This window comes from Paenibacillus sp. 1011MAR3C5, assembly GCF_003591485.1.
Lineage (GTDB): Bacteria > Bacillota > Bacilli > Paenibacillales > Paenibacillaceae > Pristimantibacillus.
Window position 1 is genome coordinate 115344 of sequence record NZ_QZCF01000007.1, and the last position, 57671, is coordinate 173014.

Below are 57671 nucleotides of genomic sequence, written 5' to 3' on the forward strand. Positions count from 1 at the left end.
CAGCCAGCCGGGAAGGCTGACACCGCTTGATTTCAACCAGGGCTGGGGCTCTAAGCTGACCATGATTCAGCCGAATCTGTCCCAAGGGCCGATGAAAGAAACGAGCGTGCCGACGGATCTGGCGATTGAAGGAAATGCGCTTTTTGAAGTGCAAGTAGACGGTGCCGGCAATCGTGCCTATACGCGCAGCGGCGCCTTCCAGTTGACGATGGCGGCAAACGGTGATACGATTTTGGCAACGGAAAAAGGCTACCCGGTTATCGCGAATATCCCTGACGGCAACGGAAATATCGTCGAGGGGAATATTGTGTTGCCAGCAGGCTATAATCTCCGTGTCGATGCTGACGGCACCGTGCTTGGCGTATCTTCTGCAGGTACGATTAATCTGGGCAGCATCAAATTGCTTCAAGCAACCCGTCCGGCCGCGCTGACGGCAGTAGCGGATAATTTGTTCGCAATCGCGACGGGCATCAATATAGACGATGTTGTTCAGGAGATTACGCCAACTCTGGATAATCGGATCGCTTTGCGTCAAGGCTATCTGGAACAGTCCAACGTCGAATATGTCGATGAAGCGACGGAGCTTATCAATGTTCAGCGTGCTTATCAATTAGCAGCAAGAGCTTTATCGTCCAGCGATACGATGATGGGCCTTGCGAACTCGATACGCGCGTAAGAACGAATGAAGGTGATGGTATGGCCGATGATCGAATCCCCGCGACCCGCAGAGAATTCGAGAACGAGTCCATGAAGAAAGAAGGCGACGAGGGAAGAACCTTGCGTTACGGCTCTATGAGCACGACGCTTTCCCGTACGCAGCGGCATGGCGGCACTCAGCCCGGGTATTCGGGCGAGGCAGCAGATCCGATAAAGGATAAAAGCCGCAAGCCTGTGCATGAGGTGTCAGGCGAGGAAGACGAAGAGGTGTACAGATTTCCGAAGTGGGCAAGAATGATCTTCTGGGTGCTGCGCAAAAGCATTGTACCTATTGTGATGATTGTTATGCTGATCGTCGGACTTTACGTAGGCTTCGTATTTTTAGGTGACGGTTCCAAAGGCGATGTGTTCGAATGGGCAACCTGGCGCCATCTGTATGATCTGGTCTTCGCTGAATCCTGATCCATACATGTCGATATAATCAAGAGAGCTGGTTTATGCAGTGTATACACTGTATGAATGGCTCTTTTTTTATTTGAAAACATCATGCAGCATACAGAGTGAAAAAATAAAGCCCCGTTAAACGGGGCTCCATGAGAAGAGATCGTTGTGTTGTTCCGTCGAGCGCTCCGCCTGTGGCTATTTCAGGCAAGTCCGCTCAGACAAAGCCTTGCCTAAATGATGCGGCGCCTGGCAATCCGTGATCTTAAACCTTTGGTGCGACGGAACGTTTGATGAATAACGACATGATCAGTGCAATAATGGCGAACACCAATCCAAGCTTGAACGAGCTGTTCACGCCAACGCTGAGTGAGTTCGCAAGCTCAACCTTGGACATCGGATCAGCAACGTCCGCAAGATAATTCTTCTGGCTAGTCGTCATTACGCTGATGAAGAAGGCAATGCCAATTGCGCCGGATACTTGCTGCAGCGTATTCATAATAGCGGAACCATGCGGATAGAACTTAGGCGTCAATTGGTTCAATCCGTTCGTTTGAGCCGGCATCATAATCATGGACATCGCTATGCTCATTGTGACATGCAGCAGAATGATGATGCCTTTGCTGGTGTCGAGCGATATTTGGGTGAAGAAGAACATGACGACGACAAGGATAGCTGCCCCTGGAATTACGAGCGCACGCGGTCCGAATTTATCGAACAGCTTGCCGGTAATCGGAGACAGGAAACCATTGGCAATACCGCCGGGCAGAAGAACAAGGCCTGCTGCGAATGCGGTCATCATCATCCCCTGCTGCATTAGAATCGGCAGAAGCAGCAAGGTGGAGAACAGGGACATCATGACAATGATAATAAGTACGGTTGCGAAAGAAAACATGGGTGCTTTGAATGCCCGGAGATCGAGCATCGGCTCTTTGGAGACAAGCTGTCTCCAGACGAATAAGATCAGCGCGATGCCGCCAGCGATAACAGACAGGTAGACACGCTCGCTGGACCAGCCGCCATGGCCTTCGCCCAGACTGCTGAAGCCGAATACGAGACCGCCGAAAGCGACCGTTGATAACAGCATGGATAGAATATCTACCCGTGGTTTTGTGATCGTGGATACGTTCTTCAGGAAGACGGCCGCGAACAGGATGGAGAAGATCGCGAACGGCAGTACCAGATAGAACAACCAACGCCAATCCAGCGATTCCAGAATCAGACCTGACAGTGTAGGGCCGATAGCCGGGGCAAACATAATAACCAGACCCATACTGCCCATCGCAGCGCCGCGTTTCTCAGGCGGATAGAGTACAAGAATGGTATTCATCATAACCGGCAGCATGAGGCCGGTACCCAGTGCTTGAATCACACGACCGATCAGCAAGACATAAAACTCAGGTGCGAGGGCACATACAAGCGTACCGATGGAGAAGAGTGTCATCGCTCCCAAAAACATTTGCCTGGTCGTAAACCATTGTACTAATAATGCGGACACCGGAATCAGGATACCGACAACGAGCAGATAGCTTGTCGACAGCCACTGAACCGTTGTATAGTCAACGTTGAAATCGATACTGAGATCGACAAAAGCGATGTTCAGCAGCGTTTCATTCAATATCGAGAAGAACGCGCCGATAATTAGGGAAATCAAAATAGGCAATCGCTTAATATTGCCCAGATCTTGCGGAGCCGCGCTAGTTGCGGCTGCTGATGTATTCATAATTGCTTTAACCCTCCAAATCCATATCCATAGGTTCTGTACTTAGTTTTTCCTTAAGTCACTTGCTCTAATCCCATAAAGCAAAGCGTCCAGCGCTACACGGTAAAGCCGAATCGCTTCCTCTAGACTCAAATCTTGCGAGGAATCGCCAAGCCCGCGGAACATGCCTTCCAGAATGCGGCCAAGGTCGGAGGTGTTCACCGGCTTGAATTCTCCGGAATCAACGCCCCGTTGAATCAGTCTTTGGTAAAAAACACGATTCTCCTCCGTCTTAATGGCGATTTGGCGGCAGCCCTCTTCGCTCTTGCCCCAGGCTTCCTCAAAAAATTCTCTGGCTGCCCGGTTCAAGGGATGATGGAATCCGCGTTCAAGACCAGCTTGAATCATGCCATTGAGCATATCCGTTGTGGATTCATAGAGCTGTTCCTGCTCTGCCCATAGCGACTTCCATTCCGCTTCGTATTGGTCCAGCAGCGTGAGGAATAATCCTTCCTTGCTTTTGAAGTGATAATAAATATTGGCCTTGCTCACTCCGGTAGCGGAAGCAATATCTTCTATAGATGCAGCGTGATAGCCTCGTTGCGAAAACAGGATATTCGCAGCTTCTATAATACGCGATTTCGTCTCTTCGCTTTGCGTTTTCTTTTTGTTCAAGACGCCTCTCCTTCCCTGTCAACTGACCGCTTACAAAACGTAAACTGAACGGTCAGTCAGTATTGTAGCATGCACAATCCTTTTGCGCAATTCCTTTCTTCATTGCCTGCAAACGGAGTTTGTTTTCATTTTGGAATAGGTAGTTTATAATAGTTGGGAACCATGGTGGGACATTCCGGGGACTAGGAGGAGTGTGAGCGTTGCGTTTGAATCTGCCTAATCTGCTGACTTCATTGCGATTTCTGTTGATTCCTGTCTATATTGGTATATTTGTTAGCGGTCACATGATTCCGGCCTTTCTCGTCGTGGTGGCCGCCGGAGTCACAGATGTGATGGACGGCTATATTGCCCGCAAGTACGGACAAGTTACGACGGTTGGCGAGATGCTGGACCCTCTGGCGGATAAGCTTATGCTGATTACCGTCATTTTATCGTTGCTGCTGACGAGCCATATTTCATGGTGGGCCGCAGGAGCTATGTTTTTGCGCGATCTCGGCATGATTGCGGGAGGGCTAATGACGCATTTTCGGGGAAAACGGACGGTGCCTGCCAATTGGATGGGTAAGCTGACGACCGTGATGTTTTATTTTGCGATCATGTTTATATTCTTTCAAGCGCCATTCGCACATACATACTTGTGGATCGTCATTGCGTTTTCGTTCGTAACATCTTTCGTATATTTGGCGTCTTATAAAGAACTGAATCGCGAGAATAACACAACTACAGAGCAAGTATAAAACAGAAAGAGGCTTGATCCCGGAACTTCAAGGTCCGAAGGTCAAGCCCCCTTATCTTAACCTCCATAATCTGCAGTTTATGAAGGATAGGACTAGTTTCGCTTAGTTAGGCCCGTTTTATACTCTAAATTGTTGAAAGGAGTCATTTTTATGCTGGATATTAATCAAATTCAAGAAATCATTCCGCACAGACCGCCATTTTTGCTTATTGACCGTATTTTGGAGGTCGAACCGGGCGTACGCGCAGTAGGACTTAAGAATGTCACGATGAACGAGCCGTTTTTCACCGGTCATTTCCCAGGTTATCCGGTTATGCCGGGCGTATTGATCGTGGAGGCGCTTGCTCAGGTTGGTTCTGTAGCTATGCTGATGGTCGAGGCGAATAAGGGGAAGCTGGGGTTCTTTGCAGGAATTGACGGATTTCGTTTCCGCGATCAGGTGAAGCCGGGCGATACGCTTATTCTCGAAGTGGAGATTACCCGTTTGAAGGGGCCGATCGGCAAAGGAAAAGCTACAGCTAAAGTAGGAGATAAGGTCGTCGCAGAGGGTGAGCTGATGTTTGCGCTGTCTGATCGTTCTTAATGCCTGAGATTTAAATGATCGATAAAGAATCCTATGGACAAGGGAGAGGTAGTCGAGGGTGAGCCAACTGACGAATGATAGCACCCAGGCTCGATATGAGACCTGGCTGAGTGATCCTGTAATCGATTTGGCGACGAAGGATGAGTTGCGGGCTATTGCAGGAGACGAGAAAGAACTGAGGGACCGTTTTTACCGCGAGCTTGAATTTGGCACGGGCGGATTGCGCGGCGTAATGGGAGCCGGCACCAATCGATTGAATGCTTATACGGTAGGCAAAGCGACGCAAGGGCTTGCAAATTGGCTGCTCGATAATCGCGTTGAAGGGAAAGGGCTGTCTGTTGTGATTGCCTATGATTCCCGCAATAACTCTGCTGAATTTGCCCTGGATACGGCCCTTGTGCTTGCCGGGAACGGGATTAAAGCTTATTTGTTCAAGGAGCTTCGCCCTACGCCGCAGTTGTCTTTCGCTGTTCGCGATTTAGACGCTTCCGGCGGCATTGTCATTACAGCCAGCCATAATCCCCCGGAATATAACGGCTACAAGGCATACGGTGCAGATGGCTGCCAGCTGATACCAGAAGATGCAGAGCAGGTTATAGCCTCCATTGCGGCTATTGACAGCTTTGGGGCTATTAAACGCGCAAACAGACAGTCTGCGGAATCGGAAGGCTTGCTCGTGTGGCTTGGTGAAAATGAGGATCGCCGGTATATGGAGACGGTCGTAGGAGAGAGCTTGAACCAAAAGCTGCTTCAAGGTGAGCTGGGCGATCGCTTCGGCATCGTCTTTACCCCGCTGCACGGTACGGGCAACAAGCCTGTCCGAGATGCGCTGTCAGGTGCAGGCTTCAGAAATGTACTCGTTGTCCGCGAGCAGGAGATGCCCGACGGTTATTTCAGCACGGTCAAATCTCCGAATCCGGAAGAACGCGAAGCGTTCGAGCTGGCCATAGAGCTGGCGAAGAAGGAAGCGGCGGATATCATCATCGGAACGGATCCGGACGCAGACCGGATGGGGGCAGTGGTCAAGGACGGCAACGGGGAATATGTCGTGCTGACAGGCAACCAATCCGGCGCTTTAATGGTGCATTACAAGCTTAGCACCTTGAAGGAGAGAGGGCTGCTTCCCGATAACGGCGTCGTTATCAAGACGATCGTGACAAGCGAGATGGGCGCTGATATTGCCCGTTCTTACGGAATGAGCGTCGAAAATACGCTGACCGGCTTCAAGTACATCGGCGAAAAAATGACGGCTTACGAGAAAAATAAAGATCGGGCATTCTTGTTCGGCTATGAGGAGAGCTACGGCTATCTCTCCGGCACTTATGCGCGGGATAAGGATGCCGTAGTTGCTTCCTTGCTGATCAGTGAAGCAGCTGCCTATTACAGCAGTCAAGGCAAGACTCTGTACGATGTGCTTGAGGAGCTGTATAAGCAGCACGGCTATTATCTCGAGGCACTTGAATCTCGAACGCTCAAAGGCTTTGACGGGGTGCAGAAGATCGGCGCTATTATGGAAGATTGGCGCTCCAACCCACCTGTCGATATCAATGGCGTACGTATTGTATCGGTCCAGGATTACGGAAGCGGTCTAGATGGACTTCGTCCGGAGAATGTGCTGAAATACGGTCTTGAAGACGGTTCATGGTTCTGTCTAAGGCCTTCCGGCACGGAACCGAAAATCAAAATATATTTTGGCGTAAAGAAAGAGTCGGCGGATACTTCCGCTGCGGCGCTTCAGCAATTGCGGCAGACGGTTATGTCCCGTGTGGACGGACTTGCTTAACAAGGAATAGAACGGAGGATTAACGTGCTCATGCGTTGGCAGCGTTGGAATCGGAAAGCGAAGCTATGGCTGTGGGTCATTACGCTTATTGGCGTTGTGGCAGCCATGCCGCTTGGCATATCGCGTATGGCGATGGAGAAGTCATCGAATACGATAGAGTATGTATTTGATCATCGGGATATTGTGGAGGTGGCGGATCTTCGTCCCAATCCCAATCAATTTTTGAATGAGAAGGTGGATCTGCTCAAGGAGTCGGGCGTTACGACGATGGCGGTGTATGAGAGCTCGCTCAAGGAGCTCATGCAAGCGGGCAGACTTACTTATTACAATGAAAAAGACGCCGCTTTGCTGCAAGGTAAAGTGCCGGACGAGCGGGTTAACTATACGTATATTCTTTTTAACGGCCGTGAGGAAGAGGAGAAGATCGGTCCGATCGTGCGCGAGGCGTACGGACGGATGGAGGTTCCGGTTCGCAATTGGTCGTTTGATGGACGGCCTGGCCTTATTATCGAAGAATCACTGTCCGCAGCTGTCCTGAAGACGCTCGATTTTGATCCCATGACGATCCAGGAGCTTTCTGACAAGGGCTTCTATATTTTGCCTCGCTTCTCGGATCGCGTCGTGCCTTATGATTCGGAGCGTACGGCTGCGCAGCTGGAGAGGCTGAAGTCGTACGGTGTGTCACGTATACTGTTTGATGGAGAGAAGGCTAAGGGGACATCGGACCAATCGGCTCTGCATAGCCTCGACAGCTTCGGAGAATTGCTAAAGCAACATGATATCGGTCTTATTGCGATTGAGAATTTGAAAAAACCGCAACAGGGCATAAATAAACTGGCTTATTTGACAAATTATAATGTGACAAGGCTATATTCCTTGTCGCCGGAAGACAGTATTGAGATGACGCAGGAAGGCATTGCCGACCGCTTCTTGCTGGCTGCCAAGGATCGCAATATTCGGATGTTCTTCTTGAACACGATGAATCAGGGCAGCACGGATACAGGGCTGCTGATTCATTCGGTGGACAAGCTAGCTACTGCGATGAGCGGGCCGAGTGGCGTAATCGCCCAATTGGATGAGGCGGGATTCCCTTCGGGACTTGCGCAGGCGTTCACCTACGATAAGCCATCATGGGAGAAGCCGGTGCGCGGTATTGTAGCGCTTGGAGCGATTGCAATGATTACGCTGCTGGTCAGCGCGTTTATTCCGCATATATCCATTCTGGTCTTTATCCTTGGCTTGATCGGTTCCGCAGGCTTGTTCGTCTTGAACAGCTCACTCATGGAACAAGCGCTTGCACTTGGTGCAGCGGTGAGCGGTCCGACACTGGCGCTCATTTGGGTCATGAACCGGATCTATTCCCGTACGGTTGGCGAGCGCCGCATGGTTGGCGGCGAGGAATGGACGGTTGCAAATGCCGGACAGGAAGCAGAGACACGGACACAGTGGGTATTCCCAAGCGTGTCGATTGGCCGCAGGGTGGGCATTGCGCTTAATTGGTTCATTGTCGCAACCTGTATCTCGCTGACGGCGGTTCCGCTCGTATTCGGCTTGCTGAACAATATTACGTACAGTCTGGTGCTAGAGCAATTCAGAGGCGTCAGCGTGCTGCATCTCGGGCCGATCGGACTGATCGCTCTTTACATCTTGCTATATGAAGGAAATGAAGGACGGGGAGTTATCGGACGTATTGCGAAGCTGCTTCGTCAGCCGATTCTGGTTAGCTGGATTATTATTGCGGCTGTTGTTGGCGCAATCGGCTTCTATTATCTGTCCCGTACAGGCAATTCGGGATCGGTTACCTGGATTGAACTCATTATCCGTAATTGGCTGGAGTCGACGTTTGGCGTTCGTCCGCGCTTTAAAGAGTTTATGCTGGGTCATCCGCCACTTCTGCTGGGACTGTTCCTCGCGATTCGTTATCGCGCGGCATGGGTATTAATTATTGTGGGCGTGATCGGACAGTTGACTATGGTCAGTACGTTCACACACATTCATACGCCGCTGTACATTTCGATTGTACGTACGCTGCTTGGCCTGGGCGCAGGTATTATCATCGGCACGATCTTCATCGCCGCTTGGATCGTATTGGAAGGAGCATGGCGCAAATGGCTGGCACCAATGATTCGCAAATATTCCGCATAGCCATATCTGGATATTACGGCTTCCGCAACAGCGGGGACGAGGCGGTGCTTCGTTCGATTCTGCTGGCGTTGAAGGAAGAAGGAGACAAGCAGGGCGTTATCGTTCAGCCCATCGTGCTTAGCGCCGATCCGGCATGGACGACAGCGATGTATGGCGTGGAGTCCTTCCACCGGATGAAGCCGGGCGATGTGCTTCGTGCGCTCCGCAGCTGTGACGGTCTGATTAGCGGCGGAGGCAGCTTGCTTCAAGACGTAACAAGCGGGAAAACGATTCCGTATTACATCGGCATCATGAAGCTTGCCCAGTGGCTGGGCAAGCCGACCTTTGCCTATGCGCAGGGGATCGGGCCGATCAATCGCCGCTCCATGGATTCGCTTATTCGGAGCGCGATGCGCCGGAGCAAGTATGTGTCGGTGCGGGATGCGGAATCCGCTGCTCTGCTAGGGCGGATCGGCATGCCGCTGGACCGGATCGATGTCGTGCCCGATCCGGTGATGGGGCTGCCGCTGCCGGGGGGTTCACCGGCAGCGCAGCCGCGCGCGGGCGCGGACGAGACGCCGCCAGTCATTGGCGTCTCGCTGCGCCGTTGGCGCGAGGACGGCGCCGATATGGCGCGCGCCGCCGAGGCGCTGGTCGCGCTGTCGAAGCGCAGGCCGGTTCGGCTGCGCTTCTTGCCGTTCCACACCCCTTCCGACCGGGTAACGTCGGAAGAGGTGATGGAACGGCTGAGCGGCCGTCTCGGCGAAGGAAGCTCCGCCGAGCTGGCCGCTCCCGGCGACGACCCCCAGGCGATGCTTCTGGAGGTCAGCCGCTGTGACGCTTTGTTCGGCATGCGCCTGCATGCGCTTATATACGCCGCCAATCAGCACATTCCGATGCTTGGGCTGTCGTACGACCCTAAAATTGATCAATTTATGAATCGCTTGAATCTGCGTCCGATCGGCACAACAGAATCGCTGGATGCTGAGATATTCGCAGACGAAGCCTGTAATCTGCTCGATACGCCAGAGGAGTGGCGCATCAAGCACGGTCCCGCTATCGAGACGTTGAAGCAACAAGCAAAAATTCCCGCGCAACAAATCTTACAAATATTGCGTCAATATAGATCGAGGTGATTTCCTCATGTCGAAACAAGTGCCAATCGTGCCGATATTCGGCGTACCGTTCTCGAAAATGAGCATGGACGAGACGGTTCATTATCTAACAGAGGCTATTGAGGATGGACGCTTGACGCATGTCATAACAGCGAATCCGATTATGGTCATGGAAGCTTTGGACAAACCAGAATTTGCTGCCGTATTACGCAAGGCTGACCTGATCGTGCCGGATGGGGCGGGGGTTGTATGGGCTGCCAAGACGGGAGGCGATCCCGTCGCTGAGCGGGTAGCGGGCTTTGACCTGATGCACCGGCTCATGGAGCAAGGAGAGAAGCGGCGCTGGACTGCCTATTTGTTGGGGACCACTCAAGAAATAATCGAGGCTGCTGCCGAGAAGCTGCAATTGCAATATCCGCAGGTCCGTATCGTGGGCTGCCGCAACGGATTTTTTGGCCCGAATGAAGATGAAGAGATTGTGGATGAGATTCGCAAGCTTAAGCCCCATCTGCTTTTTGTAGCACGCGGTATGGAGAAGGAAGATTGGAACGCGCAGTACAAAGAACGTCTCGGCGTACCGTTTATTATGGGCGTCGGGGGAAGCTTTGACATTGTGTCGGGCAAGCTGAAGCGCGCGCCGATGTTCTATCAGAAGCTCCGGATTGAATGGCTGTATCGCTTATTTCAGGAGCCATCTCGTTATAAGAGAATGCTTGCGCTGCCGAAATTCGTCGTGAAAGTGCTTCGCAACAAAGAAAACGTGACTAAACCTCGTCCTGAGGCACAATAATGTCGGTATTTCCATGAAAATTGGTTGAAAACGGTGTTGGTAATTCTTTTTCGATCGGAGTATAATTCACTTCGGAGCAGATGGTTGCCTAGGTGATTACTATCGCCGAATAAGGGGCCGTTTCCCGGTGAAATATAAGCAGAGCACTCGTTCATGGGCAAGACTGCTTATGTTTTCAGAAAAGGAGAGTTGTACACATGCCAGTTGGCTTCTTGTATACGATGGGATTTATTATCGCTCTTTTATTAGCACTTGCCATGACGCCGCTCGTAAAGAAGTTTGCGTTCAAGATTGGTGCCATTGATAAACCGAATCACCGGAAAGTACATACGCGCATTATGCCGCGTCTCGGAGGACTTGCCATCTATATCGCATTTGTGGGCGCGTTTCTGGCGGTGTCGCCATTTATCCCGGACGGACTGCTTCGCCCCCGCGATGTAAATATGATTAATGCGCTGCTCGTTGGCGGAACCATTATTATCATTCTTGGCGCATTGGATGACCGCTTCGAGCTGTCGGCGAAGGTTAAGCTGCTCGGCCAAATCGCAGCAGCCTGTGTGGTTGTATTCGGCTTTGATGTTCGGATCGATCTCGTTAACATTCCATTTGGCGAAACGATGCAGCCGATTGCAGAATGGATCGGTATTCCGCTTACGATTCTGTGGATTGTCGGCGTGACGAACGCCATTAATTTGATTGATGGCTTGGATGGCCTTGCTGCTGGCGTATCGGGCATCTCCATCGCGACAATTGTCGTCATGGCATCTCTGATGGGCTTCCAGCCCGTCATTCTACTCAGCACGCTGCTGCTGGGCGGCATTATCGGGTTTTTGGTATTCAACTTCCACCCCGCTAAGATTTTTATGGGGGATTCCGGCTCGCTGTTCCTGGGCTTCAGCCTGGCTACCTTATCCATGCTTGGCTTCAAGCAGGTGACGATTGTATCCTTCGTTACGCCGCTGCTCATTATTGGTGTACCGCTTTCGGACACATTCTTTGCGATTGTGCGCCGTTGGGTGAACAAGAAGCCAATCTTTGCACCGGATAAGGGGCATTTGCACCACAGGCTTCAAGACCTTGGATTTAGCCATCGCCGCACGGTCTTGATCATTTGGGGAGTTGCCGCGATCTTTGGCGTCCTGGCTATTGTTCAGTCCGCTGTCGTACAATCAAGCGCGGCCAACTGGATTACCTTCGGCGTTATATGCCTGCTGATGTTCTTGTTGCAGATTGGTGCCGAAGTGACGGGCATCGTCGACAAGACGAGGCGTCCGCTTATCAATTTCCTGGCTCGTATCGGCGTTCGCATAGCGAAGGTGGATACACAGCAATCGCGCGGCAAGTAATTTTCGCACTTATACACATAGGGCCCTGTATCCATCGGGATACAGGGCTTTTTATATGCACGGATACCTGTACTCTAGGAGTATTAGCCTAATTGCGCCAGTAATTTACCAGCTTGTCTAAACATCTGAGTTTTAATCGCCGATAAAATACATACAGAACTTTTCTTGGATCAGTGCGTCTATAACAGGAAGAGAGAATATCTGACTATGGAGGAAAAGGGAGGAACGATTTATAAGTCAGTCATCATCCTATGGACAAGCTATCCAATGACTATAGCCCTATCTCAAGATGATCCAAGTGGTCCAGCTGACTTACGCGCAGCATAAGAACAGAGATGCATAAAGGAGGAACACCGTTTTGAAAAGAACACTAGCCCTACTTTTGACGTTTGCGCTTATCGTGACGTTGCTGCCAACCTACATGGCGCCGCAAACGGCAAACGCTGCGGGAGCGTATTTCTTGTTCCCGAATGAGAATGATACAAGAGCCAATGCAAGAATCGTATCAACGAAGACGATTCAGATTGACGGTACAATCAACGGCGTTGTCGGCAGCTCCATCAGCTACAATGTCAAGCAAGTGACGTCCACTGGACTAGAGGAAGTACTGAATACAACTGAAGAAATTACGACGGGAATCTCCACGACAGGCGATAACCGGATTAGCATTAATAGCCTTATTCTGTTCCCAGGCATGAACAAGATCACATTGAAAGGCATTGCAGGCACATCGATCGTCTCGGAATCGATCTACATCGAATACCGTGATAATCCGATGCTGTACGACCTTAAAGTAACCTTCGAGAATCAGGATTATGATATGAAGGAAACAGAGCCTACCATGCTCTATTCCACAGCTCCGAATATTACGCAGCAAGGCCAGATCGTCATTACCGGCCGCGCGCCTAATGCGACAAAAGTAACCATCGATATCAATGGACGCAGCTACGACTTTAACGTGTCGACCGGCAATAACAATAACCGGTTCAGCACATCGCAATTAACCATTGACAAGGGCATCAACAACATCAAGTTTAAAGTGCATAACGGCGGACAAATTGTAGAAACTACACGTCAAGTGGCTTTCTATAATGGCGAGGTTACATACTATAATCTTAAGATTAGCGACAGCGCGAACCCTTCAAAAGAATCGAATTTGCAAAACAATACCGATTTCTCGACTAATGCAGGAACGGGCATTAAAGTATCCGGTACCGCTATTATTCCATTGCCCCTGCATGACTTGAACAACAATGTGAACAACAAGATTCCGACAACAGATCCAGCGGCATTTAAAAACGCTCTAACAGCACTGCTTGCTATGAGTATTCAAGGCGTAGCGACGGACCGAAATCCGACATCTATATCCATTTCACCGACTACTATTGATAATACGACCAAGTTCATCACGGTTGATTTCTCATACGATATGCCAACACTGGCATTTGATGCGAAGAACAGCATTCGTTTTAAAGCACCAAACCTGACCCAGTTCGATTGGTCGACTTGGATGGACTTTACGCTCAGAGACAATACAAAAGCTTATATCTACGATGTTAACTATTTGACGGGCTTCGACGGCTCCATGACAGAAGCCATTACTGGCAATACCAATATGGTGCGTGCTAAAGACATTAGCCGAGTACTGAGCCTGCAAAGCACAGATATTCCAAGCGGCGGCGTAGATGTATATTCGGTGCCGATGGGCGTAGAGCTCTTGATCGGCAACTACAGCTCCGTTGTTGGGCAAGATCTGTCTCAGCTTAATACGTTAGTAGGCAACATTCTGGTAGGTACCGTACCGGCATCAACAGCACTTAGCTACAAGCTTGTTGGCGAGTCTGGCACAAGGCCTCTGGGACAAGTTGTAACCCAGACTGTGAATAATGAGCAAGTTTCGTTCCTTCGCGTTTTTGTAGAGGTTCAAAAACTGCCTACATCGGGTTCAAATACGATTACGTTCAAGCTGGATCACAATAAGGCATCCAGCGAGACGAAAAACATCATTGCGCGTTTGCTGTACGGACCATATATGAAATTCGATTCTATCGTGGATGGAATGGATGTCAAATTCGATACAGTGAATGGAACACCGGCAAGCCTGCTCAATCAGTTGGGCTTCTTGAAGGGCCAATTGTTCAATGTAGTCAATGATGGCGAAATTAAGTATTCCGGAGCAGATCAGTCTGTATTCCTGTATATTAACAACGTTGCCGTTGAGTTGGAGCAACAACCAGGTTCGGTAACCAAATTCCAGCCGAAAAATTTTAATGTTGATGCGACGCAGCAATTGATTGCAGGCATCTTGAACAAAGCCGGCGACAACAACATTAAATTCGTTTTTGCATCCAAGAGCAATAACTATGAATACACGCTAAGATTCAGCATCGTGCCAACGAACCTGCCAACGATTCCATCTCCAAATACAGACGGTGTCTATCCGTTTACGCAGGGACAATGGCCGCCGGTATCCGCTGATTCCAATTTCAATAAGCAAGGTTCCGTTTACACGACGAGAGAAGCATATTTCGATGTGTACGGCACATTTGACTTCGTAGATCTGGGTACGGTTTCTGGTAATGTTCAGTCCAATGTAAGTTCGTCCAGATTGTCGAACCCGCAAGATTACATTGTGACCATCGATTCGCCAAACTGGAAAAGCCCGATTAATTGGAATTTGACGAAGCAATTCAAGATGGCGGATAAAGATCGCAATATCATTACGGTTGACGGAACCCCGGGGAGTGCCCATCATGTGATTAACGGTGCTGGTGAGAATCCATCCACTCCTGATGCAGCCGTGCAATTCTATTATGATGTGAATGCGCAGGACTTCTTCTTTACGATTAATAACCAGGTGATGCCAGAGGATGGCAGTTCCTTGGTATACGTGATTACGGTGTTTAATGCCGGGGTGAATGGCCCGCGTGCCACATACCGTCTGGAAATCAATCCAATTTCCATCCCGTACAGCATCAAATCGCCAGTGAAAGAAGAACTGGTGACGAACAGAAATTTTGTTGAAGTTATTATCAGCTCCCCAGGCGCCGATTCGATTACGGTAGGGAAGCAAAAAGCAGAGCCGGTTACTTTCGTTGATTATGGCGCTAATGGAGGCGGAACGACTTATATTGAAGCCTACCGAGCAGTAGTCAAGGATTTAAGAGCGGGCAGGGATACCAAAATTCCGTTCACGATTACGCGCGGCGAGGATACAATCAAGCAAGAGCTGACCGTCAAATATGTGCCGACGAACATTCCTGGCGCACAAATGATGGAGACCATGGCTTCATCGCACAAATTGTTTAATAATTCGTTGACGTTGACCTTCAGCAAAAACACGCAATTGATCAGACCGGAATATAACGCGTCGACTGGTCATGCAACGCAAGTATACAATGGAAATGATTTATTGTTTGCTATTGCGAATCCGAATGATGGAATTGTAGACAGGCATCTGTACGAGGGCCAGCCGCCGAACTACTCGGCGACCAGCCAAGCTGCAGGCAACTTGCATATCGGCTATCGCTTCCAGGATGAAGCGAGACAATTCATCAAAGCAAGCCCTCTCTACTGGATTGATGGTGGTTTAGCTGATAATCCGGATCCGACAAGCCCGGCTTACGATCCGATTACGACGGGACAAGATCCGTTCCCATTCCCGAACTTGCTGAACAAGTATACCGATAATTTTGCTGCTCGCTGGGGACAATTCGATCGTGAATTGGTACCAAGCGCACCAGGCTCCCTAACGCTAACCTATGACACCAATGTCGTACAAAGCGCAGGCACGACAATTACGGTATTCCGCTTTGACCCATATAACAGCAAGTGGGAGAACATCGGCGGTGTTGTAGACGAGAAGAAACGCACCATTACTGTTCCGTTTACGAAATTCGGCTATTATGTAGCCGTTAAGCTGACGCGCGGATTTAACGACATTACCGACCATCCTTACGCTCGTGAAGCGATGGAAGCGATCTTTGCAAAGGGCATTATGAATGCAATTGATCCGGTAGGCATGTTTGGCGGAGACCGCTACGTTACACGCGGCGAGTTCACTCGCATGATCGTGAGAGCAATGGATCTGCCGTTGAATTACAAGGGAGATCTGCACTTCTCCTATTACCCGGAGACGATCACAAATGCAAATCAGTCCAGCTCGATCTATGACTACCGTTATATTGAGACGGCTGCAAGGGCAGGTATCGTCAACGGCAAGCGTCCTGGCTTCTTCGATGAGGATGTAGAGCTGACGCGCCAGGAAGCGGCGGTCATACTTGCCAGAGCGCTTCAACTGAAGATGGAGCCAGATGCGACGAAAGCGAAGAAGTCGCTAGATAAAATTTTTAAGGATTCCGGTACTTTCGATTTCTACTCCATCCCGGCGGTGCTTGCAATTCAAAAGAAGAATTTCATTCAAGGCAAACTCATTAACCCGGAGAACCCGAAAGAAGGATCTGTGTTCGATCCGAAAGCAAGACTCCTTCGCAGCGATGCAGCCATTATTATGGCACGTGTGATGAACGATATGAAGAAGTTGCCTAAGATATACAATTAATGACTGGGTTGGAAGAGGGGTTGGCGTTGAGCCGATCCCTCTTTTGTATAAAGTTACGAAAATTTTCAGCAATGATGCGCGATAGAGCTTGTACGAGAATTATAGAGAGCATTTTTATCCATGGAAAATCTTTTGCATCGACTCCATGAATAGAACAAGCTATACTAACAACGTGCTAAGGACGCGGCTTGTCTAAGAAAAAACTCGGAAAAGTTTTTCTGAACGAATCGCAACTTTTCACTCCGACAAACGTTTAAATACATGACGTTGTCGAGAGGCCGCTACGATTTTAAATGGAATGAATTCACAAGTTCCTCTTTACGGTACGAGTAGCCCATTGTATAATGTTATAGTGATGCAGCTAGTCTAGCATCTATTCTTTCATGGTTTACAAGTTTCTACGACATGAGATTACATAGGGTTGATCATGCGTAGACATCATTTATACAAATTACTGCTCTACTCTGGGAAGGGGGTGAATCGGCTATGAGGGAAACGAGCAATTCATTATCCAATCAAAACTCTCAACAACCGAAGCAATTTAGAGGAGGAGAAAAAAAGGTTATGAAGAAAAGTTTATCCCTGTTAGTTGCGATCGCAATGGTATTCTCCATGTTCGCAGCTGTAGCATCCGCAGCAGAGAAACAATCTGCTGGTGAGTATCTGCAAGAAATCGGTGTTATCAAAGGTAACCTTGAAGGAAACCTTAACGAAGACAAAGAATGGAAACGTGAAGATCTGACAGTTCTGCTGTCCCGTCTTCTGGGCGTAGAGAAAGCTGCTTCCGAGCATGCTAACACTCACGGTTTCACAGATGTAACTAACTCGTTCTACGATGGTTTCATCTCGTGGGCTAAAGAAGAAGGCCTGATGATCGGTAAAAGCGAAACTACTTTTGGTTACAACGCTCCACTGACTAACCAACATTTCGCAGCTGTCGTTCTTCGCGCTCTGAAAATCGAAGCTGAATACGACGACGTTCCTAAACTAGCAGTTGAAAAGAAACTGGTTGCTGAAGGCACTGACTTCGCTGCTAACGCTCTTCGTGGCGCTACTTACGAAGTTATCGTAACAGCTCTGAACACTGAAGTTACTGGCACTGGCAAGAAACTGGGCACGATCCTGGGTCTGAAAGGCTTTGAAGTTAAAGAGCTGGTTCTTGACTCTGCAATCGCTCCTAGCCGTGCTACTGTAGTTCTTGATTTCAACACTGAAGTTGGCGCTGCTAAAGCTACAAACTTCACTGTACATGAAAAAGGCAACCAATACGCAATCAAAGTTATCGATAAAGTAGCAGTTGAAGGCGACAAAGTTACTTTGACTTTGATCGACACTCTTGCAAACGATAAAGAGTACGTTGTAGAAGTGAACAGCCTGAAAACTAAATCTGGCGACTACACGCTTGACCTGACTTCCAAAGAGTTCAAGTATGTTGCTCAAGCAGCAGCAAGCATTGGTTTTGCTCGCACAACAGTTGCTAAAGGATCTGACGTTCCAGTTGTAATTAAAGATGCTAACGGCAACGACATTACAGCTAACTACAGCATCCCTGGCGACCTGACTATTGAAACTTCCGACACTAATAAAGTTGCAAGTGATCTGGAAGCAGTTGAGGTTGGCTACGCAGTTGTTAACGTTAAACTGAACAACACTGATTTCGAAACTGGCAACACAATCATCAACGTTAAAGAAACTCTTTCCCAAGTAACTTCTTTTGGTAAAGTAGGCATCGGCAACATTGATGACCAAAAGCTTGATATCTTCGCTGGTGACACTGGCGTACTGAGCTTCCAAGTTCTTGACCAAAGCAACAACGTGGTTGACGCAGGTCAATACACAGCTTCTTTCAGATCGCTTAACCCAACAGTTGTAGTTGTTGACCAAGCTGGCCTGGTAACTCCAGTAAGCGCTGGTACTGCAACAGTAGTTCTGACTGCTGATGGCGGCGACGACAAGAAAATCTCCAAATCCGTAACAATCACTGTTAAAGCAGCAGCTAAAGCAACTTCTATCAAAGTTGATGCAGCTAACTCGAAACTGGTTATCAAATCGGGTATTGCTCAAACTATTAAATTCGAAGTTCTTGACCAATACGGCAACACATTCAAACCAACAGCTCCAGAAGTAACAGAAATCACTTATACCATCAACAGAGACAAACTGGCTGACAACGTTGCTAAAGACATTGTACAAACAGTTGGTATCGTTGACGGTAAAGCTGACATTGTTCTGAATCCTTATTCCGCAGACGACGCTGAAGCACTTTCCGGTTCCCTGAAAGTGAAATACGGCTCCATGGAAAGAACTATCTCTGTTTCCCTTGTGAAAGCTGGAAACTTCGCTGGTTACGCTGCTGTTGCTGGTGACACTGCTCTTGACCTGAACATTGACACAGCTGACAAAAAGCGTAAAGGTCCTACAAACACTACAATCACTGTTTACGAAAAAGACGTTAATGGCAACTACATTTCCGTTGTAAACACTGGTGTAGCTCTTGAAGATGCAGACGCTACTGGCGGTGCAGTAACTGTTGCTGGTCAAACAGTAACAAGCGCTAAAGTTGGATCCGAGAATGTTGTTGTTAAAGTAAACAGCGCTCGTGTTGCAACTATCGGCTTCACAGTAGTTAACACTACTCCAGCACTATCCACTGTTGCCCAAAACAACAATGCTGTAACAGTTAAAGCAGGCGACAGCTTGACTACTAAATTGTTCGGTACTGATGCTGACGGCGGCGTGTTCGTTGGTTACAACCAATACGGTGACAAAGTTCAAATCATCCCTACACTGGATGCTACTAAAGTTCAAGTTATCTCTTCTGACCTGACTGTAGTAGACAACGATCTGAGCATCGGCGTTAAAGGTGAAGCTACTCTGACACTGAAAATCGCTGACAAACACTACATCATCGTAGTTAAAGTTGTTGACTAAGACTTAACAACTACACGAAAGAACCCCTTGGCATATGCCAAGGGGTTCTTTCTATTATTTTCAATAAATTACTCTTAAAGAACGCAACAAAATAATTGGCTAATGCGTCTAATCTAATACCAAGATTAGGAGGGGTCTCATTGAGTCATTATTTTCAGAAGCGCAGTCGAGTTATACAGCTATGTTTAGTGCTTAGTCTGCTGATTGGATATACGATTGCACCGAATAATCGCATTGAAGCAGCAGCTACTGCGGCATCGAAGAAACCAACAGCAACTATCGCCTCTAACGTCCAAGCTATACTCTATGACGCACAGCTCGTTACGCAAGAACAAGGGAAACTAGCAGCTTTTACGGTTGCCATTCAAAATGATTCATCTAGCAGTTTGCAGTTGCTTGATTATTGGGCAAAAATTAAATCCAAGTCTGGAAAAACATATCCGACCAAATTAAAGGAAGCGGATAAAACTAAGGTAACTGCACCATCGAAGGGAACTACTTATCTTACATATTATGCCTCGGTGGATAACCAAACCAAGCTTGCTGATTTAAGCATTGATTTAATCAAATGGGATTTCTCCAGCTCCAATTATGAGAGCAAATTAGGCACTCTTAACGCTTCGGGAACGGGAGCTACCGCTTCATATGGCGTGAGGGAAATGTTATTTGGCAATAACAAGCTTAAGGGACAAGTGAAGCAATATACGCTTTACAAGGACAGCCAATACGGCTATTTGACAGTAGATTATTCGATTGAGAATTTATCATTAAGTTCCGTGGACCTGACTCCTGTGAACTACTTTGCGCAAATCGATGGTGGAAGCGTATTTGCATTCGACAAAAACACGTCTAATATTACGCTTAAAGCTCGTGAAACCAAGATGATTACACTCTCTGTAGCTATTCCTTTGAAAAATCTTTCAAGCAAATTCTCCTTAGTATTGTCTACAACGGAGGAGCAGAGCAAAACAAACTTGCCAATTGGAGTTTTCGATCTTCCAGCACTAAAGCCAACGGTCGCTGTTAAACCAAACGTAACAAAGGCTTTGTATCTGGGCGGTAACACCCTTAATATTACAGCAGGAGATAGCTTTGTTAGCTTGGCAGCTAATCACGAACAGCTGTCGACTCAATTCGTACTGGAAAATACAGGCTCCACGAAACTGCCTTTGCCTGCATTAGAGTTTTATCTGAAAACAAAAGAAGGTTATCTGTACCCGTTAACTAGAGATTCTGATGCTGAAGTTGTTCTTCTTCCGAAGATTAAACAATCCATTCAGCTTTCTGGACAAATTCCGAGCAGCAGCATTCTGAAAACCAGTGAGATTGTTGTGTTCTATAAGAATGGCGGAGAGGATAGCAAGAGCAGCTTCCTAAGCAATTTTGCGGTAGCTGTGAAAACAGCAACAGGCGAGCAAAGCAGCGCAGTTGCACAATACAATGGCTATGAAGTAAGACAAGAATCGATTCAACGTACGCCAAACGATCTGACAGATCTGGTCGTAGCAGAATTTACGTTGAAGAATACAACAGCGCAAGCGAAATCGAAGCTTCTGCTTGGCGGACATTTTATTGTAGACGGTGTTAAGATTGATCCGAGCAAATCTACAATTGTTGTATTGGATGATGTAACTACTGTAGGTCCTAATCAAAGCTATAAAGTAGTAGCCTACACAGAAGTTCCTTATACGCAAGTTATAAGCAAAATAGAATTTGTAATGCTTGAGACGGACGCGGAAAAGAAAAATGAAAAACAAATCCATATCTTCTCAGTTGAGTCTCCTACTCAAGCTAAGGAGCTAGGCAGCAATGAAGCATATAACATTACAAGTCTAGGCAAACGTGCTGAAGTACGATTTGTGAAATCGGCCTTGTACAGTGGAACTAGCAGTGATTTCTTCTATGCAGAAGTGGAATATACGAATAAGGAACGCAGAGCCATTAATCCGGCACAATTAGCTGGTTACATTCAGAACCAGAATGATTCTATTATTGATCTAACTTTCAGTGAATATAAAGAAAAAGTCATGCCAAATGGGAAGGTAGTTATTTCTGCATGGACGAAAGTGCCAAGAAATTTTGAGAAAGAGACAATCTCATTTTACTTTGGTGAATCCTTCAAGCTGGCAAATGATGCGGGTTCTGCTGTAGTGAAGCCTGTATTTACGGATTATGCGATTAAAGAAATTGCGGTACAAAAAAATCTGAAGAAAATCGGATTTATGAATAATGCTTTAGATATTCGTTATGTTGTAGCTACGATGCATGCATCTGATGGCTATGCGATAGATAGCGTAAAAGTTTCTTTTGAGTATGATCTCGTTGAATCAGAAGATGCAGACCGAGCATTTGCCGAGGAGCATAAGTTGATATTTGAATTTGTGGATAACGATTATAATGATATTGCATTTACGAAAGAATTGACACTTGGCAAAGATAATAATAAAGACGAACTAGTAGTGGGTAAGAAGCTGCAAAAAGAGTTCGTATTCCAGAACCAACTGGTTACTCACAAGAATGAGTACGCAAAAGGTTTCACCATCAACATCTATGACTCGTTCCAAGGCTTCAAAACATTGATTGCATCGCAAAACATGCAATGGGGTACAGTAAACGATTAACTACCCAATCCCCCTGAAATCTAGTATCCTATTATCTAGAGGATACTAGACGGAGAGGAGACTTCTAGAGTGAAACAGAAGATGTTGAAAGTAATGGGCGCTGCTGTGTTAGTGACAGCGGGTGTCTGGGCCGGAATGGTATTGGCCAAACCTCTCGAAGCGAACTCAGCCGTTACGCCGGGCACGATTGAAGATCCTGTGGTAACCAAGAGTTACGTAGACGAACAGATCGCCAAGCTGAACGGTGGCGGAAACACAGGCAACAATGGCGGTAACTCTGGGGAAACCGGCGGAAGCGTCAAACTGGAGGTCGTAGAAGTGCCTGTAGGCAAAACATTGATGGCTTCGGCCGGTGCTGAAGTGGTCGTCCGCGTAGGTAAAGCTGTAGCTTATAGCTCCGATACGAATGGGATCTCAGATCTGACAGGTGGCGTAGATATTAAGAGCGGCAAAGACGTGCCGACGAACCACTTGATATGGTTCCCGCGCGAGGGCCGCGGTATTAAAGGCCATCCCAATGAGACAAATGTTTTGACCGTTCTGGTAAAGGGCAATTATACAATCAAATAATGAGGTTAAGTTCCGCAAGCTATCCCAAACGAAACGTTTGGGATAGCTTTTTTTATAACAACTACCCCTATATTTCTCCCTTACATGCTATAAATTTCACCAAGTTCCATTAAGTTATACGCTTGAGGCGGTGAACAAGAATGCACAATAGAGGTGTAATCAATTCCTCACGGAGGTGCATGATAATGAGTCGTTCCAATAAAGTGGTTGTTCCAAACTGTAAAGCCGCACTTAACCAAATGAAATACGAAATTGCTGCTGAATTCGGTCTGATGACAGGCGGATACTCGTCGAATGGTGCGGATACTGAGTTTGCAGGCGAACTAGGCGCCGTATCCGGCCAAAGCGGCAGCGTACACTGGTCAAGACTTTCGACTCGTCAAGCCGGTTCAGTAGGCGGAGAGATCACCCGCCGTCTTGTCGCACAGGCTGAACAAGTGATGGGCGGCGGCTTCCAGTTATAATTGGCAAATGAGGCGTCCATTGACACCAAGCGACATTTTCGGTATCATAAATTTTTAGAAGAAGAGTTGTCTAACAACCTTTTCCTTCGTGGAAAAGGTTCATTTTTTGTGTAGAACAATGGCACTTATTCAATACTAAGGTTGTAGGAGGTTGATATGGATGTCGGTTAAAGGACGCCACTTATTCACATCGGAATCAGTTACGGAAGGGCACCCGGATAAGATTTGTGACCAAATCTCGGACGCCGTTCTTGATGCATTCCTGGAAGCAGACCCTAATGCGCGCGTTGCGTGCGAAGTTTCGGTAGCGACTGGCCTCGTGCTCGTTATTGGCGAAATTAGCAGCCGTGCGGATTATATTGATATTTCGGCGATCGCTCGCCGTACGATTAAGGAAATTGGCTATACACGCGCGAAGTATGGCTTCGACTCCAGCACTTGTGCCGTTCTGACTTCGTTGAACGAGCAGTCGGCTGACATTGCTCAAGGCGTTAACGCTGCGCTTGAGACTCGCGATGGCAAGGACATGAAGCAAGAGAATGAAGATATCGGTGCAGGCGACCAAGGCCTGATGTTCGGTTTCGCTACAAACGAGACGCCTGAGCTGATGCCATTGCCAATCGCTTTGTCGCACCGTATTGCACGCCGCTTGTCCGAAGTACGTAAGAACGAGACGCTTGCTTACCTCCGTCCAGACGGTAAGACGCAAGTGACCATCGAATACGTTGATGGCAAGCCAGTTCGTGTAGATACCATCGTTGTGTCGACTCAACATGCGGAAGAAGTGACGCTTGAGCAAATCCAAAGCGATATTATGGAGCATGTCATTAAGCCCGTTGTTCCGGTTGAGTGGCTCGATGAGCAAACTAAATACTTCATCAACCCTACTGGCCGTTTCGTTATCGGCGGTCCTCAAGGCGATGCCGGTCTTACAGGCCGTAAAATCATCGTTGATACTTACGGTGGCTACGCTCGTCATGGCGGCGGCGCATTCTCCGGCAAGGATCCTACAAAAGTCGACCGTTCCGCTGCCTACGCAGCTCGCTACGTGGCGAAAAACATCGTTGCAGCAGGTCTGGCTGACAAATGCGAAATCCAGCTTGCTTACGCTATTGGCGTAGCACAGCCGGTTTCCATTAATGTAGATACGTATGGTACAGGCAAAGTGTCTGAAGAGAAGCTGGTTGAGCTGATCACCAGCAACTTTGACCTTCGTCCTGCCGGCATCATCAAGATGCTGGACCTTCGTCGTCCAATCTACGCTCAAACAGCAGCTTACGGCCACTTTGGACGTACAGACGTGGATCTTCCTTGGGAGCGCGTAGATAAGGCTGAGTTGCTGAAAGCTGGAGCTGGCCAATAAACGTTTGGAAAATAATAGCGCTTATGCGCGCAACCTAAAAGCCGTTTTACCCGTCATCTTGTACTGATGGGTGAAACGGCTTTTGTTTTTGTTATGACTATAGGGCTATCGACACAAAAAAGTGTGCGAACCTAACATTTTCATGCGTTCGTACCGAAAAATAAGGTACGAGTGTATATTTGAGGAGTGAACATTATGTATCGTATGCGCAAGTTGTCCTTATTGCTATCTATTGCTATGCTGCTTCAATTCGCTTTGCCAGGCTGGTCATCATCGGAGACCGTTACGGCAGCGCCGGGAGGTCCAATTGTCACAAGCTTCTTCCCCGCTAAAAATTTGGACAATGTGCCGCTGCGCACGAGCTTGCGCCTGACCTTCGACGAAAATGTCAAGCTAGGCGCTTCTTCAACAAGCATTTACATATACAAAACAGAAAACAACACTCTGGTCGAGACGATCGGCGCCACAAGCGGCAGAGTATCGATATCCGGCAATCAAGCGACGATTACCCCATCTCTCAGTTCAATCGGAGGCAGGTTCGAGCTGAATACCGAATATTATGTATTGATCGACCAAGGCGCTTTTGTCAACGACTCCAATGGAGCGTCTTATTTAGGGGTTCAGGATGCAACTACGTGGCGCTTCCGTACGGTGATTGTGGAAGACAACACGAAACCGCAGTATACATACCGGAGTCCGGAGGGCGATAATGCCTCCATAACGAGTCCAATTACAATATCCTTCAGCAAGCCTGTCTATGCGGCAAGCGGAGACATTGTGCTGGAATCAACGGAGGATAATCGCTATATTCCTGTGACATCTTCCAGTGTGACAGGCAGCGGGACATCTTATATCACAATCACGCCAGATGGGGCTCTTATGCCTAAAACGACTTATCGCGTGCGTATTTCCGGCAGTAACTTCCAGGATTCGTCGGGCAACACCTTTGCCGGCATGACTTGGACATTCACAACGGGGACAGCGCCTGTCAATCTGGCAAGCAGCAATCCTTTTGTTCCTGCAAAAAACGCTACTCTCGTACCAACTACTGGGGCAGAGCTGATCATTCGCTTCGACCAGCAAATTCAGGCTAATACGAATAAATACATTGAAATTCGCAGAGTAAGCGACAACGTGGCGGCACAACGCATATTGGCGACATCCAGTTCGGTTAAAGTGGATTTCAACTCCGTTACGATTAAACCGAATACCTTGGCACCGAATACGCCTTATTACGTTTGGATCGAGCCCGGTGCATTCTCCAGGCCTAGCCCTAACGCCAGTCAATGGTTCTATGGCATAAGCTCCGCAACCGTATGGAATTTCACGACCGGATATGGCAATGATACTACACCTCCGAATGTGACAACTTATTCGCCAACCAGAGGCGGCACATTGACGAGCTTGAACGGCAAGCTAACGTTAACCTTTAATAAAGAAGTATACTTAAACAGTGGCGATATTGAGATTCGACATGCCAATAGCGGCACGATCTTCCGTTCCATTCCAATCACTTCTACACGCGTGAAAGGCGCAGGGACAAAGGAGTTGACGATTGACGCGACGAGCCATGTATCCTCCAGCGATGCGGCCAAGTCCTTTGTCAATAACACGAGATACTACGTCACAATCGGCAGCCGTGCGATTAGAGACGGGGCGGGCAATTTCTTCCCGGGCATCTCCGGTTCCAGCGGCTGGTCCTTTATGGCGACACAAGATGATAAGAAGCCGAACATAGTCAGCCTGACGCCTGCGAACAATTCAAGCGTAGTGGAGATCAACGATACATTCAGAGCGACTTTCGATAAGCCAATTATGGTGTCATCGAATTCGTCCAAACAAATTAAATTTATTACTAAGGTTCAGGAAGGCTACCGCACGATTGTTGCGACCTACTCTATTGATCCGGAAGACAATAAAAGCATAATCATTAATCCCGGCAGATTCGCGTTGTCACTGGATACACGTTACTTCGTAAACATCGACGAGGGTGCCGTCACAGACTTGGCGGGCAATGAATTCGCGGGTATTCTGAATGAATACCAGTGGACCTTCTTGACGAGAGGCGCGGATACAACGCCGCCTTCAATCTCTAGAACCGAAGTAAGCGGATCGACGATTCGTCTGATCTACAATGAGCCGTTGAAAGAAAGCTTAAAGCCGTCTGCGGCCAGCTTCTACGTTACAGTAGCGGGATTGCCGCGGAACGTAACGGCTGTGAAGATTGAAGGGAATATCGTATTTGTATCCTTGGCGAGCAACGTGTCTGCTAATCAAAAGGTGACGTTGTCTTACACGAAGCCAGGCAATCCGCAAATCCGCGATTTGTCGGACAATGCGGCGGATACTTTAAACAATGTTGATATCTCAAATGGTGCTTCAAATACGAGCCCTGTCATCTCTAGTGCTACGGCATCGGGAACGACGGTTACGCTGAGATTCAGCGAGGAACTGATGAAGCCGCATGCCTACGCATACAGCCAGTTCACGATTACCGTGGGCGGGGTCAACTATAGCGCCAATACATTAACGCAAAACGGCAATACCATTACATTGAACCTGTTCAGCTCGATTCCAAGTGGACAACAGGTGCATATTTCTTATAGCCCGATCAGCTATCCGCTTATCGGCATATCCGGCAACCATGTCACATCCTTCAGCAACTACCTGGCGAATTCGGGAAGCAGTGGCGGAGGCGGCACAGGAGGCACGACAGGCGCTCCGCAGATACAGAGCGTGTCGGCTTCAGGCAACATGGTATCGATCCGTTACAATCGGTCGCTGAATACAACATCAACGCCGGGTGCGTTCCAATTCAGCGTGCAAGCTGACAGCCAGACGAAATCCATAACTAACATCACGTTGTCCGGAGATTCGGTCATCTTGACATTGAGCTCCACCATCTCGAATCCTTCGACGATGCGAGTTTCCTATTACGGCAGCAGCAGCACTACGAAGGATATATACGGCAACGCTGCAGCGTCCTTCAATAGCTTGTCGATTACTAGTGGAACAGGCGGAGGCAGTACGGGAAGCATCTCGATGATTGGCGCTATCCTGAAAGGCAATCAGCTCACGATTTCCTTTAGCGAGACACTAGATCCGTCATACGTGCCGTCGAATAGTTTCTTTGTGGTAAGAGTTAAAGATTTGGTTCGGCTGGTGACAGGTGTCAAAGTGGAGGGAAGTACGGTCATCTTGACACTCGATACCGCAGCCAAAGTGGGCGAAAAAACGGAAGTGACGTATTTAAGCAACTCCAACGGACTCCGTTCCATCTCGGGCAATACAGTCAATGTTTTCAATAACGCCAATGTTGCGAATCAGACGACGATCCTGGATAGCTTGACTGGCGATTACGAGGCTGCCGATGGCGGCGGTGTCGGAATCTTGCCATCCGCTTCCTCGATCACCAACGATACTTCTCCAGCAGGCGTATCAGCCAATCGTTATACATTGGTCAGCGAGAAGTTTATCGCGGCTGTTACGACTTCCAGAGATGCAGGCTTAACAAGTCCTCGAATTGTCTTCAAAGTACCGGATTATGAGAACGCAGCGCTAGTTGCCGTACCAATCGTGGCACTCGAGATGGCAAACAGGCAAGGCGGAGACGTTACATTTGTTGTCCAGCATGGAGATGCGACGTTCGAGCTTCCGCTGAAGACACTGAACTTCACGGAGCTGTCCAGAGCGCTGAACGGCAGCGGATCAACTAACCATCTGTTGATGGCGATCGACAAAGGGAACTCTTCCAAGACACAAGCGCTGACCACAGCTTTGAACAGCTCCAGCGCATCGATTATCGCCGGTCCGCTTAACTTTGAAATATGGGTCGTGAACGGCTCCAATAAGCAGGAAGTAACTAACTATAGCGGGTATGTCTCCAGGACACTTAAGACATCTGCAAGCGTGAATGAAAGCCAGTCGGCGGTTGTGTGGCTGGATTCGATTACAGGTACGCTATCCTATGTGCCTACTACCTTCAAGCAAGAAGGCGGTTCGACAAAAGCAACATTCAAGCGAAAAGGCAACAGCGCCTATGCGCTCGTGCGGAACACCAAGAGCTTCAGTGATATGGGCAAACATTGGTCGTCCGATACGGTTCAAATGATGGCGCGCAAGTTCATCGTTGAAGGACGTACTGCTACCGCCTATGAGCCGGACAAGCCGATTACACGCGGTGAATTCGCTACGTATATTGCGAAAGGGCTGGGCTTAGCTGGCAACCGTGCGGCAGTAGCCAAGTTCAAGGATGTGAATGCGGACACGGTCATGGGCGCTTACATTGGCGCAGCGGCTTCGGCAGGTATCGTCAATGGTACGAGCAGTACGGCCTTTAAGCCAAACAATTTCATTACGCGTCAGGAAATGGCGGCAATGATGATGCGAGCGGCGAAGGTAGCCGGCATGAGCGTAAGCTTGCCGAGCTCGGCAGACTCCTATCTCCAGAAGTATACAGACCGCAGCAAGGTAAGCGCCTATGCGAAGACCAATATGGCGGAGGCTGTGTACCTGGGCATTATCAACGGCAAAACAAACACAACGCTTAGCCCGGCGACGAACGCTTCGAGGGCAGAAGGCGCAGTTATGATTATGCGTTTGCTGGAGAAAGCGGAATTTTTGAGCCAATAAAACAGATAAAATAGGACCTTTGCTCGGCGGGAAATAACCTCCGGGTATAAGGTCCTATTTTTGTCACAAGAGCTAATTCTTTTGGCTGACTACCCTTCAAGATGCAGGTATATAGCTAATATCTATCGCTTGGGAAATAGTGATAGCAGTCTTTTATGGACGGAACTTTTATCCCATTCTTGTAGTCTATACTAAGTAGTTACATAGAGATGGGAGAGTTGCTAGAATTATGAGCAAGCGATCAGACAGCTTTGGTCGGCAGAAGAGCAGAGTGAGTAGAAGAGTCGTCATTATTGCAGTTAGCGGAGTATTATTAGCGCAACCTATAGCCGGCTTGCTTCCGGGTAATGGAGCATCCTTTATCTTATCGCAGGCGGAAGCTGCAACCGCAGCGCCTGTTTTGAAGCTTAAGCAGTCACAGATCATTACAGCGGGTGCTAAGCGAATGGATTATGTCTGGCATACAACCAGAAGCAATAAGGCTGTCAAAACCGATGTGCATGTCATTGAAGTGGATCTGACGAATCCGCATGTAACATTAAATGCCATGAGCGGCAGGAATAATAATGTCGGACAGCGAAACAATATTTTGAACATGACAAAAGAAAGCGGAGCAGTCGCAGGGATTAACGGCGATGTGTTCGTAATGGCGAATGAAGGAGCGCCGCTCGGAGCGCAAATCACAAGCGGGACGTTGATGGTCAGCCCATCGAAACTGAATGGCATGTACGCGTTTGCCATGACGACAGACCGCAAGCCGATGATTGATGCGTTTACCTTCAGCGGAACGGTAACTGCGGAGAACGGCCAGACGTTCGCGATTGAAGGCCTCAACCAATCGACTTATACACCGGAGATTGCGGGCGTGACTTATAGTCATGTAGACAACCTGTTCATCTACACAAGCGCTTGGGGCGGAGCGGAGAGACCGAGAAATTCTGCAACTAAACCGACCGAGGTTCTGGTTCGTAATGGCATCGTCGAGCAAATAAGCGATAATGAACCGATTCCGGGAGCTGTTCCGGCGGACGGGTATATTTTGCGCGGGCATGGCAAAGCTGCTGCTTTCATCAAAGCGAATGTACAGGTGGGGCAGGCCGTGGCATCGGATTATACTCTTGTCTCGCAGACGACTAAGCAGCCTGTCGATACTTCGACTCTGCAAATGCTGGTGGGCGGACATACGCTTCTTGTCGACAATGGGGCCGCGTCTGCATTTTCCAGAGATATTCAAGGTGTAAGCGGTTCATCCTTTACATCCCGTACAGGGATCGGCTATTCGAAGGATGGAACGAAGGTGTACATGATTACAAGCGAAAGATCCGGCAGCAATACCGGACTAAGCTTGAGAGAGCTCCAGCAGATTATGGTGCAGCTAGGCGTGCACAAAGGCGTTAATATGGATGGAGGCGGCTCGACTACGATGACCGAGCGTCCCCTGGGTACAACGAATCTGCAGCTGGCTCATCCGACGCAGGAGAGCTCACAGCGCTCCGTATCGAACGGGATTGGCGTCTTCACAACTGCTCCGCAAGGGACGGTCAGAGGCATGTCCGTCTACGGCTCCAACATTATGTTGCTCGGCCAAACAGCCAAATATGCGGTAAGTGCCTATGATACATACTACAATCCAATTACAGTAGATCCGACGACGCTGACTTGGACTTCATCGGCTGCGGTAGGCAAGTTTGAACAAAACGCATTTACGGCAAGCAAAATAGGCAAAACCACATTTACAGCCAAATCGGGTAATTTGGAAGCGAAGTACGAAGTCGAGGTCATTGGCCAGGATCAGATCGCCTCAATGAAAATCAACACTTCGGCCGGCATGCTGACGCCTGGCAGTTCGGTGAGCGTTCCGATTACAGTGAAGCTGAAAAACGGCAAAACGTACAACCTGACAGGCGATTCCTTGAAGTGGGAATTTGTTGGCTTCGAGGGTACTTATCAGAACGGTTCCATTACTGTTAACAGCGTAGATGAAAAAACGACGACGGGTTATGCAGTCGGAAGCTACGATGGGTACGGGGCGATGATTCCGTTCGTTAAAGGAGAAGAAGCGGTTGTCGTCGAGGATTTCGAGGTTTCCCGCTATGCCATCACATCTCAGGTGACGCCTGCGGATGCGACAAAGGGCGGCGTGAAGCTCATTAGCGACCTGCCGGATCAAACAAGCCGCGGTCTGCAGATTTCTTATGACTTCTCGGCAGGAACGGGTACAAGAGCCTCCTATGCGGTATTCGGCACCAATGGTGTAACGCTTGCCGGCTCGCCAACCTCGATGACGATGGACGTTTACAGCGATAACAGCAAGAACTGGGTAAGGGCCGAAGTGGTTGACGCAAGCGGCAAGACCCATCTGCTGGACGTGGCGAAGGAACTGAATTGGGATGGCTGGAAAAACGTCAAAATCGACGTGGGAAGCGCGGGTATTGCATTCCCGGCCAAGCTGAAGCGCATTTACGTGGTGACGATTGATCAGAACAGCGACAAGAAGGCGCCTTCCGGAGCTATTGCGATTGATAATATTATTCTTCGTACAGCTGCAGATGTGAAGGAGCCGGCAAGAGCGTCAATCGTTATGAATATTGGCAACACGCAAGCATCTGTCAACGGCAAGGGGATTAAGCTGGAGGCGGCGCCGCTGATTCAGCAAGGCTCAACTTACGTGCCGCTGCGGTTTGTCTCGGAAGCGATGGGTGCCGAGGTGCTCTACGACGAGAAGACCCGGAAGGTAACGGTACTGCGGGGAAGTCAAATGATTGAGATGACAATCGGTCAGAAGGATTATATGCTGAACGGCGTACGGAACACGTCAGATGTAGCGCCATTTACGCGTAATGGCAGAACGCTAATTCCGGTTCGGTTGTTCTCGGAAAAGCTGGGCTTCAAAGTGGGCTACGATGAGAAAGCCAAAAAAGTTACCATAGAATAGCTAGACGGAGTATGGCTAAAGTGTGGTATGATAAAGAGGAATATCCTTTTTCGATGGGGAGTGCCTAGCCGCAGTGGATCACCTTACGGTCGATATTAACAGAGTAATCTCGAATGCCATTCAAGTCATGGAGGATAGCAAATATCAAATCTATGAAATATGTGAATCGGCACGAACGGAGCTGGAAGCACTAGAGTCTGAGCTCGAACAAGTGCTTCAGGAGACAGTCCGGACGATCGATAAGGTAGACCAATTGGAGCAGGAGTACCGGCGTGCGCGTATGCGTCTGACGGAAGTCAGCCGAGACTTCGTACGGTATAAGGAAGAGGATATTAAGTCCGCTTACGAGAAGGCCACTCAGATCCAATTGGATCTCATGGTGTATCGCGAGAAAGAAAATTACTTGAAGTCTCGCAGGGATGACCTTCAGAAGCGGGTGCGCAATGTTGAGAAATCGATTGAGCGCGCGGAGATGATCGGTTCCCAGATCAATGTGGTGCTGGAATATTTGTCGGGGGATCTGAATCAGGTTACACGCATTATTGAATCAGCCAAGACCAGGCAGCTACTGGGATTGAAAATTATATTGGCGCAGGAGGAGGAGCGAAAGCGCATTGCGAGGGAGATTCATGACGGCCCAGCGCAGTCGCTTGCGAACATTGTCCTGCGTACCGAGATTGCGGAGCGCATGCTTATCAAGCAACAGTTCGAGCTGGTGCAAGATGAGCTGGTGGATCTCAAGAGCCAGGTGCGTTCCGGACTTGAGGAAATCAGAAAAATCATATTTAACCTTCGTCCAATGGCGCTAGACGATCTTGGTCTGGTGCCTACGCTGCGTAAATTCGCCCAGGACTTCGAGGAGAAGTCCAGGGTTCATACCGTATTCGAGCTGACGGGGAAGGAAATTCGGCTGCCTTCTGCAATGGAGGCAGCCATCTACCGGATGGTACAGGAAGCGTTCTCCAATATTTTGAAACATGCGAACGCTTCCCATGTGACTCTGGATATCTATTACAGCCCGCAGCTTATTACATTGACGATTCAGGATAACGGGAATGGCTTTCTGGTAGGCTTGGACGATCAGCCTACCAGCCGCAATTCCCATTTTGGCCTGGTTGGCATGAGGGAGCGCGTGGAATTGATCGAGGGAAGGATGGTTATAGACTCAAAACCTGGGCAGGGAACGAAGATTGTAATAGACATTCCAACAACTTCCGAACATAGAAAGGAGAATGAGAGTAATGAACCAGATATCGGCTAGCAGTTCCACTAAGATTAAAATTCTATTGGCTGATGACCATCAGCTTTTTCGTGAAGGATTAAAGCGCATTCTTAATATGGAAAACGATATAGAAGTAATCGGCGAGTGCGGTGATGGCATACAGGTATTGGAATTCTGCAATCACACCATTCCAGAAATCGTACTCATGGACATCAACATGCCGATCGAGACGGGGGTTGTCACCACAGAGCGTCTGAAGGGGATGTTCCCGGACGTTAAGGTTATTATTCTATCGATTCACGATGATGAAAGCTATGTTTTTGAGACGCTTCGCAAAGGTGCGACAGGGTACCTGCTGAAGGATATGGAGGCTGAGTCGCTCATTAATGCGATCCGCTCCGTACACCACGGACATTCCTATATTCACCCCAAGGTGACGGGCAAGCTGATTAATCAGCTACGCCGCATGACATACCTGGATGAGATGGGGGTTGCTTCTGGTGCGGCAGCCGCAAAGGAGCCAGGCGTAAAATATATTGCAACAGAAGAGAGCCCGCTAACGCGCCGTGAGGCGGAAGTGCTCCGACTGATGGCGGAGGGCAAGAGCAACAAGATGATTGGCGAATTTCTGTTTATTAGCGAGAAGACGGTTAAAAACCATGTCAGCAGCATTCTGCAGAAGATGGAAGTCGACGATCGCACGCAAGCTGTTATTAATTCCATTAAGTTTGGCTGGGTTACGCTTTAACGATAAATAGCTATTATTCCATTTATTCAATGGCAACAAAGCCCTTGAGGCAAGCATCGCTTGCTCCAAGGGCTTTGTTCGTTGTTGCTTATAGAGATGAGCTTACTGGATTGCTCTCAAACATTGTCAGGATTCGTCATGACGTCGTCTCTTCCGCAGAGTGGCTATGCCGGTTACGAGAATAAATGAACCTAACAAATAATACGGAACAGGACTGTTTTCACCTGTTTTGGGCAGCTTGTCGATTGGCACGGATTCCTCTGGATTGTTCTCATCGGTTGCTTGATCGATGATTTCCTCTCCCTCATCCGTACCTCCGCCAATCGGCACCTCCTCTTCCTCAACCGTTATGACAGTTGGCGTTGGTGTAGGGGCGGTTGATTCAACAGGCGTAGGCGTAGGCGCAGGTGTTTCGCTTGGTGTGGCAGACGGCGTCTCCGATGGCGGTGTTGCAGTAGGCGTGCTCGTAGGCGTCCAAGTCGGCGTGCTCGTAGGCGTCCAAGTCGGCGTGCTCGTAGGCGTCCAAGTCGGCGTGCTCGTAGGCGTCCAAGTCGGCGTGCTCGTAGGTGTCGGAGTCGGTGTTGGTGTTGGTGTCGGCGTTGGTGTCGGCGTTGGTGTCGGCGTTGGTGTCGGTGTCGGTGTTGGTGTTGGTGTTGGTGTTGGCGTTGGTGTCGGTGTTGGTGTCGGCGTTGGTGTCGGCGTTGGTGTCGGTGTCGGCGTTGGTGTTGGTGTTGGTGTCGGTGTTGGTGTTGGTGTTGGTGTTGGTGTCGGTGTTGGCGTTGGTGTCGGTGTTGGTGTTGGCGTTGGTGTCGGTGTTGGTGTCGGTGTTGGTGTCGGTGTTGGCGTTGGTGTTGGCGTTGGTGTCGGAGTCGGTGTCTCTGTAGGTGTTGGTGTTGGTGTCTCCGTAGGTGTTGGTGTCGGTGTCTCCGTAGGTGTCGGAGTCGGTGTCTCTGTAGGTGTTGGTGTTGGTGTCTCTGTCGGCGTTGGAGTCGGTGTGCTCGTAGGTGTCGGGGTCGGTGTCTCCGTAGGCGTCGGAGTTGGCTCTGGACAGCTTCCTGCTTTGTTTAATAAATGATACCTCAACGTCAAGTGGTCATGACCGTACTCAGGGTTCAAGGTGAACTGAGTGGGTCCGGCATAGAGATCAAGCTGGCTTAAACCGCATTGAGGCAATGAAATGATAAGCGAATAATTACCGGCTTTATTCAACTGGATACTGTTGCTGAAATAATGTTTTTGATTTTCATAAGGCGTAGGCGATCCTTCATACGTATACACGGAGAAGGTAACCTCTACACAGTCTTGATTCGTCTTAAACGTTGCCGTTGCGGTGCCGTCTCCATTTATTGCAATGAATGGAACGCCCGAATCCTGCTGATCAATCGACCCAAAATGCTTGGAGTAGCTGGTACATACAGCAGTGGCCTCGTCTTCTAATGCATCTACCTGCGATACTTCCGCATTTAAGCTTTCTACAGAGGCTTCTTGCTTATTCGCCTGTCCTTCTGCAAATACAATGGAGCCGAGTGTTAAGGAGGAAATCATCAGCAAGGTTAAAGCGATAGATAGATGCCTCTTCATTTTCTTCATCAGTTCACTCTCCTTTTACCTGAATTATTATGGGGCCCTTCTCGGGCGCTATAAGGGTTTTTCCACTCCCCCTTCATTTTGTAGCCATCATATCAACAATATGAATGTACGTGTACAAAAATGATAGCATATTATGGTAATTCGGCAAGGGTGTATTTTTGGTGAGAAGCCTTATATTTTTGTCGAAATTTGTGCGCTCTTGCACATTGTGCATCACTTGTCCCTCGATGCCGTAACCGATGGGCGGCTAGCGGCATATAGTGTGGCAAGGGTATGCTGACGAGATGGTTTTGCATGGCAAGACGATTAGGGGGTGCCGACAGTGGAGCTTATCCTTCTCATCATTGGTTGTTATGCTGTTGCGGCGTTGTTCGTGCATCTGGCTTTTTGGATTGGACAGAGGCGGTCCCGGTCAGAAAAGCATTATGTTCTGATTGCGGGCCAGGCCGGGAAAAATATGGAATGGTATTTGCGAATGCTGCATGCGTTCTCCCGCTGGCTAGGAAGGGATATCCGTCTCACGGTTGTGGATGCCGGTGCATCAGAAGAGACCATGGCCATTGTAGAACGCTGGAAGAGAAATGGTAAACAGGTGCATATTCATTCGGTTGCAGAAGAGGCGCATGAACAAGAAAATCACGAAAGTGGTAAGCGTTCGCAGTCTGCCGGAGGCACTGCGGTGCATCTCTTGTGGATGCTGCAAGCAGAAGGGATTGTGTCAGAGTCGGATCACGCGGTGCTTGTTGATTTGCAAAACCCGAGCGACTTGTCGAAGATGCCGTTTTGACTTATAATTCCATTATAGAAATGTATGAAGAGTGAAGCACACTTGAGACGCCTTACGGGCGTGATCGGGTGTGCTTTTTTTGTTGATTTCAATCAGCGATTGGAGGATGAAGGGCATGAAGGCGTGGGTATATATCGTACATACCGGCACCGGATGGGAGGCGAAAATAACGCTGGAGCCGAATGTGGATTACTGGTACTGGTTCGATGGGGGTGGCTGTAAGGATCGGGCAGTCGCCGGGTGGTTTTGGAGGGAGCCGTTGCCATTAGGCTGGGCATGCCAGATCGCTGAGGACTGGATTTATCGGGTGGGTGAGCAGGGAGGGCGGAATAAACCCTCGGACAATGAATTAACGGGTAGTCGTACCGCTTCGAAGGAGGCTCTGGCTCATTTGGCCCGTAGGATTGACCGCATGTATGAGGCCTATCATTCGGCGGAGCGAAGGATGGAGGGTATTCTGTTGCGGAGCAGCGGCGAGCAGGCTACGGACTCGCCGGATCAGATGGGGTTGCAGGAGCGGGCGGAGTATTGGCCGCGAGTAGGCAAGAGCAAGCCGAATGACAGCATGGCGGAGAGAGGCATGGAGAAGGTAGCAGCATCAGCGAGAATAGCTGCTGGGCTGCTGCAGGGACGCGCGCTGCTCGCCAGCGAAGCGCGCGCCTTGCTTGAGGGCGCCAGCGTGACCGTGGCAGGGGTCAGCTGGAGCGAAGCGGTGCAGCTGGCAGCTTTGCTCGGGCGCGTGCGCCTTAGCGGAGCGGTCGCCGCCGCTGGTGGGCGGGCGGACGCCCGGGGGCGGAGCCGCTGCCTGCGCTGCGGCAGCGGTGAGGAGCAGTTGCGCCGCACAAGCTGTGCGGCGTGCGGCAGGGTTTGTGCATATTGCGAGGCATGTCTGACGATGGGAAGGAGTCGGGAATGCGAGCTGCTGGTGCTGGGAAGATATGAAGCGTCTGAGAGAACGGGCCGGACAATGGAGGCCTCTATGGTTCGGGAGCTGCCAGTGAAGGAGCGGCTGGAGAAATGGGGGCTGAGTCCTGCCCAGCATGCGGCGGCAGCGGAAGCTTTGCGTTTTGTCGAATCGCAGCCCCTGTACAATCGGGGAAGCAGTCTCAGACTTCAAGCTCGATCAAATGTACAGCATCGATCGATTTTCGATCAGTCATCGGGAGAAGAATCTTGGCGTCAAAAAGCCGCAGAGTGGCGGAGACGCTTCAAGCATCCCTTGTTGCGCGAATGGCCGGTGCGTCTCTTATCCTGGGGCATGCCTCCTGCAGAGGAGCGAACGGATATACGCAACTTTTTGTTATGGGCGGTTACGGGGGCCGGGAAAACGGAAATGATCTTCCCGTTAGTAGACTCTGTAATAAGCCGGGGAGGCAGGGCGCTGATCGCTTCTCCAAGACGGGATGTTGTCTTGGAGTTAGATCCGCGCATCAGGCGCGCGTTCCCCGATGCGCAAGTGGTGACGTTGTATGGCGGAAGCGAGCAGAGATGGGAGAGGGGGGAGATTACGTTATCGACTACCCATCAGTTGTTTCGCTTTCAGGAAGCTTTCGACCTTGTCATTCTCGATGAGCTTGATGCTTTTCCGTATCACGGTGATCCCATGCTTAAGTATGCGGCGGACAAAAGCTGCTTACCGGGTGCGCCACGTTTGCTTTTATCCGCTACTCCGCCTCGTGATCTTCAGCGGGCAGCCCGGAATGGCAAGCTGGCGCATGCACGCGTTCCAGTGCGCTATCATCGCCATCCTCTGCCTGTACCTAGCCTCATGAGTGCACCGGCAGTAAAAGGCATGCTGGAGGAAGGCAGGCTTCCTAATGCATTAGCGAAGGCCCTTCACAGCTCACTTGGCAGAGGCGCGCAAATCTTTGTGTTTGTTCAGCGAATTGCGCAAGCGGAGCCTCTGGCAGCTCTGCTGCGCCGCAAGCTGCAATGCCTTCTTGTCGATGCCACCTCCTCGCAAGATCCTAATCGGGCTGCCAAAGTGATGAGCTTCCGCAAGGGGGAGATCCGCCTTCTTGTTACCACGACGATTCTGGAGCGAGGGGTAACGATTCCGAAGAGCGACGTTTATATTTTGGATGCGGACGGAAAGCTCTTCGACGAAGCTTCACTTGTACAGATGGCGGGAAGGGCCGGGAGGTCTGCAGATGATCCTGGCGGCAAGGTCTACTTCTTCGGGCCGGAGCGTAATCAATCCCAGCTACAAGCCGTTCGTCATATCCGCTCCATGAACAAAATGGCGAAGGAAAGAGGGTACCTGCTGCCTATATACACCGGAAGGAGGGCGCGCGTATGAGCAGGTTGGGGCGACGAATGGGTCATCTCAAATCGATTCTCCGATCTGCGGGAGACCAATCAATGGAGTGGCTGTCTCCAGACACAACTGGCTGTATCGTATGCGGGAAAGCCGTGTTGCCGCAGCAAGGCAGCCCCTATCCCGAGCGGGGCATGGCCTCATACCGCCTCCTTAGGCAGTCGTTGTGCATAAGTTGCTTTGCTTCGATACCTTGGCTGGACCGAATTGAATGTTTGATATGCGGCAGAGGAGTGAGCTGCGAGGATTGCCTTCGGCGGACGGAACGCCATTTTATATGTAATCGCAGTGCGGTTGGCTATAGTCCGGTCATGCGCGAATGGCTCGCCATGTATAAGTATCGCGGTCATGAGCGTCTTGCTCCCTTACTTGCAGAGATGCTGGTGCCGGGCTTCATTCGGCTTACGGAAGAGACAGCGGCTCGAGACCAACCTAAGAGGCAGGCTGGACATCACAGAGAAACGGACAAGGGGGTTGAGCGTCTAAAGCGATGGGCACAGAGGATGTGGAACCCTGATGCAGCGGTTTCCCGATGCTGGGATGCGATTACGTATGTGCCGATCAGCGGGGAGCGGGCGGAGGAGCGGGGTTTTAATCAGGCGCAGCAGATGGCGCGCTACTTATCGGACAAGTTCGAAATTCCGATCTATGATTTGCTGATACGCGACCGTCACACGGAGAAGATGAGCTTCAAGACGAAAGTGGAGAGACAGCGTGATTCTCAGACTCTTTTTATAGGCAATGAAGCTCAGTTGAGGAAGCTTTCCAGGAGTCCGTCTACTTCGAATCCAAAGAGCCAAAGAATCCTACTCATAGACGATATCTATACAACGGGCAGTACAGCCGAGGCCTGTGCCTCGGCGCTATTTCGTCATGCTTCTCGACCGGTTCATCTGTATACGCTAACGTGGGCGAGATCGTAATCGGCGATCTTTTATGACAAAATAATGAATCTCTCTTTTATGTAACTATAAAATTAATGAAAAGCGTACCGAAATCCGTTAATATAGATAGAAATGCAGAAGAGAAGATGAGGAGGGCCTGAGCGATGAATTTGGATAATTGTCCTCGTTGTGGAAAGCTGTTTGCCAAAAATTTCAGAGATGTGTGTCCGGTGTGCATACGCGATATTGACAAGGAATACCAGCTTTGCGCCGACTACTTAAGAGAACATAAAGGTGCAATCATTAGCGAGCTGTCCGATCAGACGGGTGTGTCGATCAAGCAAATAACCAAATTTATTCGCGAGGGCCGGATCTCGATGGTCAATGCACCGAACATGTCTTATCCTTGTGAGTCCTGCGGCACATTGATCCGCGAGAATCATCTATGTGATAGCTGCCGGTCGAGGCTGGTGAAGGATGCGCGCCGTATGACGCAGAACGAAGGTAAGAATACGGAGTCAGACAAGCTGAAGCCAACGGATGTGGCTTACCGCGGTCTTAATCAGTATAAGGATAGATAAATCAACGATACTATTAAATAATGCTTGACTAGAGCCGATAACACTTGTATAAGGTCATCGGCTTTTTTAGTTCCTGTACATTAATGAGGTGGAGAATTTGAAAATAAACGAAACGAACCGAATCGGCGGCACGAACCCATATCAGAAGCAATCGGAGTTCCGGATGGATGCGGCCAAGAAGGCACGCCAGAAGGATGAAGTCCAAATCTCGGCTGCGGCCAAAGAGATGCTCTCGACGAGCAAGCTCAGCCATGCAGAACGCGCTGAACGCATTAACGAGCTTAAGCAATCTGTCGCTTCCGGCACTTATCATGTGGAGGCGGGCAAGATTGCGGAGAAGCTTCTGCCTTATCTCAATTCCAATCGGCCAGAATAAGGGCGGGGGACAAACCGAATGTCGATCTCGAAAATAACGGAAATTTTGGAGCAGCAATTAAACTTGTACGGACGGCTGTTGGAATGTGAAGAGAGCAAGACGGATCTGATTATGAAGAATGAAATTGTTCAATTGAACGTGGTTACCCAAAAGGAAAAGCTGCTAACTGCCCAAGCGGATGAACTCGAGACGACCCGGTTATTGACAACCGCGAGATACTTTAAGGACATCGGCTTCCGGATGCGCTCCGGCGTACTGTCCGATCTGATCAAGTCGGTCAATAATCCCGAGGAGAAGCAGCAGCTTACAAGGCAATACGAGGAATTGACGGACATTCTTAGGCGGCTGAAGCAGGTGAATGAATCGAATCAGCAGCTCATTCAGCAGTCACTTGACTTCATTAATTTTTCAATCGGATTAATGGTTGAGGACCCTAATGAAGATGTCGTGTACCAGCATCCCATGAATCAGATGGGGGCTAATAAACGGAATACATGGTTCGACTCAAAGGCATAGGGAGATGAGAGCATGAGGTCTACGTTCCACTCGCTGGAGACGGCGAAGCGCAGCATTTTCACACAACAAGCGGCGATCAATACGGTCGGTCACAATATATCGAATGCCAATACGGAGGGCTACTCGAGACAAGTGGTAAACATGGTTAACGCCCGTCCAATCGAAGCCTTTGGCATGAACCGCTCCAACGCTCCAGGGCAATTAGGAACAGGCGTTGAATTTACATCCATTACCCGTATTCGGAATGCGTTCCTGGATACGCAGTACCGGGATCAGAACTATGGAGTAGGCAGCCTGTCTATCCAGACGGATACGCTTAATAAACTGGAAGGTTATGTGAACGAGCCTTCCGATACGGGCATTCGTGCCGTTCTTGAGAAGTTCTGGAATTCCTGGTCGGATCTTAGCAAGGACCCGGAGAACGTGACGGGCCGCGAGATCTTGCAAGAGAACGCCATGGCTTTAGTCGAAACGTTTAATGAACTCAGCCGTCAATTGTCGGGTTTGAATGCTGATCTGAGCTCCAATATTGATGTCAAAGTAACGGAAGCGAATTCGTTGCTGCAGACGATCTCTTCTTTGAACACAGAGATTCGAAGAATCGAATTGATTGGCGATGACGCCAACGATCTCCGCGACCAGCGCGATTTAATGACGGATAAGCTCTCCCGAATTGCCAACATCAGCGTAACGGAGACCGATCAAGGCTACAATATCGCTCTCGGTAACGTGAATCTGCTAGATGGTGCAGCTATTACCCCGCTGACAGCTGCAGATGTAGAAACCGCTTATGCGACCGGCTCGCTTATCGGCGGAGAAATTCACGGCATGATTGTATCGCGCGATACTTTCGTAGCCGGATTCCAACAGCAGCTGGATACACTGGCTGACACGATGGCGAATGGCGAGTTTGAGGTAACCATTCCAGCAGGCTGGGTGAAGCCGGGAACAACTACGCCTACGACAGCGCCGGAAGTGGTAACGGTTAAAGGTATCAATGGACTGCATAAGCTAGGCTATACGCTGGCAGATCCTGCAACGGCGGGTGAGGATTTCTTCACATTCAAGGCAGGTGCGACAGGTATTACAGCCTCAAGCATTCAACTGAACCCTTCCATAGCGTCTGATGCGAACAAAATCGCAACCTCACTCCGCACGACGACAGACGGCGGAGGCGTAACATCCGTTGTGAGAGGCAACAACGGTCTGGCGCTTCTGATGTCTGAGCTCAAGAATGTGAAGTTTGGATTTGATGAAACGGCTCAGGGTGGCGGCATTACGCAGGCTACGGTCGCTGATTTCTATGGTGCGGTTGTTGGTGCACTTGGTGTACAGAGCCAAGAAGCCAGCCGCTTATATAAGAATACACAAACGCAATTGGATCAAATTCAAGGAAACCGTCTATCGGTAAGCGGTGTATCCCTCGATGAAGAAATGGCTGATTTGATCAAGTATCAATACGCCTACAGCGCATCGGCTCGATTCATGACAACGTTCGATCAAATGCTGGAGAAGCTTATTAATGGAACGGGCATGGTAGGTCGGTAAAACATAGAATAGGGAGGTAGATTGATATGTCATTGCGCGTAACGCAAAGTATGATGCATTTGCAATTGACCCGGAACTTGAACCGCAATCTAACGCAAATGGAGCAGCTCCAGATGCAAGCAACGACGGGACGCAAGATTAATAAAGCGTCTGACGATCCTGTAGGCATCACCTATTCGCTTAGATACCGTACCGAATTGTCGGCAAATGATCAGTATCAGAAAAATGTCGATTCCGCTTTGTCATGGTTGGACTTCAACGATACGGTTGTTGGACAAGCTGGCGATGTGCTGCTTAGAATTAAGGATCTTGTAACACAAGGTTCGAACGGGACCAACCCGGATCTGGCGCTTGGCAACATCAAGAGTGAGGTTGAGCAGCTGAAGAAGCAGCTTGTAGATATTGCGAACAGTAAAATTAACGGTAAATATGTCTTTAATGGTGAGCAATTCGATAAACCTCCATACGATACCTCGGATCCGGCAATGGTTGCCAATGCCGTAGCGGGTGATACTGGAAAAATCCAATATGCCGTTGGCGTAAATATGCAACTCGACATTAATTTCTCGACAAGTCAAGTATTTGGCGATGCGGATCCTGCTGGTACAGGTAATAATGTTTTTTCTGTACTGGAACGTATTATAACGTCATTGGATGCGGGAGAGCATGGAGATGTATCGGCCGAAATTGCTAATCTTGACACTAGCATTGACCGGATGTTGAACGTAAGGTCAGAGATTGGTGCACGGGTCAACCGTGTCGAGCTTATTCAGAATCGCTTGTCCGATTTGGGGATTAACTTGACGGATATGAAATCCCGTGTTGAAGATGCCGACTACGAGAAGCTGTTAATCGATACGAAGATTAACGAAAATATCTACCAAGCTTCGCTATCTGTTGGAGCCAAAGTGATCAGCAAATCTCTGGTCGATTTCTTAAGGTAGTCCGATGAGATTCCCGCAGATTCAAATTGAGCAAATACCGGCGCGGCTTGATATCACTTCCACACAAGGGAAGTTCGATATTCGGCAGAAGAGTGCGACGATGAATGTACAGTCGACTCCTGGGGTTCTTGAAGTAGAATCGGAGCCGCCAGTCGTCATCGTGGACATGACGAAGACATGGGATGCCCTAACGGGGGGCAAGCCGATAAGCTTCATGAACCGGATATACGATCAATTCGGCCAATTTGTCCAACATGCAATTGAAAATACGGTCAGCACTTATAATCAAATAGGGGACCTGACGCTGGAAGAAAATCCGATTGGGGAAATTGCGATTCAGAATATGTTGCGGCAGCCTCCAAAGGTTCAAATCTATGGAGAGGCTTCAGTAGCGAATATTTCGTTTGAAGCGCATGTCTCGCCGCCACGGATCAATTATACGCCTGGCAAGGTCGATATTGAGACGATACCGAACAAGCCTCAAGTTGATTTCCAACGCGGCGGTGTCCAGTACCAAATGACACAGTATCCGGCGGTCCGTATCACGCCGCCTCAAATTGATATTTTCCGATAGGAACAAGAAGCTATAGAATCGATTGCGATGCTATAGCTTTTTGTTTTATTGCAAGCATGCTAGGGTTACAATAATAGATAATATGAGTACATAGGAGAGTGACTGAATATGGAACTGCAGACAACTAGATTCGGAGTAATCAACTATTCAGAGGATGACCTCTATTATTTTGAGAATGGGATACCGGGCTTCAAAGATGAGAAGTCCTATTTGCTCATTACGGTTGAAGAAAGTCCCTTTATGTATTTGCAGTCCACTACAACGGAAGCGATGTCATTTATTGTTGCGTCTCCCTTTGACTTTTTTAGGCAGTACGAGTTTACGCTGTCTGCCAACATTCAGGAAGAACTGAAGCTTGCAGACGAGACCGATGTCAAGATCGTCAACATTGTTAATGTCAGAGATGAGCTAAGCTCAGCAACCATTAATTTAGGTGCTCCAATCGTGCTTAACACAAGAGAAAGACTAGCCATGCAATATATCTTGGCAGATGGCCAATACGCCATACATCAGCCTCTATTTGGTGAGCTTGTCATGAAAAAAGGGGGGCAATAGGATGCTGGTATTGAGTAGAAAAGTTGGCGAATCACTAATCATAGATGGAGATATAGAGGTTACGATTCTAGATGTTACAAACGATATAGTAAAGGTAGGGATCAAGGCTCCCAAGGATATCGGCATTTTACGCAAAGAATTGTATGCATCAGTAGAGGATACGAATCGAGATGCAAAAGCCACGTCAATAAGTAAAGAAGACCTATTGAAACAATTTAATGAAATCAAAAAACAGCTATAAAAGATTGGAAATGTTTATCCGATATATAAGATAGAGCTGATAAGGGCGGCCGACCTGGTTCAGCTCACCACATGGATGTGGGACTATATACTCAAGGAGGAAATATCAATGCGTATCAATCACAACATTACAGCTTTGAACAACCACCGCAACATGGGACTAAATACCGTTGCTGCGGGCAAAAACATGGAGAAGCTTTCTTCCGGTTTGAAAATTAACCGTGCAGCTGACGATGCAGCAGGCCTTGCTGTATCCGAGAAAATGCGCGGTCAAATTCGCGGTCTGGAGCAAGCACAGCGCAACGTACAGGACGGTGTCTCGTTCGTACAAACAGCTGAGGGTGCAATGAACGAAGTAAGTGCGATGCTGACTCGTATGAAAGAGCTGAACGTTCAAGCGTTGAACGGTACATACTCTTCGACAGACGTTGACAACATCGAGTTGGAAGTTAACGAACTGCGTTCCCAAATTTCCAGCATCATGGCAGATACTAAATTCAACGGTATCAATATTCAATCGAGTGGTACTGCTACACAAGTTGCGATTCAAGCAGACGATGCTGCCCAAGTCATCAATATTGACTTGATTACTACAACATCCTTTGTTATGAATGCAGCAATTACTTCCTTGAACGCAACATCACTTGCTTCGATCGAAACGGCAATTGAATCCGTCGCGACTGAGCGCGCTAAGCTTGGTGCTACACAAAACCGTCTGGAATACACTTCGAACAACCTAGGCACAACGGTTGAAAACCTGACTGCTGCTGAATCCCGCATCCGTGATACCGATATGGCCAAGGAAATGGTTGAGCTTACGAAAAACAACATTTTGCTTCAAGCTTCCCAAGCGATGCTTGCTCAAGCGAACTCCGCGCCGCAAGGCGTATTGTCGCTGCTTCGTTAATCGCAGGACAGCCTAATTCAATAGCCGTCACATGGAAGTGAGCGGCCAAACCAACATTCAGGGAGGAAATAACAATGCGTATTAATCACAATATCACAGCACTAAACAATCACCGTAACATGGGTCTGAACACGGTTGCTGCAGGCAAGAGCATGGAGAAGCTGTCTTCCGGTCTGAAAATCAACCGTGCAGCTGACGATGCAGCAGGTCTTGCTGTATCCGAGAAAATGCGTGGCCAAATCCGTGGTCTGGAGCAAGCTCAACGTAACGTACAAGATGGTATCTCCTATGTACAAACGGCTGAGGGCGCGATGAACGAAGTAAGTGCCATGCTGACTCGTATGAAAGAGCTGAATGTTCAAGCAGAAAACGGAACTTATTCTTCAACTGACATTGCTAATATCGATCTTGAGCTGAACCAACTTGGTTCCCAAATTGATAAAATCATGACCGATACGAAATTCAATGGCATCGCTATTGCTGGGGCAAGTACTGTAGCTATCCAAGCGAACGATGCTTCGCAAGTAATTTCAATTTCTATGGTCGACACGACTGGGTTCTCTGCTCTTAGCGCAACGTCGACACTGGGTCAAATTGAAAATGCAATTGAGAAGGTAGCGACTCAACGTGCTACGTTGGGTGCAACTCAAAACCGCTTGGAATACACTTCGAACAACTTAGGCACAACGGTTGAAAACTTGACTGCTGCTGAATCCCGTATCCGTGATACCGATATGGCCAAGGAAATGGTTGAGCTTACGAAAAACAATATCTTGCTGCAAGCTTCCCAAGCGATGCTTGCTCAAGCGAATTCCGCGCCACAAGGCGTATTGTCACTGCTTCGTTAATCGTAAGACAGCTTAATTCAATCAGCCCTCACATGGAAGTGAGCGGCCAATCCAACATTCAGGGAGGAAATAACAATGCGTATTAATCACAATATCACAGCACTAAACAATCATCGTAACATGGGTCTGAACACAGTTGCTGCAGGCAAGAGCATGGAGAAGCTGTCTTCCGGTCTGAAAATCAACCGTGCAGCTGACGATGCGGCAGGTCTTGCTGTATCCGAGAAAATGCGTGGCCAAATCCGTGGTCTGGAGCAAGCTCAACGTAACGTACAAGACGGTATCTCTTTTGTACAAACAGCTGAGGGCGCAATGAACGAAGTAAGTGCCATGCTGACTCGTATGAAAGAACTGAACGTACAAAAGGCAAATGGAACCTATTCCGACACAGACACAGCTAATATCGATCTTGAGTTGAACCAACTTGGCTCCCAAATCGATAAAATTATGACGGATACAAAATTTAATGGAATTTCCATTTCCGGAACAGGTTCAGTTAGCATTCAGGCAAATGATGCTAGCCAAGTAATCTCTATTTCATTGGTTAGTACAAATGGCTTCTCCGGTTTGACCAGTTCTTCTGATATCGACGCCATTGAAACAGCTATTGAAAATGTTGCTACTCAACGCGCGACGCTGGGTGCTACACAAAATCGTCTGGAGTACACTTCGAATAACCTAGGTACAACAGTGGAGAACTTGACTGCTGCTGAATCCCGTATCCGTGATACGGATATGGCGAAGGAAATGGTCGAACTTACGAAAAACAACATCTTGCTTCAAGCTTCCCAAGCGATGCTTGCTCAAGCGAACTCCGCGCCACAAGGCGTATTGTCCCTGCTTCGCTAGTAACATCCGCAAAGAAATTAAGCAAAGGCTTTGGATCTTATCCAAAGCCTTTGCTTATAGGAACGGAAGTCTTGAAAGCCTAGTGTATCGGTTATTTCCTCTATAAAATGAGATAGGAGCAACCGATATAATAGATATAATATCGTTGAGGTGATCGTAATGACCCTTCCAATTTCCTCGGCAGGCTCCAACAGGCCTATCGTACAAGAGATTGGTCCAATGGAATCGGTCAGTAGACAACACACCCAGATTAACCACATTAATAGTACTGATGCTTTGAAGAAAGCTGAGATGACCGGTTTGAAAATTTCGGTCGGCGATGAGCAAATGGTGCGCAGGATCGACCGGGCGCTAAAAGCTCTGCAAGGACCAAATACGACTTGCGAAATGTCTGTTCACGAACAAACTAATGTCGTGATGATTAAAGTTATTAACAAAGATACGGGCGATCTTATCCGAGAGATCCCTCCGGAGAAAACGCTCGATATCGTTGCCAAGCTGCTTGAGGTAAATGGATTGTTAATAGATGAAAGAGTTTAAGGGAGAGGAGTGAGAGCACATGAGAATATCAGGATTTGCATCCGGATTCGATATAGACGCAATGGTCAAGCAGCTTATGACGGCACACAGAGCGCCGTTAGAGAAGCTGCAACAAAAAACCACTAGAATCGAGTGGCAGCAAGAGGCTTATCGTAGCATCAGCACTACTTTTGTAGATTTTCGTAATAACAAGTTAAGCACATTCGGACAGTCCAGTTCCATTGATGCTAAAAAGGCAGATATTACGGGGAATGCATCAGCTGTCAGTGCAACCGTAACAGGTGCTTCAACAAATAGCTCGTTAAGTGTTGAGGTTACTAAACTAGCAAAAGCAGCCAGCGTCCAATTCAATACAGGCATTGCTGGTGATAATGCTTCAAAAACACTTGGCGAATTAGATGGCTGGTCAACGTCAAGCGGAACAGTGACTGTTAATGGAGTGCCTATTCAATTTAATAAAAGTACAGATACCATTCAGTCGCTGGTTAAAAAAATTAATGATAATAAAGAAGCCAAGGTTACAGCTCTATACGATAGTACGTCCGGAAAGGTATCTATCACTGCCAATGCGACGGGTGAAGGTGATGTAGTCTTAGGCGGAGATTTTTCAGCAGCAGCAAATTTAATTACAGGTGTAGATCCTAAGGCTGGTGAGAATGCAACAGCCATTGTCAATGGTCTTCAAATGAGCAGCCAGACGAATCAAATTACAGTAAACGGTACGACCATTCAGCTGAAGCAATTATCTGGGACTGGTGGAGCATCGACTATTACAGTTGGTACGAATACCGATAAAATTTTGGACACCATTAAGAACTTTGTTAGTGAATACAATAAGGTTCTTGAACAAGTTAATACGAAGCTTGGGGAAGAAAGATACCGCAAGTTCGATCCATTGACCGAAGAGCAGAAAGAAGCAATGTCGGACAAACAAGTCGAGCTCTGGGAAGAAAAGGCACGAAGCGGGTTGCTGCGCAATGATAGTATCTTATCGCAAACTGTTTCAAATCTTCGTATGGCTGCAACCTCTGGTTTTGGTGACCCTGCAGATAAGTTTAATATTCAGACTATCGGCATCACGACGGGGAAGTGGTTCGAAGGCGGTAAGCTGGTTATTGAAAACGAACAAGCATTGAGAGATGCAATCGAAGCTGATCCCGAAAAAATCATGAGCTTATTTACAGCTAAATCTGCCGAAGAACCTGCAGCAGGATATTCCAAAGTAAATAATCCGAATACAGGTGTCTTTACGAGAATGTCCGATATTTTAATGGATTCGTTAAAACAGCTATCTGATCGGGCAGGCACATCTCAGACTAGTACTTCTTCAACCGGTAGCTTTTTGGAAAATTCGTTGTTGGGCACGCAGAAGAGGGATCTCAACTCCAGAATGGCGGATTTGAACAGAAGACTTACGATGTTGGAGACCCAGTATTACAAGCAGTTTACGGCCATGGAGACGGCTATTAATCGATACAATTCTCAAGCAGGTAGCTTGGGAAGCTTTATGAATGGATAAGGAGTTGGGAATTGATGATTAACCCCTACCAGAAATACCAGGAGTCGTCCGTGCAAACGGCGACTCCCGTCCAACTCGTCGTCATGCTTTACGACGGTGCGATTCGATTTGCAAAACAATCCGTCGATGAAGTGGATCAAAAAAAATATGAGGCTGCTAATCGCAGTCTTTGCAAAGCGCAGTCAATCATTCATGAACTGATTGCGAGCTTAAATCAGGAGATAGAAATGTCTCAAAATCTGTTGAAGCTATATGATTATTTATTGCACTTGCTTATTGAAGGAAACATGAAAAAAGATACGAAGCCTGTCCTAGAAGTTATTAACCATTTGACAGAGTTGAGAGAGAGTTGGAGACAGATTGCCAAGCAGGGTTCGGCTTCTAATCCAACCGTTGCCAATCGATAATGAGTACAGTACAAAAATTACATGACCAAACGTTATGTCTTGTCAATCAAATTCAACTAGCTACAATAGAGCAGCTTACTGAATTATTAGAGCTTCGTGATGAAGTAATTGCTGTGTTGAGTCAGTCTGCCAACGTTACCCAAGAGGATAAACATTATATTAAGCAGATTGCTTCTTACGATGAAGTTATTATAAATCGTATGAATCAGTTGAAGGACGAGGCGGCACAAGGGATGAAGCGAATGGATGACAATCGAAAACAAAGATCCAGCTATGATGCTCAGTACGGAGGCAGTAGCTATTTCATAGATATTCGAAATTAACGAGTAAAAGAGCTGTGCTGATGAGTTACGATCAGCACGGCTCTTTTGTCGTTCACTGCAATTCTTGAAGAAAGGGTAATTTACCATAGTGAGAAAATTGCTCAAAGAACTGCTTACGATATCGATGTTTTTTTATGTCATCAGGACAGTTTAACAAAAGTAGCAAGTAAGACTGCTTGGTACCAGGCTCTATACGGATAGCTTCTTCCAGGAAAGAAATTCCATCATCATATAAATGATCATTTATATGCATATATGCCAAGTTGAGTAAGCTCCCCGCATGTAGTTCCTGTTCTTCTAGCAGGGTTTGATAGTAACCAACGGAAAGATCAATAAGTTGTTTTGAATAAAAGAAATTCGCCAGTAAATTTAAAAGTAAAGGAGACTTGAGTGTGGATACATATTGGTCAAATTGTTCATATTGCTGTAATAAAAACAGATCAGTAAGAAGGTGGAAAAAATCGAAAGCGTGATTCTTTGTTTCATCTACAGTTAAATTTTGCTGTACTACATGTTGTAGAACGCTAGCTAAGCGGGGGTCGTCCGATTCTAATTGATCCTGATAATTCATTATTTCAGAAGAATTCCAAGCAATGGCTCCAACTGCAATCAGACGCAAAGTAGAAGCTGAAACAGGCTGCTCAACTAAATTAAGAAGTTTCATAAATACTTCGGGTTGATGAGTTAAAATAGAGAATTTTAGCCTTGATTCTAACCGTAGCGCCTCTGGATCAGTCAATTGATTATAATAATGAACAGCCAGCTCTTTAACACCCAGCGATGTGCAGATATTGACTAGTAAAATCAAGTCGCGTTGTGTTGGCTCTGGATACAATTTGCTAAGAAAGCTTATTATTTGTTCTGTGGTTTCATGTTGTGATAATCGTTCAATTAATTTGATCAAGGTCGCTTGTTCAAGCGGATTCCCTTTTAATATCATAGTGTAGTAATAAATCATATCCTGATTATTATGTTCAAGTGAAGCTAGGTGAGCTAGTCTGGATAAAGGAATCGTAGATCCGAAAGATGGGTTAACCAGAAAGAAACGTTCTTGCTTCGCTGAAAGTTCCTCTGCTAATTGAAAGGCTGTAAGGAAGCTTTGCTTAGCCTTATTGATAAAACTAAATTGCTCGAACATAACCCCCTGAAAGCAGTAGTACTCGGGATGATTTTTATATTTGCCAAAGAAACGCTCATTCAGATCCCAAGCATCCTGTATGCGATCCAATTTAAGGTATATGTTCCACATTTCATAGGCACAGGTGAACCGCCATGGGTTGCTCTCGGTGGCTTTTTGAAAAGCTCTTTCATAGTAATATAACGCTCGTTTCTGGTCATTCTTGGCGGCACACTCGTTACCAATCGTAAAGTGATCATAGGCTGTAAAACCATTCTTTTTTTTGAGTTCGGTAAAAATTAATTCATTTCTCTTGAGTTTATCTTTCTTTTCAATAACATCTCTTGTATATCCGGTATGGAATACTGTGATTGGTGATGGGATGGAAGTTAACAACTCACCATTCCCGCCAATAGGTTGTTCGTGGATAGGACGATGATATTGGATTCCCATATGGTTAGGGAATAATCTTGGGATTGGAGCTTCTGTTATATTAGCCTGTCGTATCGACTCGCCAACATAACTAATTACAGATATTGTGTAGATTATAGAAGCCCTTGCATCTTCTTCTTCTAAAAACAATCTGAATTGTCTAATATCCTCTGTACTAATATACTCATCCGCATCTAATACCAGTATCCATTTCCCACTAGCATATTTTATACTCTCGTTCCGAGCGGTAGAGAAATTATTGACCCATTTAAAATCATAAATATGTTCAGTGTACTTTTTAGCTATGTCTTTGGTAGCATCAGTCGAACCGGTATCAACAATAATGATTTCATCGGCAAAATCTTTAATACTTTTAAGACAACGGTCTAACGTGTCTTCTTCATCTTTCACAATCATGCAAACAGAAAGTAGATTATTCATAAAGGAGTTCTCCTGTCATAACTAAGATATACTACAACACTATATATCGACAATTTTAATGAATTGCATTAATGAATAAGAACGGCCTTTAACCATGTAATATCTCCGACCTTTACTTCAATTTTATCATGAAAACGCCGATAATAAATTATTAGATCATATATGAAACATGGTTATAACAAACATAACGTCGATTACGTTTTTTTTGAAATTATCAAAACCAATGGAAAGATTAAAGTGAAATAAAATTTGTGAAAGCAAGGTTTCAATCTGTGGAAAAATCTAATAATAAATCCTCTATCGAGGTAGATATTGAATGGAGTAAAGATCATGGACCTACAGAATATTTTTTTAGAAATGAAAAGCTATGTAGAAGATGGGGATTTTGTAAGCGCATATGAACTCATAGATGTCTTGGATGAAGGTAATTTTACAAGTTTTGAATATATAAATGTAAAGGCAATATTGTTCCGAGCAATGGGAAATATTCAAGATGCAGAAAACATTTTGATTGGAGGTCTATATGCATACCCAGATTGTGCAGATATTTATTATAACTTAGGATATATTTTTTATGAGAGAGAGTTGCACGTCGAAAGTGCCATTTGTTTTGCAACATACTGTCGATTAGAGGATAATTCCTTGAATGAAGTACTAGAGACTGTTACTGATATTGAAAAAATGATGAAAGAGTCATCAAAACTTTATGTAGCATTTAATAGTTTCAGGAATGCCTCGAATCAAGACTTTATTTTTATTACGGGGAGTGCATTTGGTGAAGATACATTCTTTTTGATAGCAAATCAAATGATGAGTCGTTATGGGAATCGGATTTATTATTTGGCAGAGTCTATTGAAGTGAAGGTCGATGCCTTACCAGAACTGGATGAGGTAATTACTGTTATTTTTGAAAATATGGAGAATAGTAACGGAATACAAATTATACGTCCAGTAATTCTTCAAACAAACTCAGATATAATTGACACGACGCCATATATTCTGAAAGAAATTAAGGATAAACATAGCACTCATCAACATTGTAATGTTATTTGTCGCTCAGAAGTACTTGATAAGATTGTTAACGTGGATACGATTGGTGGTCTCGGAAACCAGTTTGAGATTGTTTTTGCGCCTGCTGACCATCATGCAGAAGGGATTGTTTCATTCTGTTTATATGGAGATTTTCATCTAACTTTGAATAGGCTTTATAATATAGATACCTCCTTCCCCTGGGAGGAACACTCATTATTAATTAGTATCGTTATACCTACACGGAATTGCTCAAAAACCTTGGAACATACACTCAGAACTTGTCTATATGATTCAGGCAAAGATTTTGAGATCGTTATTAGTGATAATAGTTCGGAAGGAAATAATGATACTCTACATCTTGTTCAGCAGTTTAATGACCTGCGAATAAAGTATTACCGTCCCGAACGTGAGCTTACACTCAAAGAAAATTTTGAATTTGCATTTTGCCTAGCTAAAGGGGAATTTATTTTTTCAATTGGATCTGATGATGCTGTGTTGCATCGTGGTTTGGAGACATTGCGTGAGGTTTTGAAACAATACCCGGACCAGGATGTAATAGTTTGGGACAGGTTAATGTACATGTGGCCAGGTGTAGGCAAAGGCCAGGATGATTTACTTGCTATTCCATCCTCATATCGATCCGGAAATGTGCAAGCACATGTTATAAACTGTAATGATTACTTAGCAGCTATACTGAATTTGCAGCTATCCGTGTACTTTCTCCCAATGTTCTATATAAATTCAGGTTTTCGTCGTAGATATATTGGTACAATTATAGAAAAAACAGGGAAATTTATCGATGGTGGGTCACAGGATATATATACAGGATTAATTAACTATGCATTAAACGAACAGCTGCTACACATCAAGTATCCAATAACAGTAGCAGGCATGTCCAATCAAAGTATTGGAATGCAAGCTACTAAAATGCTTGAATCTAGTACTGCTGAAGAGGAATATAAGAAAAAGAACCGTCAAATTTCCAATCAAAGAGCGTATGCTACAAAAGTATTCCCTGTACAAGGGAACTCAGATAAATGGCTTCTATTTAGTGAGTATGCAAAGATATGTCAAAAAAATATTAGTCCCAATTTCAAGTTGCACAAAATTGATTGGAAATTAGCTTACTCTTCATGTGTCGAACTACTTTCAGAAACAGATCCCAGTTTTAAAGATCGGGTTCGTGAATTCGAGGAATCAGCAGCCGCTTTAGGAAATGAAGATTTTTTGGAGTGGTTTAAAGAATCATACTCGCAAAACTCGGATTTTAAAGGAACAACTTATATTGATATTAAAGAAAAAATATATCTATGGGGAGTTCACAATGATGGCTCATTAATATTAGACGCATCTTTCTTCAATATCAGCAATGTGTATGATGCCTGTAGTTTTATGTATAAATTATATCGCATATGAGGGGGACCCTATGAGTAAAGTAATATGTTCTTTCTCATAAGTAAACTTAGAACGGTTGAATTAGGAATTGACTAAAATGGCCGCTATCAGGGATGGAAATAGGATCAAAGGCCAAAATATTAATGGTGAAAAATAAAGAGCGTCTAAATTAAAGGAGACTCGTATGTATAAAGTAGGCCAGATTATCCACTTTGAGAACCAAGCTGCTGCCATTATTGAAGTACAACAATACAGTCTGCTTATCGCAAATGTTAGCGAACAAGAGTTGGATCTTACAACAATAAGGGAAATCGAGAGGAAATCAATCCAAAATCAAGGTGCGGTAACAACCTATACTATTTCTTTGTATGAACTAGAAAAAGCGAAACGGCAACGTATCTTTTCACAGGTTAAAGAGTTCTATACCTTATTTCATCAACAGAAACCATTTGAAGCAGGACAAACAAAAATCCCGTATTCCGGTAAGATATATGATGAAAAAGAAATGGTTGCTCTAACTGATGCATCCCTTGACTTTTGGTTGACTACAGGACGTTTCTCTATGAAATTTGAAAAAGAATTTGCCCGGTATTTGGGTGTGAAATATGCTCTTTTAACTAACTCCGGATCTTCGGCCAATCTTCTTGCAGTGTCTGCATTGACTTCTCCTAAACTAGGCAATCGTAGATTATTGGCTGGAGATGAAGTGATCACGGTTGCAGCTGGATTCCCGACAACAGTTGCTCCTATTATTCAAAATAGCTTGGTTCCAGTATTTGTAGATGTAGAGTTGGGCACCTATAATATTGATGTCTCTCAACTTGAAGAGGCTATTTCAGATCGCACAAAGGCAATTATAATTGCCCATACAATGGGGAATCCGTTTAATCTTGAAGCTGTGATGCAGTTCGCCGAAAAACATCAGCTTTGGGTGATTGAGGATAACTGTGATGCTTTAGGTGCTAGGTATGGAGGTAGACTTACTGGAACGATTGGTCATATTGGTACTTCCAGCTTTTATCCACCGCACCACATTACCATGGGGGAGGGCGGTGCGGTCTATACTAACGATCCCAAACTGAAAATGATTATTGAATCCTTTAGAGATTGGGGAAGAGACTGTTGGTGTCCTTCCGGTTGCGACGACACATGTCATAAACGATTTGGCTGGCAGCTTGGGGATTTGCCAAAAGGTTATGATCATAAGTATACGTATTCTCACCTTGGCTACAACTTGAAGGTTACGGACATGCAGGCAGCGATTGGGCTAGAGCAGCTTAAAAAACTACCCGAGTTTGTGGAGAGAAGAAATCGTCATTTTTCTCTCTTGCATACCAAACTAAAAGAACTGGAAAATAATTTAATATTGCCTCTGGCTACCTCCAATAGTGAACCGAGTTGGTTTGGTTTTATTTTGACGATTCGTGATGGCAATAAATTGTCCAGACAAAAAATGACGCAGTTTTTGGAAGAACATCATATCCAAACACGGATGTTGTTTGCTGGTAATATCACTAAGCAACCAGCTTTTCAGGGTTTGCATTACCGTGTTGTAGGCGATCTGAAGAATACGGATAAAATCATGCATGACACGTTTTTGGTCGGTGTCTATCCAGGATTGGACGACGAGAAAATTGAGTATATGGCTACAAAAATAATAGAAGCTGTTAAATATTCGAGCCAGTAAGCAAGGTGGAATTATGAAGGTCGTTATTTTTGCAGGAGGCTTTGTACGAATTAACTCTTTCGACTGCAAATCGTTTTTTGGCGATGTCTTTCCACAGTTTTGAACCACGAGCCGGAGCGGTATACTTTCTAAGATCTGTCGTGATCTTTATCTTGTAGACCTTCTGGCAGAGCGAATCCTGCGCTGGTGGACAGCTTTTACATTCTCTTGTGGTCGAACGTACTTAATGGTTTCATATTTCGGGTCATAGCTGTCATAGCGTTAAAAATATCCCTGACACAGGTAGGGGCGAAGTGTTCGTCAAACCCAATAAGTTCTGGTTCTCGACGACGATTATATGCTATAGCGGCATTCGCCTTCACTTCTCGAACTTGCTTGTATATGGGTTCATAATCATAACCAGCATCCATACCTTGCATACTTCATGTTGAAATATGGATGCTGTAATGCAAGCCCTTTTAGGAGCGGAGTTGCGGCTATTCTCATTAATGCCCTTAACCACTTCAAACAGAGCATAAGGGGTCGACAAATCGTCATGGTCTAAAAAGAGATAAAATCTCCCTTTGCTATGGATATGGCATGATTGGTATTTCAAGCTATGCCATAGTTTTTATCAAGTTTAAAGTATTTTATGGATTAGCTATCGAACGACTTAACAATATTTTCTAATCAAAAATGCCTTCAATCTGTTCAGGAGATCAGGTTTCTGCAAGTTTAGCGGTGATATATTGCTGCCGTGCAGCATTCCACTTCTCATGCCGTTTACAATGCTTCCGTCTTATTATATAGCTCTCTTGCGCCTTCTCGGCATCATAAAAATCTTGATCGGCTTGACGTTGTAACTCACGGGATACACTCGAATGATGACGATTAACCTTACGTGCTATTGCCCGTGCGGTCCACCCCAATCGATGCTGACTTCGTTCTCTTATGGTAAAATGCTTATAGCTCATGGCAGATTCTCCTGTGTAGGGGTTGTGTGGTAACTCCATTCTACACACGATTCAGTCATGGGTCATTTTTATGTGTCGCACTTCATATTACATTTTGTCGGTAAAAAAAGGAGCCATTGATTTTCATAAGCAATTTGTAAAAAACATACCTTACTCCATTTTTTGAAATGCAGTTTTGAATTTGGAGATTATACAATGGATACAAGAAACCCCTTATAGAAACTTTTGATCTGATTTTAACTGAAAAATATCTATGTGCCATACATTTTTTTTTTTTTTGCGTTTTGAAATTATAACATTTCACTATCCT

At 47.0% G+C, this 57671-nt stretch carries 44 protein-coding genes and 1 pseudogene (1 of these 45 only partly in view); 39 read left to right on the forward strand and 6 right to left on the reverse strand.

Annotated features, from left to right (window positions below):
* Together D3P07_RS20635 and D3P07_RS20640 are read left to right on the forward strand one after the other, a co-directional pair.
* Window positions 1-676: the 3' portion of a flagellar hook-basal body protein gene (locus D3P07_RS20635; RefSeq protein WP_119802153.1), read on the forward strand. 164 nt of this gene lie to the left of the window's left edge; 676 of the gene's 840 nt are visible here — the last part of the coding sequence; the start codon falls outside the window, past its left edge; the stop codon is at window positions 674-676.
* Between the two features lie 20 nt (window positions 677-696).
* Window positions 697-1119, forward strand: a complete 423-nt coding sequence (locus D3P07_RS20640; RefSeq protein WP_119802154.1) for a DNA-directed RNA polymerase subunit beta — start codon at window positions 697-699, stop codon at window positions 1117-1119.
* 244 nt (window positions 1120-1363) lie between these two features.
* On the opposite strand, the gene D3P07_RS20645 is transcribed toward D3P07_RS20640, so the two are convergent.
* Together D3P07_RS20645 and D3P07_RS20650 are read right to left on the reverse strand one after the other, a co-directional pair.
* A complete protein-coding gene (locus tag D3P07_RS20645; RefSeq protein ID WP_119802155.1) occupies window positions 1364-2821 on the reverse strand; it encodes an MDR family MFS transporter in 1458 nt (485 codons plus the stop codon).
* Between the two features lie 42 nt (window positions 2822-2863).
* Window positions 2864-3475: a TetR/AcrR family transcriptional regulator gene (locus D3P07_RS20650; RefSeq protein ID WP_119802156.1), complete on the reverse strand. Its 612-nt coding sequence runs from the start codon at window positions 3473-3475 to the stop codon at window positions 2864-2866.
* A 206-nt stretch (window positions 3476-3681) separates the two neighbouring features.
* On the opposite strand from D3P07_RS20650, the gene D3P07_RS20655 reads away from it, so the two are divergent.
* The 17 genes from D3P07_RS20655 to D3P07_RS20735 all read left to right on the forward strand — a co-directional run bounded on the left by D3P07_RS20655 (window position 3682) and on the right by D3P07_RS20735 (window position 33999).
* Window positions 3682-4212, forward strand: a complete 531-nt coding sequence (locus tag D3P07_RS20655; RefSeq protein WP_119802237.1) for a CDP-alcohol phosphatidyltransferase family protein — start codon at window positions 3682-3684, stop codon at window positions 4210-4212.
* A 150-nt stretch (window positions 4213-4362) separates the two neighbouring features.
* On the forward strand, window positions 4363-4794 hold the full coding sequence (fabZ, locus tag D3P07_RS20660) for a 3-hydroxyacyl-ACP dehydratase FabZ (RefSeq protein WP_119802157.1): 432 nt from the start codon (window positions 4363-4365) through the stop codon (window positions 4792-4794).
* Between the two features lie 67 nt (window positions 4795-4861).
* On the forward strand, window positions 4862-6577 hold the full coding sequence (locus D3P07_RS20665) for a phospho-sugar mutase (RefSeq protein WP_119802238.1): 1716 nt from the start codon (window positions 4862-4864) through the stop codon (window positions 6575-6577).
* Between the two features lie 30 nt (window positions 6578-6607).
* Window positions 6608-8722: a DUF5693 family protein gene (locus D3P07_RS20670; RefSeq protein ID WP_259391627.1), complete on the forward strand. Its 2115-nt coding sequence runs from the start codon at window positions 6608-6610 to the stop codon at window positions 8720-8722.
* On the forward strand, window positions 8686-9837 hold the full coding sequence (csaB, locus tag D3P07_RS20675; protein WP_119802239.1) for a polysaccharide pyruvyl transferase CsaB: 1152 nt from the start codon (window positions 8686-8688) through the stop codon (window positions 9835-9837). The genes D3P07_RS20670 and csaB overlap by 37 nt, the downstream gene beginning before the upstream one ends.
* Window positions 9838-9844: 7 nt before the next feature.
* On the forward strand, window positions 9845-10606 hold the full coding sequence (locus D3P07_RS20680) for a WecB/TagA/CpsF family glycosyltransferase (protein ID WP_119802159.1): 762 nt from the start codon (window positions 9845-9847) through the stop codon (window positions 10604-10606).
* A gap of 197 nt (window positions 10607-10803) precedes the next feature.
* Window positions 10804-11952 carry a glycosyltransferase family 4 protein gene (locus tag D3P07_RS20685; protein ID WP_119802160.1) on the forward strand — a complete coding sequence of 383 codons (1149 nt, stop codon included), beginning with the start codon at window positions 10804-10806 and terminating at the stop codon, window positions 11950-11952.
* Window positions 11953-12310: 358 nt separating this feature from the next.
* Window positions 12311-16513, forward strand: coding sequence for an S-layer homology domain-containing protein (locus D3P07_RS20690; protein ID WP_147384549.1), 4203 nt, complete (start codon window positions 12311-12313; stop codon window positions 16511-16513).
* A gap of 486 nt (window positions 16514-16999) precedes the next feature.
* The gene (locus D3P07_RS20695) at window positions 17000-19444 is read left to right on the forward strand and encodes an S-layer homology domain-containing protein (RefSeq protein WP_119802162.1); all 2445 of its coding nucleotides are present in this window, start codon (window positions 17000-17002) and stop codon (window positions 19442-19444) included.
* Between the two features lie 140 nt (window positions 19445-19584).
* The gene (locus D3P07_RS20700) at window positions 19585-22065 is read left to right on the forward strand and encodes a hypothetical protein (protein ID WP_119802163.1); all 2481 of its coding nucleotides are present in this window, start codon (window positions 19585-19587) and stop codon (window positions 22063-22065) included.
* A 69-nt stretch (window positions 22066-22134) separates the two neighbouring features.
* A complete protein-coding gene (locus D3P07_RS20705; RefSeq protein WP_259391620.1) occupies window positions 22135-22635 on the forward strand; it encodes a hypothetical protein in 501 nt (166 codons plus the stop codon).
* A gap of 185 nt (window positions 22636-22820) precedes the next feature.
* Window positions 22821-23099, forward strand: a complete 279-nt coding sequence (locus tag D3P07_RS20710; protein WP_182914434.1) for an alpha/beta-type small acid-soluble spore protein — start codon at window positions 22821-22823, stop codon at window positions 23097-23099.
* Between the two features lie 160 nt (window positions 23100-23259).
* Window positions 23260-24462: a methionine adenosyltransferase gene (metK, locus tag D3P07_RS20715; RefSeq protein WP_119802165.1), complete on the forward strand. Its 1203-nt coding sequence runs from the start codon at window positions 23260-23262 to the stop codon at window positions 24460-24462.
* A 195-nt stretch (window positions 24463-24657) separates the two neighbouring features.
* Entirely contained in the window at window positions 24658-29094 is a 4437-nt protein-coding gene (locus D3P07_RS20720) for an Ig-like domain-containing protein (RefSeq protein WP_119802166.1), read from the forward strand.
* Window positions 29095-29323: 229 nt separating this feature from the next.
* Entirely contained in the window at window positions 29324-32029 is a 2706-nt protein-coding gene (locus D3P07_RS20725) for a stalk domain-containing protein (RefSeq protein WP_119802167.1), read from the forward strand.
* A 73-nt stretch (window positions 32030-32102) separates the two neighbouring features.
* Window positions 32103-33290 carry a sensor histidine kinase gene (locus D3P07_RS20730; protein ID WP_119802168.1) on the forward strand — a complete coding sequence of 396 codons (1188 nt, stop codon included), beginning with the start codon at window positions 32103-32105 and terminating at the stop codon, window positions 33288-33290.
* The gene (locus tag D3P07_RS20735) at window positions 33271-33999 is read left to right on the forward strand and encodes a response regulator (RefSeq protein WP_119802169.1); all 729 of its coding nucleotides are present in this window, start codon (window positions 33271-33273) and stop codon (window positions 33997-33999) included. Before D3P07_RS20730 ends, D3P07_RS20735 begins: the two co-directional genes overlap by 20 nt.
* A gap of 126 nt (window positions 34000-34125) precedes the next feature.
* On the opposite strand, the gene D3P07_RS20740 is transcribed toward D3P07_RS20735, so the two are convergent.
* Window positions 34126-35589: an LPXTG cell wall anchor domain-containing protein gene (locus D3P07_RS20740; RefSeq protein ID WP_119802170.1), complete on the reverse strand. Its 1464-nt coding sequence runs from the start codon at window positions 35587-35589 to the stop codon at window positions 34126-34128.
* Between the two features lie 322 nt (window positions 35590-35911).
* Between D3P07_RS20740 and D3P07_RS20745 the strand changes: the two genes are divergently transcribed.
* From D3P07_RS20745 to fliT, 18 genes are all read left to right on the forward strand, one after another.
* Window positions 35912-36376 carry a hypothetical protein gene (locus tag D3P07_RS20745; RefSeq protein ID WP_119802171.1) on the forward strand — a complete coding sequence of 155 codons (465 nt, stop codon included), beginning with the start codon at window positions 35912-35914 and terminating at the stop codon, window positions 36374-36376.
* A gap of 115 nt (window positions 36377-36491) precedes the next feature.
* Window positions 36492-38675 carry an ATP-dependent helicase ComFA gene (locus D3P07_RS20750; RefSeq protein WP_259391621.1) on the forward strand — a complete coding sequence of 728 codons (2184 nt, stop codon included), beginning with the start codon at window positions 36492-36494 and terminating at the stop codon, window positions 38673-38675.
* Entirely contained in the window at window positions 38672-39616 is a 945-nt protein-coding gene (locus tag D3P07_RS20755; protein WP_119802172.1) for a ComF family protein, read from the forward strand. Before D3P07_RS20750 ends, D3P07_RS20755 begins: the two co-directional genes overlap by 4 nt.
* A gap of 125 nt (window positions 39617-39741) precedes the next feature.
* The gene (locus D3P07_RS20760) at window positions 39742-40158 is read left to right on the forward strand and encodes a TIGR03826 family flagellar region protein (protein WP_119802173.1); all 417 of its coding nucleotides are present in this window, start codon (window positions 39742-39744) and stop codon (window positions 40156-40158) included.
* Window positions 40159-40237: 79 nt separating this feature from the next.
* Entirely contained in the window at window positions 40238-40534 is a 297-nt protein-coding gene (gene flgM, locus D3P07_RS20765; protein WP_259391628.1) for a flagellar biosynthesis anti-sigma factor FlgM, read from the forward strand.
* An 18-nt stretch (window positions 40535-40552) separates the two neighbouring features.
* Window positions 40553-41050: a flagellar protein FlgN gene (locus D3P07_RS20770; protein WP_119802175.1), complete on the forward strand. Its 498-nt coding sequence runs from the start codon at window positions 40553-40555 to the stop codon at window positions 41048-41050.
* A 12-nt stretch (window positions 41051-41062) separates the two neighbouring features.
* Complete coding sequence (gene flgK, locus D3P07_RS20775; RefSeq protein WP_119802176.1) at window positions 41063-42598, forward strand: flagellar hook-associated protein FlgK; 1536 nt, start codon at window positions 41063-41065, stop codon at window positions 42596-42598.
* Window positions 42599-42624: 26 nt separating this feature from the next.
* Window positions 42625-43542, forward strand: a complete 918-nt coding sequence (gene flgL, locus D3P07_RS20780; protein WP_182914435.1) for a flagellar hook-associated protein FlgL — start codon at window positions 42625-42627, stop codon at window positions 43540-43542.
* Window positions 43543-43546: 4 nt separating this feature from the next.
* Window positions 43547-44116: a DUF6470 family protein gene (locus D3P07_RS20785; protein ID WP_119802177.1), complete on the forward strand. Its 570-nt coding sequence runs from the start codon at window positions 43547-43549 to the stop codon at window positions 44114-44116.
* A gap of 108 nt (window positions 44117-44224) precedes the next feature.
* Window positions 44225-44671 (forward strand): flagellar assembly protein FliW, encoded by a 447-nt coding sequence (gene fliW, locus D3P07_RS20790; RefSeq protein ID WP_119802178.1) that lies wholly within the window; start codon window positions 44225-44227, stop codon window positions 44669-44671.
* 1 nt (window position 44672) lies between these two features.
* Entirely contained in the window at window positions 44673-44912 is a 240-nt protein-coding gene (gene csrA / locus D3P07_RS20795; protein WP_119802179.1) for a carbon storage regulator CsrA, read from the forward strand.
* A 108-nt stretch (window positions 44913-45020) separates the two neighbouring features.
* Window positions 45021-45818 carry a flagellin N-terminal helical domain-containing protein gene (locus D3P07_RS20800; RefSeq protein WP_119802180.1) on the forward strand — a complete coding sequence of 266 codons (798 nt, stop codon included), beginning with the start codon at window positions 45021-45023 and terminating at the stop codon, window positions 45816-45818.
* A 74-nt stretch (window positions 45819-45892) separates the two neighbouring features.
* Entirely contained in the window at window positions 45893-46666 is a 774-nt protein-coding gene (locus D3P07_RS20805) for a flagellin N-terminal helical domain-containing protein (RefSeq protein WP_119802181.1), read from the forward strand.
* Window positions 46667-46741: 75 nt separating this feature from the next.
* Complete coding sequence (locus D3P07_RS20810) at window positions 46742-47515, forward strand: flagellin N-terminal helical domain-containing protein (RefSeq protein ID WP_119802182.1); 774 nt, start codon at window positions 46742-46744, stop codon at window positions 47513-47515.
* 159 nt (window positions 47516-47674) lie between these two features.
* Window positions 47675-48055, forward strand: a complete 381-nt coding sequence (locus D3P07_RS20815; protein ID WP_119802183.1) for a flagellar protein FlaG — start codon at window positions 47675-47677, stop codon at window positions 48053-48055.
* A gap of 19 nt (window positions 48056-48074) precedes the next feature.
* On the forward strand, window positions 48075-49574 hold the full coding sequence (fliD, locus tag D3P07_RS20820) for a flagellar filament capping protein FliD (protein WP_119802184.1): 1500 nt from the start codon (window positions 48075-48077) through the stop codon (window positions 49572-49574).
* Window positions 49575-49588: 14 nt separating this feature from the next.
* Window positions 49589-49981, forward strand: coding sequence for a flagellar export chaperone FliS (gene fliS / locus D3P07_RS20825; RefSeq protein WP_119802185.1), 393 nt, complete (start codon window positions 49589-49591; stop codon window positions 49979-49981).
* The gene (fliT, locus tag D3P07_RS20830; protein WP_119802186.1) at window positions 49981-50304 is read left to right on the forward strand and encodes a flagellar protein FliT; all 324 of its coding nucleotides are present in this window, start codon (window positions 49981-49983) and stop codon (window positions 50302-50304) included. Before fliS ends, fliT begins: the two co-directional genes overlap by 1 nt.
* Before the next feature lie 52 nt (window positions 50305-50356).
* Here the strand turns inward: fliT and D3P07_RS20835 are convergent, their stop codons facing one another.
* Complete coding sequence (locus D3P07_RS20835; protein WP_119802187.1) at window positions 50357-52294, reverse strand: tetratricopeptide repeat-containing glycosyltransferase family 2 protein; 1938 nt, start codon at window positions 52292-52294, stop codon at window positions 50357-50359.
* A gap of 330 nt (window positions 52295-52624) precedes the next feature.
* On the opposite strand from D3P07_RS20835, the gene D3P07_RS20840 reads away from it, so the two are divergent.
* Together D3P07_RS20840 and rfbH are read left to right on the forward strand one after the other, a co-directional pair.
* Window positions 52625-54742: a glycosyltransferase family 2 protein gene (locus tag D3P07_RS20840; RefSeq protein WP_119802188.1), complete on the forward strand. Its 2118-nt coding sequence runs from the start codon at window positions 52625-52627 to the stop codon at window positions 54740-54742.
* A gap of 163 nt (window positions 54743-54905) precedes the next feature.
* Window positions 54906-56408: a lipopolysaccharide biosynthesis protein RfbH gene (gene rfbH / locus D3P07_RS20845; protein WP_119802189.1), complete on the forward strand. Its 1503-nt coding sequence runs from the start codon at window positions 54906-54908 to the stop codon at window positions 56406-56408.
* Window positions 56409-56451: 43 nt separating this feature from the next.
* Here the strand turns inward: rfbH and D3P07_RS27660 are convergent.
* Window positions 56452-56885, reverse strand: a pseudogene (locus tag D3P07_RS27660) (IS5/IS1182 family transposase); the annotation flags it as partial.
* Window positions 56886-57106: 221 nt separating this feature from the next.
* Window positions 57107-57361 (reverse strand): helix-turn-helix domain-containing protein, encoded by a 255-nt coding sequence (locus tag D3P07_RS20850; RefSeq protein ID WP_182914436.1) that lies wholly within the window; start codon window positions 57359-57361, stop codon window positions 57107-57109.
* Between the last annotated feature and the right edge of the window lie 310 nt (window positions 57362-57671).

Coding starts and splice junctions, on each gene's coding strand:
- D3P07_RS20670 (WP_259391627.1), top strand. CDS start 6,608: ATGCGTTGGCAGCGTTGGAATCGGAAAGCGAAGCTATGGCTGTGGGTC.
- fliD (WP_119802184.1), top strand. CDS start 48,075: ATGAGAATATCAGGATTTGCATCCGGATTCGATATAGACGCAATGGTC.
- fliS (WP_119802185.1), top strand. CDS start 49,589: ATGATTAACCCCTACCAGAAATACCAGGAGTCGTCCGTGCAAACGGCG.
- D3P07_RS20785 (WP_119802177.1), top strand. CDS start 43,547: ATGAGATTCCCGCAGATTCAAATTGAGCAAATACCGGCGCGGCTTGAT.
- D3P07_RS20755 (WP_119802172.1), top strand. CDS start 38,672: ATGAGCAGGTTGGGGCGACGAATGGGTCATCTCAAATCGATTCTCCGA.
- flgL (WP_182914435.1), top strand. CDS start 42,625: ATGTCATTGCGCGTAACGCAAAGTATGATGCATTTGCAATTGACCCGG.
- D3P07_RS20680 (WP_119802159.1), top strand. CDS start 9,845: ATGTCGAAACAAGTGCCAATCGTGCCGATATTCGGCGTACCGTTCTCG.
- D3P07_RS20800 (WP_119802180.1), top strand. CDS start 45,021: ATGCGTATCAATCACAACATTACAGCTTTGAACAACCACCGCAACATG.
- D3P07_RS20740 (WP_119802170.1), bottom strand. CDS start 35,589: ATGAAGAAAATGAAGAGGCATCTATCTATCGCTTTAACCTTGCTGATG.
- metK (WP_119802165.1), top strand. CDS start 23,260: ATGTCGGTTAAAGGACGCCACTTATTCACATCGGAATCAGTTACGGAA.
- D3P07_RS20645 (WP_119802155.1), bottom strand. CDS start 2,821: ATGAATACATCAGCAGCCGCAACTAGCGCGGCTCCGCAAGATCTGGGC.
- D3P07_RS20835 (WP_119802187.1), bottom strand. CDS start 52,294: ATGAATAATCTACTTTCTGTTTGCATGATTGTGAAAGATGAAGAAGAC.
- D3P07_RS20640 (WP_119802154.1), top strand. CDS start 697: ATGGCCGATGATCGAATCCCCGCGACCCGCAGAGAATTCGAGAACGAG.
- D3P07_RS20850 (WP_182914436.1), bottom strand. CDS start 57,361: ATGAGCTATAAGCATTTTACCATAAGAGAACGAAGTCAGCATCGATTG.
- fliW (WP_119802178.1), top strand. CDS start 44,225: ATGGAACTGCAGACAACTAGATTCGGAGTAATCAACTATTCAGAGGAT.
- csaB (WP_119802239.1), top strand. CDS start 8,686: ATGGCTGGCACCAATGATTCGCAAATATTCCGCATAGCCATATCTGGA.
- D3P07_RS20750 (WP_259391621.1), top strand. CDS start 36,492: ATGAAGGCGTGGGTATATATCGTACATACCGGCACCGGATGGGAGGCG.
- D3P07_RS20760 (WP_119802173.1), top strand. CDS start 39,742: ATGAATTTGGATAATTGTCCTCGTTGTGGAAAGCTGTTTGCCAAAAAT.
- flgK (WP_119802176.1), top strand. CDS start 41,063: ATGAGGTCTACGTTCCACTCGCTGGAGACGGCGAAGCGCAGCATTTTC.
- fliT (WP_119802186.1), top strand. CDS start 49,981: ATGAGTACAGTACAAAAATTACATGACCAAACGTTATGTCTTGTCAAT.
- rfbH (WP_119802189.1), top strand. CDS start 54,906: ATGTATAAAGTAGGCCAGATTATCCACTTTGAGAACCAAGCTGCTGCC.
- D3P07_RS20725 (WP_119802167.1), top strand. CDS start 29,324: ATGAGCAAGCGATCAGACAGCTTTGGTCGGCAGAAGAGCAGAGTGAGT.
- D3P07_RS20770 (WP_119802175.1), top strand. CDS start 40,553: ATGTCGATCTCGAAAATAACGGAAATTTTGGAGCAGCAATTAAACTTG.
- csrA (WP_119802179.1), top strand. CDS start 44,673: ATGCTGGTATTGAGTAGAAAAGTTGGCGAATCACTAATCATAGATGGA.
- D3P07_RS20735 (WP_119802169.1), top strand. CDS start 33,271: ATGAACCAGATATCGGCTAGCAGTTCCACTAAGATTAAAATTCTATTG.
- D3P07_RS20805 (WP_119802181.1), top strand. CDS start 45,893: ATGCGTATTAATCACAATATCACAGCACTAAACAATCACCGTAACATG.
- D3P07_RS20685 (WP_119802160.1), top strand. CDS start 10,804: ATGCCAGTTGGCTTCTTGTATACGATGGGATTTATTATCGCTCTTTTA.
- D3P07_RS20710 (WP_182914434.1), top strand. CDS start 22,821: ATGAGTCGTTCCAATAAAGTGGTTGTTCCAAACTGTAAAGCCGCACTT.
- D3P07_RS20695 (WP_119802162.1), top strand. CDS start 17,000: ATGAGGGAAACGAGCAATTCATTATCCAATCAAAACTCTCAACAACCG.
- D3P07_RS20720 (WP_119802166.1), top strand. CDS start 24,658: ATGTATCGTATGCGCAAGTTGTCCTTATTGCTATCTATTGCTATGCTG.
- D3P07_RS20840 (WP_119802188.1), top strand. CDS start 52,625: ATGGACCTACAGAATATTTTTTTAGAAATGAAAAGCTATGTAGAAGAT.
- D3P07_RS20810 (WP_119802182.1), top strand. CDS start 46,742: ATGCGTATTAATCACAATATCACAGCACTAAACAATCATCGTAACATG.
- D3P07_RS20815 (WP_119802183.1), top strand. CDS start 47,675: ATGACCCTTCCAATTTCCTCGGCAGGCTCCAACAGGCCTATCGTACAA.
- fabZ (WP_119802157.1), top strand. CDS start 4,363: ATGCTGGATATTAATCAAATTCAAGAAATCATTCCGCACAGACCGCCA.